The organism is Euzebya sp., assembly GCF_964222135.1.
In the GTDB taxonomy this organism is placed as follows: domain Bacteria; phylum Actinomycetota; class Nitriliruptoria; order Euzebyales; family Euzebyaceae; genus Euzebya.
The window spans coordinates 1-49,077 of the sequence record NZ_CAXQBR010000041.1 but is presented as its reverse complement, the minus strand read 5'-3'; the positions used below and the strand labels follow the sequence as shown (position 1 = coordinate 49,077).

The following is a 49,077-nucleotide window of genomic DNA, read 5'->3' as shown; positions in this document are numbered from 1 at the left end:
ACACCCAGGCCGACCTCGACGCGATCTGCGACGTGCTCAACACCCAGCCCCGCCGATCCCTAGGCTGGAAGTCACCCAACGAGGTCTACGCTGACCATGCCGCGCGCTAGCACCTGGAATCCGCCGTCTCCTGCGGTAGTTGGAGGTAGCTGATCGGGTCATCTTGAGTGGGGCAGGTTGATGTGGATGGTGCCGCAGCAGAGCATAACGAGGGCGACGACGGCTGCGGCTGGAACCCGAAGTCGCGTCGGGTGATCAAGCGGACCCGGTTGTTGACCGTTATTGGAGCGGTTGGGCCGGTGGGGGCGGTGACCTGCATGTTCGTGTGGAGGACATGTCCTCCACGGGCGGTCAGGGGTTGCCGCGCCGCTCGCCGAGGAGGGTGGCGATCTGGTCCCGGAGCTTGCGGTTCTCCTCGGCAAGCGTCCGGTTGGAGTGGAGAAGGTCGCTGATGCGCTCAGCCTGGGAGGCGTCGCTGGCACGCTGCCGGGTCGGGATGGTCGGTCGGGGTGAGCGTTGGCGCAGCCGGTCGATTTCGGCTCGCAGGTCGGGTTGACGGTAGAGCCAGGAACGGGAGACCTGCGCGGCCTCGGCGATGGCGGTGTAGGTGATCGCGGTGCCCTCGTTGTCGAGTCGGCGGAGCGTGGCGACGGCCTACGGAGGTGCGTCGGCGGGCGGACTGGGCCAGCGCTGCCGGAGGTGGCGGGGTCATGTGGTGGGCTCCTGCTCGACGGCTTCCAGGCCGTTGATGACGGTGTTGAGGTTGTCCAGGACGTGGCGGTGGTTGGCGGCCTGCCGGGTCCGGCCGGCCTGCTCGGCGGTGTCGATCAGCACGAGCGTGTCGTCGCGCTGGCGGCGGTGGATGGGCAGGAACTCCGGTGTGGTCTGGAAGTCGGGGCAGGTCAGGCAGGCGTTGGGGTGGGGGCAGTCCTGTTGGGGCGGCCGTCCGCAGTAGCCGTTGGGCAGGCTGGCCTGGATGCGGGCGAGGTTGTGCTTGATCCATTCCGCGTCCGCGGTCGGCGCGTCAGGGTCAAAGCCGATCCGGTGGCCGTCGATGTTCACGCGACGGGTCTGGAAGTCGTTGAACGCGGCCCGCACGGTGGTGTCGTGCACGGTGGCGTAGCGGGCAGTCATCTGCGGCGAGGCGTGCCCGAGCAGGCGCTGCACGACGTGCTGGGGCACGCCGTTGTTGATCATCCTGGTCCCCATCGTGTGGCGGTACTGATGCGGCGTCACGCGCACGGGCCGGCCGCTCTCGTCGTGCAGGCCGATGGTGTCTTGCCAGGCGACCAGCCGTGTCCGGAAGGTCCCGGCGGAGTAGGGCCGCACGCCGTCGGGATTGGAGTTGGCGCACGGGAACAGGCGTGTGGCCTGCGGCCAGCGGGTCTGCACCAGTTCCTGTTGGGCGCGGATGGTGTCGGCGGCACGTTCGCTCAGGGGGATGAGCTGCTCGATGCGCATCTTGTGGTTGAAGAACTGCAGGCACGGCCAGTCGGCGGAGTCGGTGAGGATGGGGTTGAACGCCAGCGCGCAGGCGTCGTTGATCCGGAGGCCGGTCTCGATGAGCAGGATCAGCAGGTGACGGGTGTCGGCGGGGAGCAGCGCCAGGTTGTCGGGATGCTCGATCTGGGCCATGACGAACTCGGGGATGAACCGCGGCAGCGGCTGAGGTCGACGGGGCAGCTCGTCGAGGTGGATCGTCGCGGTGGCGGGTAAGCCGGGCATCCAGTCGTAGCGGCGGCAGGTGTCGAGGAACCCGCGAAGGCAGACCAGCAGCGTGTTGGTGGTGTGGCCGGCCAGTCCCAAGCCGGTGAACCATGACAGGTAGTGCTCGAGCACCGCTCGGTCCAACTGGCCGGCGCCGCCAATGTGGGGATGCTGTTCGCTCAGGAACCGAGAGAGGTAGCGCACCGACCGGACGTCGATGCCGACGGAGAAGAACGCCTTGCCCGTGAAGTCCAGAACAGCTCCATTCGGGCGAGACGGTACGCGACCCGAACTCCAACGTGCGACAGGTGCGACGGTTCGCACGACCCCGGAGAAGCACCGGCAAGACGTTCCTCGCCCTCGCCGCGGGCCTCGAGCAGGTCGTCGAGCACGCCGGCTACCGGCGCCTCAGCGTCTACCGCCCGCTGGTCGCCGTCGGCCGCCAGGAGGTCGGGTACCTGCCAGGCGACCTCGACGAGAAGCTGTCGCCCTGGATGGCGGCGGTGCACGACAACCTCTACTCGCTGTTCCGCCGCGACGCGGACAGCCCGTTCAGCTCCGGGCCCATGGGGGACAGCGGCCACGTCCAGCGGATGGTGGACGCCCTCCTCGACCGCGGGCAGCTCGAGATGGCCGCGATCACCTACCTGCGCGGCCGGTCGATCACCGACGAGTACGTGATCGTCGACGAGGCCCAGAACCTCGAGCTGCCCACCCTCAAGGTGATCCTGACCCGGATGGCCGCCGGCTCGAAGGTGATCTTCTGCGGCGACCTCTCGCAGGTCGACAACCCCTACATCTCCCCCCACGGCGGCATGGCCGCGCTGATCGAGAAGCTGAAGGGGACCGCGCTGTTCGGCCACGTCACGATGGCGAAGGGCGTGCGCTCGCCCCTCGCGGAGCTGGCGGCCACGACGTTCTAGGACTAGTCGATCATGGCCATGTGGAACCCCTCGAACGGATCATGGTGCGGTAGGCCAACCCGCCTCATCATCCATACGACGTGGGCGGTCACGAGGCAGATCCGCTCCGACGCGCAGGAGAGCGGGTGCGGTGCTGAGGGTGGACGGAGCGGTGGAGGAGCGCGACCCGGTCGTGCTCCATGCGCCGGACCACGGGGCCGACGCGCGCGCGACGGCCGTCCTCACCGTACTCGGCGGGGTCTCGGCTAGGACCGTCGCCGACCGCTACGACATCCCCGTCAGCCTCCTCGACCGCTGGGTGTCCGACTTCCTGGCGGCGGGGCGGTCCGCCATGGCCGACGAGCACCCCGAGGGCGATGCGCGGGCGCGCCACGACCGCTACCTGAGCCTCGTGGCCCACGAGCTGCGCTCGCCCCTCGCCATGCTGCAGGGCTGGGCGGACCTCCTGGGCGCCGACCCCGAGGACCGCGACGTGGTGGCGCACGCGGTGTCCGGCATCGGCTCGAACGTCGCGCGCCTCCGCCGGCTGGTGGACGACGCCCTCGACGCCGCGTCCGTCGCCCAGGGTCGCCTGGACCTCCGCCTGGTGACCACCCCCCTCGCCCCGATCGTGCGCCAGGTCCTCGGGGCGAGGGCCGACCACGTCCCCGACCTCGTCGTCGACGACGACGTCGTCGTGCGGATCGATCCCGATCGCATCGGGCAGGTGCTCGACAACCTGATCGACAACGCCCGCAAGCACGGCGACGGGGTCACCGCGGTCCACGTCGGCCGCGCCGGCGACGACGCGGAGATCAGCGTCCACTCCCCCGGTCAGGGCATCGACGAGGACGTCGCCAGCCGGATGTTCGAGCCGTTCGAGCGCGGGTCGAGCGCCACGGACGGCGTCGGCCTGGGCCTGTTCGTGTGCCGGTCCCTGGTCACCGCCCACGGCGGTCGCATCGGCGTGCGCAGCGACCTCGCCGGCAACCGCTTCTGGGTCCGCCTGCCCGTCGCGGGGTGACGCCACCGGCGTCGACGCGGCTCAGGTGACGTCGAAGGGCGGCGGCCGCTCCCCGGTCAGGACGTACGTGGCCTGCCGGGCGATCTCGACGCCGTGGTCGGCGATCCGCTCGTAGTACCGGGCGATGAGCGCGAGGCTGACGGACTCCTCGACCGACTGGGTGCCGGTGTAGAGGTCGGTCAGCAGCACCTTCTGGAGCAGGTCGACCTGGTCGTCGTCGCGCTCGAGCTCGTTCGCGGCCAGGGCGTCGTGGGCACGCCAGGCCTCGAGGCCCTCGCTGAACAGGGCGTGGCTGACGTCGCCGAGCTGCTGCACGGTCTCGCGCAGCTTCGCCGGCAGCGACGGGGGGTGGATCCAGCGCAGGGACTCGCCGACGTGGCGCAGGAGGTCGCCGGACCGCGAGACGTCCTGGATGCACTTCAGGAGCGCCACCAGACGGCGGAGGTCCCCGGCCACCGGTGACTGCCGCGCGATCAGGGTGAACCCCCGCTCCTCCAGCCGCTCGCACGCGACGTCGACCGCGCGGTCGGCCGCGATCAGCTGGGCCGCCGTCTCGGCGTCGCCGGTCAGGAACGCCTCGGTCATCGGCGCGATGGCAGAGGCCACCTGTCGGCCCACGTCGAGGAGCGCGGCGTCGCAGGCCTCCAGCTCGGCGTCGAAGTCCACCCGCAGGCCACGCCGGTCGCGGCGCTCCTGCTCGAGCCCACGGAGGGGGTCCTGCGGGTCATCCTCCATCGGCGTCACCCTAGACGACCGCCCCGGTCGCGCTGCGATCCCGACCACACAGCCGACCACGCAGCCGACCGCACCGCCCGCCCGGTGCGTACGCTACGAGCCATGTCGCGGTCATGGCGCCTCATCGCCCGGCGGAGCGCCCCGTTCCTGCTGGAGCCGGACTGGACGCGCCCGCTGCTCGAGTGGGACGACCCGTCGCTGGTCGAGGTCGCGCGGGGCACCCACCGCCACGTCGTGCGCTTCCTGGCCGCGAACCACAAGATCTACGCGCTGAAGGAGCTGCCCGGGACCGACGCGATGCGGGAGTACCGGCTGCTCGGCGCGATGGCCGAGGACGGGCTGCCCGTCGTCGAGCGGGTCGGCGTGGTCCAGCGCGACGAGCTCGATGACGTCCTCATCACCCGGTTCCTCGACTTCAGCCTTCCCTACCGCCACCTGTTCAGCCAGAGCTGGGGGACGCTCACCGGCACCTCCGAGGTGACCGAGCGGCTCCTCGACGCCCTCGGCCTGCTGCTCGTCCGGATGCACCTGCTGGGCTACTACTGGGGCGACTGCTCGCTGAACAACACGCTGCTCAAGCGCGACGGCGGGGCGCTCGCCGCGTACGTGGTCGATGTGGAGACCGGGGAGCACCACCCGAGCCTGACCGACGGCCAGCGCCGCTCGGACCTCGAGATCACCGAGCTCAACGTCGCCGGCGGCCTGATGGACGTCCAGGCCGAGCTCGGCATCGCCGACGGGATGGATCCCCTCGCCATCGCCACCGAGCTCCGCCGCCGCTACGACCGGCTGTGGGAGGAGCTCCGCAGGGAGGAGGTCGTGCCGATGGGGGAGCGGTTCCGCATCGACCAGCGGATCCGCCGGCTGAACGACCTCGGCTTCCACGTCAACGAGGTGGAGATCGAGCCCATCCCCGGCACCGAGAACGGGCTGATGCGGCTGCGGGCGAGCGTCAGCGAGCAGGGTCACCACAGCCGGCGGCTGCTCGAGCTGACCGGGCTGCGCGCCCAGGAGAACCAGGCGAGGCTGCTCTTGAACGACCTGGCGAGCTTCCGGTCGTGGGTCGAGAGCGTCGAGGGCAGGCCCATGCCCCAGACCGTCGCCGCGTACCGGTGGCTGGCGGAGGTGTTCGAGCCGACCGTCGCGGCGATCCCCGAGCACCTGACCGACCGCTTCGAGCCCGTCGAGGTGTTCCTCGACATGCTGCGGCACAAGTGGCTGCTGTCCGAGCGCGCCGGCGCTGACGTGGGGCTGGGGGAGGCGGTCCGCGACTACCTGGACTCGGTGCTGCCCGCGGCCCCCGCCGAGCGCGTCGTCATCGCGGACGAGGACGACCTCGACGAGGGCTGGATCGGGTACGGCTGATCAGCTCGCCCTGGCGTCAGCTGGCCTTGGAGACGTGGCGGTCCTCGACGTAGGCGGCCAGGTCGTCGGCTGGCACGCGCCAGCACCGGCCGATCTTCGTCGCGCCGATCTCGCGGCTGGAGATGAGCCGGTAGACCGTCATCTCCGACACGCGCAGGTAGTCGGCGACCTCGGCGACGGTGAGCAGCGGGCGGCCGAGCGCCGTGGTCCGCGCGGGGTCAGCCTGGGGGAGGGGAAGTGCTGACATCGGGAATTCCTCTCGTGTGATCTCGAACATCCGTTCTACCACGGAAGTCAAGCACGGGGGTGTGACATGCGCCGGTCCGCGGTGGCCGCCACGGCCTCCCCGCGGGCGGTGTCGACGCCCCGGAGGAGCACCATGCCGACCACGAAGAAGCCGCCGATCACCAGGACGGCTGGGCGGCTCGACGCGAACAGCGCGACGCTCGCGGCGAACACCAGCGGTGAGAGGAACGACGCGAACTTGCTGAGGATGGAGAAGAAGCCGAAGAACTCGCCGCTCCGGCGGTCCGGGATCAACCGCGCGTAGAGCGACCGGCTGAGGGCCTGGCTGCCGCCCTGGGACACCGCGACCAGCCAGGCGAGCGCCCAGAACTCGGCGACCGAGTCGAGGGCGAAGCCCCACACGGCCACGACGACGTAGGCCCAGAGGCTCAGCAGGATCGCCGACCGCGTCGTCATCCGGTCGGCCAGTCGGGCGCAGAGCCGACCGAGCACCGTGACGGCCAGGGCGCCGGCGACCAGCTGGACCGCGACGAGCGCGCCCAGGATCACGGCGCGGTCGGCCGAGCGCTCGGCGGGCAGCACCTCCGCGGCGGTGACGACCTCCGCGCCGCCGACCACGACCAGCTCGTGGGCGCCGATGTCGGCGACCTCGACCGCCTCCACCTCGCCCGCGTGGACCGCCGGCCCCTCGGCGTCGAGCACGACCGGGTCGCCGCCGTCGACGAGCGGCGCCCCGTCCAGCCGCAGGGGGAGCTCGCCCCGGTCCGGGCCGGCGGTGTAGGTCAGCTCGACGGACTGGCCGGTCCAGCGCAGGACCGCGTCACCGCCGTCGGCCACGACGTCGGGCATCGATCCCGCGGCGGCGATCGGCGGACCCGGCGTGCCGGTGACGTCGGCGGGGCCGAGCAGCCGCAGGCCGATGCCGGTGACGGGCAGCAGGACGATGTTGGCGACCACGAAGGCGGTCAGGACGCGGCGTCGGCGCCGGGGGACCGTCGGGTCGGGCAGGGCGCCGAACACCATCGCGTACGGCCCGCCGACGAACTGCACGAGCAGGATCGCGAGGGTCAGCTGGATCGGGTCGAACCCCAGCTCCACCCCGTAGATCGCGGCGGTCGCGATGACCACGTTGATCGCGTCGTTGTAGATCAGGAACGCGAAGAGGAACCGCCGCAGGTCGGGGAACCGCCCGAGGCTGCGCAGGGTCCGCACGGTGTCGCGGAAACCCGCCGCCACGGCCGAGCCGGCGCGGCGGACCCCCTCGCCCGGGGGCTCGGGCACGTGGCGGACGAGCGGGGTCGTGAACACCGCCCACCACACCGCGACGCTGAGCAGGCTGAGCCGGAACCCGAGGTCGTCCTCGGGCAGCAGGAGGATGGCGACGGCGTTGGCGGCCAGCAGGATCCCCCCGCCGAGGTACCCCCAGGCGTACCCGCGCGCGGAGATGCGGTCCAGGTCCGCCGGCCGGGCGACGTGGGGCAGGAGCGCGTCGTAGAAGACCAGCGAGCCCCCGAAGCCGATCCGCCCGATGCCGAACAGCACCGACGCGAGCAGCCAGTCGCCGACCCCCACCCCGACCAGGCCCGCGGTCGCGACGATCCCGACCGCGGCGAAGCCGAGGAGGAACCGCTTCCGCGTCCCCGCGACGTCGGCGATCCCGCCGAGGACGGGGGACAGGACCGCGACCACGAGCACGGACGCCGACAGCGTGAGGGAGTAGTACTGCGTCGCGGTCGCCGCCGAGGGCAGCGTCGCGCCCGCCACCGACGAGTAGTACACCGGCAGGACCGCGGCCAGGATCGTCGTGGCGAACGCCGAGTTCGCCCAGTCGTAGGTGACCCACGCGCGGACGCGACGGCGGTAGGCCGGATCGACCACGGTCGCCGGGCGACCGCGGCTCGTCGGCCGATCGCTCACGCCCACGGGGGAGCAGGCTAGTGCAGACCGCGGTGTCCGAGGTGGTTGACCGGCCGGTTCGGACATCGTTCACTTCCCGCCCGTGGCCACGACACCCGCCGTTCCGCGGCCCCGCGCACCGTCTGAGCCCGTGGGTGGACGAGCGATCGCCGCAGCGGGCGGCAGCGGCGGCGCCCTCCGCTTCGTGGCGATCGGCGACTCCCTGACCGAGGGGAAGGGCGATGTCCACCCCGACGGCACCCCGCGGGGCTTCGCCGACCTGCTCGCGGCCAGCCTCCGCCAGGTCCATCCCCGCGCGGTCTACGCGAACCTCGCCCGGCCGAGCGTCCGGGCCGCCGAGGTGCTCGGCGACCAGGTGCCGCACGCCGTCGACTCGCGCCCGGACCTGGTCACCGCCGTCGCCGGCGTGAACGACGTCATCGCGCTCCGGGTCCCCGCCGCCGCGGTCGCCGTCCGCCTGGACGAGATCATCGGGGGTCTGCGGGCCGGCGCGCCGGACGCGACGATCGTGACCGCGACCCTGCCGGACCTCGGGCACCTCAGCTGGGTCGCCGCGCGCTGGCGGAGCCGTCTGGAGCGGCTGAACGCGGCGACCGTCGCGGCGGCGGCCCGCCACGGCGCGCTGGTGGTCGACCTGTGGAACGCGGCGCCGCTGACCCGCGAGGAGCTCGCGCTCGACCGCGTCCACCCCTCCCCGCTCGGCCACCTCCGCATCGCCCGGGCCTTCGCCCGCACCCTGGACCTGCCCGCCCCGGCGCCGGCCTACCTCTCCACCGCCCCGCGCCTGGCCCAGCTGCAGCGGGTCTACCGCACCGCGGTGGTCGCCCCCCGGTTCGTCGCCAAGCGCATGGCCCGCCGGGCGCTCATCGCCGGCCAGCCCCCCAAGCGCCCCGACCTCGCCGAGATCTGACCGGACGGGCCCGCGGCGGTCAGTGCACGCGGCGGAGGACGTCGGCCGCCTGCTCGGAGATCTCCTCGGCGTCCCCGCAGTCGCCGCACACGACGTACCAGCGCGACCGCCACGCCGCCGGGGTCCGTCGCCCGGCGACGGTGAGCGCGGTCCGCTGCCCCGCCAGGAAGCACCGCGTCGTGCGGCGGCAGCGGCCGCAGCGTGTGGGACCCAACCGGCACATCTGGTCGGCATCGGTCAGCGTCACGGCGCGGGTGGAGATCGAGATCACGTCGGCCCCTCGTGGGTGGCACCCGCCTGGTGCGGGCGGCGTGGGTGTCCAACCGCACCGCACGTGCCCGATCGTCCGGGCCCCTGCGGATGACACCGATCGGTAAGGGCCCCGGGCCGTGGACGGGCGCGGCTCGTCAGAGCCACTCGTTGCGGTGCAGGCGCCAGTAGAGGTAGCCGGAGGTCGACGCGATGATCGCCAGCAGGAGGAGGAAGCCCTCCAGCTCCCCCTCGAGCGGCACGCCGGTGTTCATGCCCCAGATCCCCCCGATGATCGTCGGGACCAGGGCGATCGCGGCCCAGGCGGAGATCTTGCGCTGGTCCTGGTTCTCCTGCAGCCCGATGAGGGCGAGGTTGGCCTGCAGCGCGCCGTTGAGCAGCTCGCGGAAGTTGTCGGACCGCTCGTGGACCAGGCGGGCGTGGTCGGCGACGTCGCGGAAGTACGCCGTGAGGTCGCGGTGGACCCCTGCGACCCGCCCCCTCGACAGGTCGTCGAGGGGCATCAGCAGGCTCGAGGTGGCCCGCTGGAAGTCGAGCACCTCCCGCATCAGCGCGTAGATGCGCTCGGTCGGCGGCTGGGCTTCGGCGTCGAAGACGGCGCGCTCGATCTCCTGGATGTCGCGCTCGAGGCCGCTGATCACGGGGACGTACGCGTCGACGACGAGGTCGGCCACCGCGTAGAGCACGGCCGCGGGGCCGAGGGCGCACAGCTCGGGGTCGAGCTGGAGGCGCCGCTCCACCTCGTCGAGCGGACCCACGTCGCCGTGGCGGACGGTGATGGCGAAGTCCGGCCCCTGGAAGACGTGGACCTCGCCCAGCGCGATCGTCTCCGAGGCGTCGTCGTACACCGCGGGCTTCAGCACCATGAACGTGGTGTCGCCGTAGCGCTCGAGCTTCGGGCGCTGGTGGGCGAGCACGGCGTCCTCCACGGCCAGCTCGGGCAGGCCGAACGCCTCGACCAGCCGTCGGACCTCCCCGTCCTCCGGACCGGACATGCGGATCCACACGAAGTCGGCGCCATCGCGAGCTGCCAGCGCGTCCTCGATGCCGGAACCGCCGCCGGCCTCGCCACCGTCGCGGTAGGCGCTCCACCCGATCAGCACCGCAGCCCTCTCCTCGTGTGTCGTCTCGTGTGTCGTCTCGTGACCGAACCCTCGCCCCCTACCCGCCCGGTGGGCTGGCTATCCTCGCCAGCCGATGCCCCGCGACCCCCAGACCCTCGTCACCACCGCCGACACCCGCCCCTCCACCGACGGCCCGGCGGTGCGCACGATCACCATGTCGCGCCCCGAGGCGCGCAACGCGATGAGCACGGCGCTGCTGGCCCAGCTGCTCGACGCGGTGGCCGACGCCGTCGCCGACGACGCGGTCGGCGTGATCGTGATCGCCGGCGACGCGGGCCACTTCTCCGGCGGCGCTGACCTGAAGGAGCCGCTCGACGTCACCGGCGAGGCGCGCCGCATGGAGCTGTTCGGCCACGTGTACCAGGCCGTCGCCACCTGCCCGAAGGCCACCATCGCCGCGCTGCAGGGGGCTTGCGTCGGGGGAGGGGCGGAGGTCGCCGTCGCCACCGACATCCGCGTCGCCGCGCGGGACACGCGGATCCGGTTCCCCGGCGCGGCGGTGGGCTACCCGGTCGGGCCGGCGAAGCTCGTGGGGCTGGTCGGCCTGGGGCAGGCGAAGGACCTCGTCCTCACCTCGAAGACCATCGACGCGGTCGAGGCGCACCGCATCGGGATCGTGCAGCGGTTGGCCGACGGCGACCCGCTGCCCCTCGCCCACGAGGTCGCGGCGGCCGTGGCGTCGAACCACTCCCACACCGTCACCTACCTCAAGGCGCAGTTCGACCGCTTCAGCGGGCTCGGGGACCGGGTGGCGGCGGAGAACGACGCGCTGCACGCCCTGGCAGAGGCCGGCGGGGACTACACGGCGCTGACCGCGCCGAACCCGAAGACGTCGTCGGGCTGGTCGGCGACGGCGTGGACGCACCGCTGACCGACCGCGTCCGCGCGGTTCGGGGGTCACCGGCCGCGGGGTAGCCTCCCCGCATGTCCAAGCCCGAACGGAACCTCGCCCTCGAGCTCGTCCGCGCCACCGAGGCCGCCGCGATCGCCGCCGGCCGCTGGATGGGGCGCAACCGCAAGGAGGACGGTGACCAGGCGGCCGTCGACGCGATGCGGAAGATGCTGACCACCGTCGACATGGACGGCGTCGTCGTCATCGGGGAGGGGGAGAAGGACGAGGCGCCCATGCTGTGCAACGGCGAGCGGGTCGGGTCGGGGGAGGGGCCCGAGACCGACATCGCCGTCGACCCGATCGACGGCACCCGCCTGCTGGCAGAGGGTCGGCCGGGCTCGCTGGCCGTGCTGGCGATGGCGCCGCGAGGGACGATGTTCGACCCGGGCCCGATGGTCTACATGGACAAGTGGGTGGTGGGCGCGGACGCGAAGGGCGTGATCGACATCGACGCGCCGACCGAGCGCAACCTGGAGGCCATCGCGAAGGCGAAGGGCAAGAAGGTCAGCGACATGACGGTCATCATGCTGGACCGCGAGCGGCACGCCGACGCCGCGCAGGCGGTGCGGGAGTCCGGCGCCCGGCTGCGCCTGATCATGGACGGCGACATCGCCGGCGGGCTGCTCGCCGCGCTGCCGGACCGGAGCGTCGACGTGTCGATCGGCATCGGCGGGACCCCGGAGGGCGTCACGACCGCCTGCGCGCTGCGGGCCTTGGACGGCGAGATGGTCGGCCGGCTGTGGGCGCGCAACGACACCGAGCGCGCCGCCGCGCGGGAGCAGGGCTACGACCTCGACGAGGTGCTGACCACCGAGCGGCTGGTCGCCAGCCCCGACACCTTCTTCGTCTGCACCGGCGTCACCCCCGGCGACCTCGTCGACGGCGTGAACTACACCGGGCACGGCGTGGTCACCCACTCCCTCTGCATGCGCGGGAAGTCCGGCACCGTCCGCTACATCCGCGCCGACCACACCGTCACCAAGCTCCGAGAGCTCGGGGCCCAGGGCGCCTGAACCCCTCCCGCAGGGCCCCTCGAGCCCCTCCCGCCCCTCGAGCCGCACCCCCACTTGTACGGATTGACCACTGACGGCCTGTGGGGAGGTCCGAGGTGTGGTCGATCCGTGCGATCTGCGACGGAGCGGACCCTCCTGACCAGGTCATGTCGCGCGGGGTGAACTCAGACCACGCACTGGAGTGGTCGATGTGTGCGGCGGAGGGGTAGCGCGGCCACGAGGACCGCCGGTCCCACCAGGCCGGGCTCAGACCCCCAGGGTCCGGAGCGGCCGGCGTCGGACCGGCTGCGGGGGCAGGGGAGGGCGGACGAGCGCGCCGCGCGCGATCAGGTTGTGGCGGTGCCGGCGGGTCCGGTGGATGAACGCCGACACCTCGTCGGCCTCCCGCAGCATCTGGTGGACGACCGTGATGACCATGTACCCGGGGACCTGCAGCGCGAGGCGCCGCGTGGAGTCCGCGACGAACCGGGCCTGGTGCCACTCCCTGCCGAAGTACTCGATGATCAGGGCCGCTGACAGGAAGACGAAGTCCGCCCGGAAACCCTCGTGGACGACGACCTGGCAGTCCGGCAGGGGACCACGCCCCCGGAAGAGCAGGTCGAAGGCCCGGCGTTCGCCCTCGCTCTCGCAGTCGAAGTCCCCGGCGGCCTCCATCGCGAGCAGCCGCGAGGCCCCGTGCGAGTCCAGGGCTGCCCAGCGGTCCACCAGGGAGGGGACGTCGAGCCGCAGGTGGGACCGGGTGGCGTCGACCGCGGTGCGGACCGTCGCGTCGGGGAGGTCCCGCCCAGCCCGGTCGGCCAGGCACTCGGCGGGGCCGAGGACGCGGAGCTCGTCGACCACCCCGACCTCGACGCGGTCCCACGTCGTGCGGACCACGTCGAACGGCGGATCGTCCAGCCTGACCCGCCGGTCCCTGTTGACCGCGACGCGCGGCCGCTCCTCGGGGACCGGGATACCGCGCAGCTCGAGGCCGGGGGCGTCGGTCAACGCCGCGGGCATCGCGGGGCGCGCGTTCCGGCCGCGCAGGCCGTCCAGGTAGATCTGCGGCACGGCCAGCTCCTGCAGCCGGGAGCATGGGCCGTCGGCCAGCCGGTAGAGACCGGGGGCGAGCCGTTCCAGCACGCCCCGTCGGCATGCCGCGGCGACGGCGAAGCGGTCGATGCCGACCTTCTCCGCCGCGCTCAGGGTGATGAGCCCGAAGGGCTGGGAGGCGGCGAGGGCCACGAGCTGATGTTCGATCACCTCCCGACCCTCACCCATGCGGTCGGTGGGGCGCGGACCGATCTCCGTCAGCTTGTGGACAACCCCGGCTGCGACGCACGGATCGGCCACCACGTGTGCGCACAGCGAACGCACGGCCGCCGTCACCCGCCGTCGTGCGGGGTCGACACCACGGATCGACCACGCCGGGGCTCCTCCTACCCCTCCCAGGTGGTCGATCCGTGCGGTCTGGGCCGGGGGCCGTGCGGTCTGGGCCGGGGGCCGTGCGGTCCGGGACAGGGGCGTGCCGGCGGCGAGACCGGACGGGGTCGGACGAGACGGACATCTGGCGTCCACCCGGGTGGGGTAGACCTGTCGGCATGGACCACCTCGATCCGCTCGCGCCGTTCCCGCCGGCCCCCGACGGGGCGCGCTACGGCGACCGGGAGCTCTCCCAGCTGGCGTTCAACGCGCGGGTCCTGGCGCTCAGCCTGGACGGGTCCCTCCCCCTCCTCGAGCGCGTGAAGTTCTGCGCGATCTACTCCTCCAACACCGACGAGTGGGTGCAGAAGCGCCTGGACCTCCTCCGCCAGGACGCCGACCTCGGGGCGGACGCGCGCGGGTGGCTGAGCGCGGCCGGGCTGCTCGGGGCGATCCGGTCGATCCTGGCCGACGTCGCCGGGCGGCAGGCCGCGATCGTGGCCGAGGTCCTGATGCCGGCCCTCGCGGGCGAGGGGATCCACATCCTCGGCTGGGACGACCTTGACGACGCCGACCGCGCCCACTGCGTGCAGGTGTTCGACGAGCGGATGTTCCCGCTCCTCACCCCGCTCGCGATCGACCCGGGGCGGCCGTTCCCGCACATCTCCACGCTCTCGCTCAACCTCGCGGTCCGGGTGCGGCTGACCGACGGCCGCCGGTCCCTGGCACGCGTCAAGATCCCCCACCAGCTCGACCGGTTCGTCCGGCTGCCCGACGGCGACGGCAGCCAGCGGCTGGTCCCGACCGAGCAGGTGATCGCGGCCGGGCTGCACCGGCTGTTCCCCTCGGTGGAGGTGCTCGAGCACGGGCTGTTCCGCGTGACCCGCCACGCCCACCAGGCCTTCGCGGAGGAGGAGGCCGACGACCTGCTCGAGACGATCGAGTCCGGCCTCCTCGAGCGGCGGTTCGGCAAGGTGGTGCGGGTCGAGGCGGCCGCCGACTGCCCGCGGGACCTCCTCGAGCCGTTCCTCGAGGAGCTCGAGGTCCCCGACGAGGCCGTCGTCACCGTGCCGGGACTGCTCGACCTGGTCGGGCTCTGGCAGATCGCCAACCTGGACCGGCCGGAGCTCGCCCTGCCGCGCTGGACCCCCCAGGTGCCCTCGGCGCTCGCCTCGGAGGACCCCTGGTCCCGGATCCGCGCCGGCGACGTGATGGTCCACCACCCCTACGACAGCTTCTCCCAGACGACGCAGGCCTTCATCGAGCGGGCGGCGGACGACCCGAAGGTCGTCGCGATCAAGCTGACGATCTACCGGACGACGTCGACGGACTCCCCGATCATCGACGCGCTCGTCCGCGCGGCGGAGGCGGGCAAGCAGACCGTCGCCCTCGTCGAGCTCAAGGCACGCTTCGACGAGGAGGCGAACATCCGACGGGCCAGGAACCTCGAGTCCGCGGGCGTGCACGTGGTGTACGGCCTCATCGGCCTGAAGACCCACACCAAGACCTGCCTGGTGGTCCGCGAGGAGGGGGACCGACTGCGCCGCTACGCCCACGTCGGGACCGGCAACTACAACCCGGCCACCGCCCGGATCTACGAGGACGTCGGCGTGTTCACCACCGATCCCGACGTCTGTGATGACCTGACCCACCTGTTCAACATGCTGACGGGGTACTCCGCCGCAGACGACTACCGCCGCCTCCTCGTCGCGCCCACCACCATGCGGCGGGCGCTGCTCGACCGGATCAGGCGCGAGACGGCCGCCGGAGCCGACGGACGGATCATCATCAAGTGCAACAACCTGGTCGACCGCCAGATCATCGACAGCCTCTACGAGGCGTCCCGGGCCGGGGTGGAGATCGACCTGATCGTCCGCTCGATGTGCGCGGTGCTGCCCGGCGTCGAGGGGCTCAGCGAGACCATCCGGGTGCGGTCGGTCGTCGGCCGCTTCCTCGAGCACAGCCGGATCCTGCGGTTCGGCCGTCCCGAGCGCGACCTCGACTACCTGATCGGCTCGGCCGACATGATGTCGCGCAACCTCGACCGGCGGGTCGAGGCGATGCTGCCGGTCACCGACCCGGCCGGGCGCGCGCAGCTGCAGCAGATCCTCGACGTGCTGCTGGCCGACGAGGCGCTCGCCTGGACCCTCGACCGGCGCGGCCGCTGGCACCGCGTCGACGGCGACCCGGCCACCGACAGCCACGCGGTCCTCCAGCAGCTGGCCGTCGACCGGGCCGTCGCCAGCTGAGGGGGACGGGCCCCGGGGGTCAGGCCGGCAGGTGCCCGGTGGCCTTGGCCAGGTGGGTCAGGACCGCGTCGCCGACGACCTCCGGCTCCTCGAGGATCGCCCCGTGGGAGGTGTCCGGGACGACCAGCAGCTCGGCCTGGGGGAGCCCCTCCACCATCTCCTCGGCCACGGCCCGCGGGGTGAACGGGTCGGTGTCCCCGCTGATGACGAGCGTCGGGACGTCGAGGTCGCCGAGCACGTCGCCCGGGTCGTGGCGGTGCATCGCCTCCAGCGCGGCGATGAAGTACTCGCCCGTGAGGGTGACCGCGTGCGCCTCGTAGCTCGCCACGATGTCGTCCGGGGTGCGTGCGCTGAACGCCGTCGCCGCACGTCCCAGCGGCAGGAACGGCACGGTCCGCCAGACGGTCCGCCACACCGCGGTGCCCATCTGGCCGCGGAGGGGGCGGAGGAGGCGGATCAGCTGGGTCATCGCCGGCTCGATCAGCCAGCCCTGCCCGTACATCCCGCGGGTCGGCGAGCGGTACGCCCCGGTGATCGAGGTCATGGAGGTCACCCGGTCCGGGATCCTGCGGGCCACCTCGACCATCACCTGGCCCCCCATCGAGTGGCCAATGAGGTTGACCTCGTGGACGCCGGCCGCGTGGAGCACGTCGAGGACGTCCTCGGCGTAGCGCTCGACGGTCATCGACCGGTCGTCCGGCCACTCCGGTGCCGTCGAGGTGGCGATGCCCCGGTAGTGCAGCATCACCACGCGGTAGCCGGCCGCGACGAGCTGCGGGGTCAGGTGGTGCCACCAGGTGTCGGGGCAGAGGAACCCGCTCAGCAGCGCGACGGTCGGACCGGGCGGCAGGTCGTCGTCCCGCAGGACCCGGAACGCGATCCGCGCCCCGTCCGCGGTCGTGACCGTCCGGTCCTTGGCCCAGTACACGCCGGGCGAGATCTGCGGGTGCGGCATCCGGTCAGCGTGCCACGCACGGGCCGGCACCTCCACCGGGTGGGGTCAGCGCAGGGAGCGGGGGAGGGGACGGGACCCGGTGGCGACGAAGCTGCCCTCCTCGGCGATGTTCACCGCGTGGTCGCCGATGCGCTCGAGGTGGCGGCAGGCGAGCACCATCCGGACCGCCCACCCGGTCTGGGCGCGCCCCGCGGCGGCGTGGTCGATCAGCCGGCCGGTCAACCCGTCGTGGAGCAGGTCGATCTGGTCCTCGACCTCGCCGACCAGCTCCACGGTCCGGCGGCGCTGCCCGAAGGAGTCGAGGCCGGTGCGGACGGCCCGCTCGGCCCGACGCCCGAGCTCGTGCATCTGGGCCACCAGCTCCGGCGCCTCGCCGCCTGCGCCGGCCAGGTCGCGGCCGAGGCGGGCGATGTTCACGCAGCCGTCGCCGATCCGCTCGACCTCGATGAGCACGCGCTGGAGGCTCAGGAGCAGGCGGAGGTCGTCCGCGACGGGGGCCTGCAGGGTCACCAGCCCGCGGAGGTCCTCCTCCAGCCCGTGCGCGGTCACGTCGACCTCGTCGTCGACGGCGAGCACCTCGGCGGCGAGCTCGGGGGAGGCCTGCTCGAGCGCCGACATCGCCACCCCGACGAGGTGCTGGGTGCGACGGCCCAGCAGGAGGATCCCGTCCTCCAGATCACGCATCGCGGACCGGAAGTCGAGCCGCAGCATCCGCGCCGTGCTCATGCGGTCAACCCTCCTCCCTGCGTGGCGATGCTACCCGTCGATCTTGCCCTCCCCCCATGGAGCACGGCAGGATCCTCCGCACGTTGAACGCCGACGGTCCGGACGGTGAACCCGTCGTGAAATCACCGCGGGGCGGCGCTGCGCACCGCATCGTCCCCGACGACCGGCCGTACCCTGACGGATCGATGCCGAAGATCATGGTCGTCGAGGACGAGCCCGCAATCGTCGATGCGCTCGAGTACGGGTTGAGCGCCGAGGGGTTCGACGTCGTCGCGGTGTCCGACGGTCGCGAGAGCCTCGAGGTGTTCGACCGGGAGCGCCCCGACCTGGTGCTGCTCGACCTGATGCTGCCGGGGATGAGCGGGACGGAGGTCTGCAAGCACCTGCGGGCCACCTCGGCGGTGCCGGTGATCATGCTGACCGCCCGGGACTCCGAGATCGACAAGGTCGTCGGGCTCGAGCTGGGCGCTGACGACTACATCACGAAGCCGTTCAGCATGCGCGAGCTGGTCGCCCGGGTGCGGGCGGTGCTCCGCCGCGGCGGCGACTGGGACGTGCCGGACCTGGACGCCCCGCTCGAGGTCCGCGGGGTCCGCATGGACCCCGAGCGGCACGAGGTCACCGTCCGCGGGCAGCTGGTCGACCTGCCCCCGAAGGAGTTCGCGCTCCTCGAGCTGCTGATCCGCAACGCCGGTCGGGTCATGACGCGCGACCTGATCATCGACCGCATCTGGGGTGCCGACTACGTGGGCGACACGAAGACGCTCGACGTCCACATCAAGCGGATCCGCGGCCGGATCGAGCACGATCCGCACACCCCCGAGCTGATCGTCACCGTCCGCGGCGTCGGCTACAAGTTCGCCGACTCCGGGGAGTCCCGCGCGACGCGAGGTCGCGACCTCCCGGGACGGAGCTGAGCCACCCGGAGGGTGACGACGTCCTCCGGTCGGCGGAGCCGACGGTGGTGCACGATGGGCCACCATGCTGAGGAGCACCCGGGTCACCGTGGGCGTCCTGGCCGCCGTGGCGGCTCTGGTCGGCGCGCTGCTGTCCGATCGCGTGATCTTCGCCGTCATCGCCATGGCGGTGGTCGGGTTGGTCGTGGAGGCCCGCCTCGCCCGCACCGAATCGGCGCGGCTCGAGCGGATCGCGGATCGCGTGGTGGCGTTCGCCTCCGAACCGGACCGGCCCGCGCCGCTCGAGCTCGAGGGCGGGGGCGAGTGGCAGCGGCTGGTGGCGGCCCTGAACGACGTCGCCCGGGTGCTGCGGGGGCGCTTCGACGCGCTGCGGGCCGAGCGCCAGCGGGTGGAGCGGCTGCTCGACGCGATCCCCACGGCGGTGCTGCTGTTCGCCGACGAGCAGCTCGTCTACGCGAACCCCGCCGCGGCGGACCAGTTCGAGCTCGGCCAGCTGGTCGACCCCCAGGGGCTGAGCCCGGTGCGCGCGCTGGGGGTGCCGTCCCTGCAGGCGGCGGTGCAGGAGGCCGAGGAGACCGGCGAGGACGTGACGGTGACCGCCCGTCGCGACGACCGGGAGCTGCTGGCCCGCGCCACCCGCATCGGGGAGACCGAGACCGCGCTGATCGTGACGGACCTGACCAGCCTCGCCCGCGTCGAGGAGATGCGGCGTGACTTCGTGGCGAACGCCTCCCACGAGCTCAAGACGCCCGTCACCGGGATCCAGGCGCTCGCCGACTCCCTCGCCATGGCCATGGACCGCGACCCGGACCGGGCGCGCGGGATGGTGGACCGGATCCAGAAGGAGGCGACGCGGCTCGCCCAGCTGGTCCGCGACCTGCTCGACCTGACGCGCCTCGAGGAGGGGGCGGACGGCCGTCCGCGGGAGCGGGTCGACCTGACGGCCCTGTGCGCCGCGCAGATCGACCGCCTGCGGGTCGTGGCCGAGCAGAAGTCGGTCGAGGTCGTCCTCGATGCGGAGGGGGAGGCGAGCGTCATCGGGATCCGCGAGGACCTCAAGCTGATCGTCGGCAACCTGATCCAGAACGCCATCCAGTACAACCACACCGACGGCACCGTCGAGGTCCGGGTCCGTCGGGGGCCGTCGGCGGCGACGATCGCGGTGGTCGACACCGGCATCGGGATCCCCGAGGCGGACCAGGCGCGGATCTTCGAACGCTTCTACCGGGTGGACAAGGCCCGCAGCCGCGAGGCCGGCGGCACCGGCCTGGGCCTCTCCCTCGTCCGCAACGCCGTCGAGCGCCACCGCGGCACGGTCACGGTCTCGAGCGTCCTCGGCGAGGGGTCGACGTTCACCCTCCGGATGCCGGTCGACGGCGGCGCCGCGTAGGTAGGCTCCCGCGGCGATGGACCCCGAGACCCCCGAGACCCCCCGCACCGGGCGGCCGCTCGACCGCGACAGCGGCAAGACGCTGCGGGCGCCCCACATCCTCGCCGCGCTGATGGCGACCTACGGCGGCGGGCACATCGAGCTCGACCACTCCTCCCCCTTCGAGCTGCTGATCGCCACGGTCCTGTCCGCGCAGTCGACGGACAAGAAGATCAACGAGATCACCGCGACGTTGTTCGTGAAGTACCCGACGCCGGAGGCCTACCTGGCCGTCGACGAGGAGGAGCTGCAGGACGACATCCGGGCCAGCGGGTTCTTCCGGCAGAAGGCCAAGTCGATCAGGGGGATCTGCCAGGCGCTGATCGAGGACTTCGACGGCGAGGTGCCGCTGTCGATGGCCGAGCTGGTGACCCTCCCCGGTGTGGCCCGCAAGACCGCGAACGTGGTGCTCGCCGGATCCGCCCCCGAGGCGCTGCTCGAGGATCCGGACGCCGGCATCGCGGTGGACACCCACGTGACGCGGCTGGCCAAGCGGTTCGGGTTCACCCGTCACGACGACCCGGTGAAGATCGAGCGGGACCTGATGCGCCTCTTCGACAAGGCCGACTACGGGCCGGCCAGCCTGGTCATCATCCTCCACGGGCGCCGGGTCTGCGATGCGCTCCGCCCACGGTGCGGCGCCTGCATCGTCGAGCCCCTGTGCCCGTCATCGCTGATCGCCGGACGCCGGGACAAGGCCCGGCAGGCGAAGGCCCTCGGCGCCATCGACTGATCCGCGGTGCGCCCGTGGGGCGACGGCGGTCGCTAGGTGCCCGTCGGGTCCTCGCGGCCGTCGCGTGCGAACAGCCGGGCGAGTCGGGTGAGGTCGTCCGCCGGCAGGGCTGCGGTGGCCGGCGCGGGGTCGCCGATGAGCCCGCGGCCCCAGATCAGGGCGGTCAGCGCCGACACCAGATCATCAGCCGCGGTCCCGTCGAGCTCGTCCTCCGCCTCGTCGACGAGCGCCTGGACCAGTGCCCGGCGGCGCTCGTCGAGCGCGGCGGCGACCGCCCGCGGCGGCGCGTCGCCGTCGTCTCGCGCGGCCAGCAGGACCTGGGCCGCACCGCGCCCTGCGGGGGTCGCGACGAGGGCGATCTCCGCGGCGACGAGCTCGTCCAGCCCACCGTCGAGGGGGACGCCCGCGAGCGCTCGGCCCACGACAGCGTCTCGCAGCGCGGTCCGGGACGGCCAGCGCGCGTAGACGGTGGTCTTGGGGACGCCGGCGCGCGCGGCGACGGCCTCCACCCCGACCCCGGTGACGCCGCGCTCCTCGAGGAGGGCGACGCCGCAGCGGAGGATCAGCTCGTCGAGTCGGGGGTCTCGGGGTCGTGGGGCCATATCGTTCCTGGTGTCGGGGTCCGGGTCGCGGGCCCTGGTCGCACGGTCGTGGTGACCGCGGTCGTGTGGTGACATGGTCGGCAGGACCGTCTGACCGGAGAGGGTCGTTCGCACCCCTCCGACCGGGACTGAAGACCCGACGAGCCGTTGCGCTACGGTGCGTCGGCATATGGCGGAGATGGAGTGGGAGTCCGCGCTGCTCGCACTGGCGGTCGAGCAGACGCGGGACGCGATCATCGCGACCGACGCCGAGGCGCGCATCACGTTCGTGAACGCGGCCTTCGAGCGGGTGAGCGGCTACACCCGCGACGAGGTCCTCGGGCGCAACCCCCGGCTGCTGCAGGCTCCCGAGCAGGATCCCGCGGTGTTCGCCGACATGTGGGCGGCGCTGTCCGCGGGGAACCCGTGGCGCGGCGAGCTGCTGAACCGCCACAAGACCGGCCGGGTGTACACCGACGTGGTCCGGATCACCCCCGTGCGGGACGATCGCGGGCAGCTGAGGGGCTACCTGTCGGTGCAGCTCGACGTCAGCCACATCCGGGAGGTCGAAGCCGACCTGGTGCTCGAGGCGCGCGTCCGCGCGCTCCTCGGCGAGGCCGTCCAGGCAGGCTTCGCCACCACCACGCTCGAGGAGGCGGCGCAGGCCGTGTGCGACGGCCTCGTCGATCTGCCCCGGATCGACATCGCCCACGTCCTCGCCTTCCTCGAGCACGACGTGGTGGTCGTCGCGAGCCGATCACCGGACGGCTTCCCCATGCAGGTCGGCCACCGCATCGACCCCGCGCGGGCGGCGGACGTCCGCAGGCGGACGGCGGCCGGCCCGTGGGGGGAGGTGGGCAGCCGCGCCCAGCCGCCCGCCCCGACCACCCACGTGGTTGAGGCCGTCGCCTTCGGGCCGATCCGCCACGGGGACGACGTGCTGGGCGCGCTGGTCGTGGGGACGCTCGACGCCGCCGCAGCCGGCGCGGTGGCGGACAAGATGCCGGCACTCGTCGGCTTCGGTGCCTCGACGAACCGGTTCCTCGTCGAGCGGATGGCGGCGCGGCGCCGGGCGGAGCGCGGCCGTCGACGCATGGACGACATCGTCGCGGGCGGGGCCTTCACCCCCGTGTTCCAGCCGATCGTCGACCTCACGTCCGGGTACGTCGTCGGCCACGAGGCGCTCACGCGGTTCGCCGACGCGACCCCTCCCGACCGGTGCTTCGCCGAGGCGTGGGCGGTCGGGCGCGGCCCGGCCGTCGAGCTTGCCACGGCAGCGGCCGCGGTCGACGCCGCTCGTGCGCTGCCCACCGGCGGCTGGCTGGACCTGAACGTCTCGCCACGGCTGCTGACCGACCCCGTCCGGTCGGGAGGGGCGGGAGAGGTCGGCTTGGGTGAGGTGCTGGCCCGCGCGGACCGCCCGGTGGTGCTCGAGGTCACCGAGCACGAGCCGATCCCCGACTACCGCGCGCTCCACGACGCCGTCGCGGCCCTCGGCGAGGTCGGCGTCGCCGTCGACGACGCCGGGGTCGGCATCGCGAACTTCGGCCACATCGTGGAGCTCCGCGCGGACTACGTGAAGCTCGACATGAGCCTGGTCCAGGGGGTGTCGACCGACCCCGGACGCCGGGCCCTGGTCACGGCGATGCTGCGCTTCGCCCAGACCGCCGGGTGCACGCTGGTCGCCGAGGGCGTGGAGGTCCGGGCCGACGCCGATGCGCTGGTCGACCTAGGCGTCCGGCTCGGGCAGGGGTTCCTGTTCGGCCGCCCCGCGCCGGCGGGGCTATGACGGGGGCAGCCCTCCGGTCCGGCGCCGGGTCAGGGCCGCCGCCCCGATGAGGGCGGTGACCACGACCGCGACCGGGGTGACCTGGCGGAGCCGGCGGGACGGGTTCACCTCCACCGGTCCGCCGTCGCGGATCGGGATCACCGACTCGGCGATGACGGCCGGGCCGCCCTGGTCGGCCGGGCTGGCGGCCTGGAAGGTCCCGATCACCCTGATCGCGTCGCCGCGGTGGCCCGGTCCGCCCAGCTCGGTCGGCTCGTCGCCCGCGGGCAGCAGGACGGCCACACCGCTGTTGGTCCCCAGCGTCCGGTGGTGGACGTCGAGGGGGCCGAGGGCGGCGTAGGCGTCGTCGTTCACCTGGACCCACCGGCGGTCCCCCGGACCGTCGAACAGGTCGCCGATCGCCTCGCCCTCGACGACGACGAGCGCGCCGTCGTAGACCGACGGGCAGGCGAACAGCGTGCTCGAGGTCACGGCCACGGGGGGACGGCGGGTGCGGGGCTCAGCGCAGGTGGCGTCGGGGGGCGCCGGGACCTCGCCGTCGCCGCTGGGATCCTCGACCAGCGGGGGGAGGACGGCGATCATGCCGGCGACCGCCAGGGCCACGACCGCGAGGACGGTCCAGCCCACCCGCCGGCCCGGGGCCTCCCCGTGCCACCCGGGCATCAGACCCTCCCCCGCACCATCGCGCCCACGTAGCCGAAGAGGGCCAGGGCGGAGAGGAACTCGAGCCGCCCGAGGTACATCTGGGAGATGTAGGTCACCATCAGCGTCGACGGCATCGAGGGCGAGGCGATCCCGGTGCTCAGGCCGACGCCCGCCGCGGCGGAGGTCGACTCGAACAGGGACTCGGTCAGCGGGTGGCCGTGGTACAGACCGGCGGCCGTGCCGGCGACGTACAGCGCGATGAAGAGCAGGAGGACGACCAGCGCGGCGCGCGCCGCGTCCGGGCGAAACCGCTGCCGCTGGAGGTGGTGGTATCCCGTCACCAGGTAGGCGTCGGGCGGCAGGGACGGCTGCCGGGCCACCAGCTCGACCATCTTGGCGGTCAGGCCCAGGCGGATCGCCTTGATCCCGCCGGCGGTCGACCCCGACATGCCGCCGATCCCCATGGCGACGACCAGGGCCACGGGTGCCATGGCCCCCCAGCCGCTCGAGAAGACCGCGCTCGGGACCGAGGCGAAGCCGGCACCGGTGTGGGCGCTGACCAGCTGGAAGATCGCGCGGCGGAACGCGGCCACCCCGTCGGCGTAGACCCCCTCGCCGATCAGGCCGAACGCCAGCATCGCGAAGACCCCTGTGGACGTCACCGCGAGGACGCGCATCTCGATGTTGCGCAGCAGCTCGCGACCGTCCCCCTGCCACAGCCGGTAGTGGACCGCGAAGCTGACGGCCCCGGCCACCATCAGCACGATCAGGACCGCCTCGACGGCGGCGGAGTGGTAGTAGCCGATCGACGACGACCGCGGCGAGAACCCGCCGGTGTCGAAGGCGGCGAAGAAGAGGTTGACGGCGTGGAACGCCGCCGACGTGACCCGCATGCCGCCGGCCTGCAGGGCGACGGTCAGCGCCGTCGACCCGATCAGGAAGTAGACCAGCGACGCCCGCCAGATGAACTGCGCGGTGCGCCGGACGTTGGGCAGGATCTTGTCCTCACGGGCCTCGCCGGCGTACATGCCGACCGCCCCGCCGCCGCCGGCGAAGAACGTCAGGACCACCAGGACGATGCCCTGCCCCCCGAGGAACTGCATCAGGTGGCGCCACAGGTTCATCGAGTCGGCGAGGTGGTCGAGGTCGTGGAGCACGCTGAGCCCGGTGCAGCTGAGCGCCGACATCGCGTCGAAGTAGGCCTGGAGGAACGAGCCGAAGTGCCCGGACAGGTACAGCGGCACCGCGCAGAACAGGGGGCACACCAGCCAGGTGAGCCCGGAGGCCACCATGCCCTCCCCCCAGCGGATCTCCCCGGCGGGTGGCAGCAGCAGGTCGGCCAGCGCCCCTGTCGAGATGCCGAGGCAGGCGCCGAACGTCAGCGCGACGGCCGAGTCGACCTCGCCGGTGGCGAAGCCGAGCGCGGCCGGCACCAGCATCGCCGCGCTGACGACCAGCACCGCCCGGCTGACGAGCAGCGCGACGGTGGACAGGTCGCGCCGGCCCGGTCGGAAGGCGAGGGTCACGCGCGGCGCCGCCGCTGCTCGACGATCACCACCGCGAGGGCGCCAGCGGCCGCGATGAGCGCCACGACCGGACGGGCCGGGGAGTCCGGTTCGGTGTAGGGGGTCCCGACGCGCAGGACCTCGAGTGCCTCGACGTCGAGGATCGCCACCTCGCCGGAGTCGGGGTCGACGCGCCGGAAGGTCGCGACGACCTGCACGAGATCCCCACGGGTCTCGGCGCCCCCGACCGTCGTGATCTGCGCCGCCGCGTCCGGCTCGAGCAGGGCACCCACGCCCGCGTTGCCGCCGCGGAAGTCCCGGTGGGTCGGCAGCGGGCCGATCCCGTCGGCGTAGACGTCGTCGTTCAGCTGCACCCAGGCGTGGTCACCGCGGTCGAGGACCGCGCCGACGACCTCGCCGACGTAGCGGACCCGCCGGCCGTCCCAGGTGGCCGGGCAGTCGTACAGGGCGTTCGAGTCGACCGGCACGGGCAGTTCGGGGGCGGCGGCGACCGACCCGCGCTCGGTGCCCTCCCGTCCGGCCGGGACCTCGCACACCACCTCGTCGCGGAGCGGGTCGAACTCCGCCGGGACCTCGGGGACGACGGGGCCTCCGGCCGGGTGGTCGTGGCGCAGGATCTCGCCGAGGCCGATCACCCCGGCGACCAGCACGACCGCGAGCAGCGCGTACAGGCCGACCACGCGGCGGCGGGTGGGCGTCCGGTGGGGGCTCACCGGGGACCTCGCGGGCCGGCGGTCACACGCGCCCCCGGACGACCGAGACGGCGTAGCCGACCAGGGCGAACACGGCGATGAACTCGAGCCGGCCGGTCACCATCTGCGCCATGTAGATGACCTTCAGCGGCGCCTCCAGGTCGGGTCGGACCAACCCGACGCTCAACCCGCCGGACGAGGCGGCGGCGACCGACTCGAACAGGCTCAGCTCGAGCGGGTAGCCGTAGAACAGCCCGACGATCGCCCCGGCGAGGTACAGCGCCAGCCACAGCAGCAGCAGCAGGGCGGCGTCCCGCACCTGCGGCCCCCGCACGATCTCGCGGACCCCCGCGTGGTAGGTCTCGACGACCACCGCGTGCTCGGGCAGCAGGACGCGGCGGATCTCGGCCTTCAAGCCCTTCAGCACGACGCCGAGGCGGATGCCCTTGATGCCGCCGGCGGTCGACCCGGCCATGCCGCCGATCGCCATGGCCGCGACCAGCGCCCCGGGTGCCAGTGCCCCCCAGTCGGTGACGAACAGCCTGCCGGGGACCGTCGCCAGGCCGGTCGTCGTGTGGGCGCTGATCGTCTGGAAGAGGGTGTGGCGGTACAGGGGGTCGAAGCCGTCGAACGTCGCGGTGCGGGCGAGGCCGATCGCCATGACGGTCAGCACCAGCAGCGTCGAGGTGAAGACCGTCCGGGTCTCGGTGTTGACGAGCAGCTCGCGACGGCGTCCCTGCCACAGCTGGTAGTGCAGGGCGAAGCTGAACGCACCGGCGGTCATGATGACCAGCAGCACCGACTCGACGAGCGGGGACCGGTAGAACGCGACGCTGGTGGACTGCGTCGAGAACCCGCCGGTGTCGAAGGCGGCCATGAACAGGTTGAGGGCGTGGTACAGCCCCTCGCCCGCCGGCAGGCCGGCCGACACCACGGCGGCCCACAGCGCCGCGGTGCCGAGGGCGCCGTAGACCAGGGCCACGCGCCAGATGAACCGCGCGGTCCGGACGATGTTCGGGAGGATGACGTCCTCGCGCCCCTCGCCGCTGTACAGCGTCCCCAGGCGCGCCGCCCCCGACGAGAACGCGGTCAGCACGACGACGACGACGCCCTGACCGCCGATGAACTGCATCAGGTGGCGCCACAGGTTGACGCTGCGCGACATGTGGTCGAGGTCGTTCGCGAGCGTCAGCCCGATGGTGGCGAACCCCGACATCGCCTCGAAGTAGGCATCCAGGTAGCTGACGTAGTGGCCGCTGAGCAGCAGGGGCAGGGCCGCGAGCAGGGGCGCGGACAGCCAGCTCAGCGCGACGGACGCGAGGGCGTGGGAGGTGTGGAGCGGACGCCGCGTCGCCAGCCCCATGACCCCGAGCCGCCCGATCGCGATCGCGAGCGACCCGCCCAGGACGAAGCTCCACCCGTCGAGGGTCTCGCCGAGCCCGAACGCCACCGCGGCCGGCACGAGCATCGCGAGGCCCACCCCGAACAGCACCCGCGCGGTGTAGGAGAGGATCAGGCGGAAGTCGGCGCCGTCGGGTCGCAGCAGCATCGCTCAGCCGACGAGCAGCAGCGCGAGGCCGACCAGGACGGCGCCGACCACGGCCAGGCCGAGGGTCGCCAGGGCGACCAGGGCGATGCCGGTCAGCCCGCCCTGCAGGGGGCGTTCGTCGACCACGTCGGCCAGGCGGCGGCCACGGCCGGGGGGCAGCTGGCTCATGGCGCGCCCGCCCGCACCACATCGCGCTCCCGGATCACTGGGCCTCCGAGTCGTCGAGGATGGCCTCGCGCAGCGCGGTCTCGAGCTCCGGGGTGGTCAGGGCGATGACCTGGTCGCCGGCCTGCAGGCGGGTGTCACCGCGCGGGATGACCGTCTCGTCGCCGCGGAACACGCACACCAGGACCGACTGGGTCGGCAGCTCGAGCTGGGACACGTCGCGGTGGTAGGCCCCGAAGTCCTCCGGCACGTCGATCTCGACGAGGTTCACCTCGCCCGCGCGCAGCGTGTAGAGGTGGATCAGCTCGCCGACCGTGGCCTGCTCCCGGATCAGGCGGCTGATCAGCGTCGTCGTGGACACCGCCTCGATGCCCATCGCGTGGAACAGGTCCTCGTTGCGCGGGGAGTTCACGCGCGACAGGACGCGCTCGACCTCGAAGGTGATCTTCGCGAGCTGGCAGGCGACGTAGTTGACGTCGTCGTAGCGGGTCGTCGCGACGAAGACGTCGGCGCGCTCGGGCCGGGCCTGCTCGAGGTACTGCACGTCGGTGGCGTCCCCGCGGATCACCAGCAGGTCGTAGGCCCGCTGCAGCGCCTCGGTCCGCTCGGGCAGCAGCTCGATGATCGTGACCTGGTGCCCGTCGTCGAGGAGGTCCGCGGCGATCGCCCGCCCGACCTTCCCCCCGCCGGCGATGACGGCGTACACCTAGGCGTCCCCGGCGAGCAGCTCGCGCAGCCGCCGCATCCCGGCCCGCCGCACCGCGCACACCACCACGTCGTCGGTGAGGAAGCGGTCGTCCTGGCGGGGGACCCGGCTGTTCGTGCCGCGCATCACCTTCGCCACCCTGGCGTCGCCGTCCCGCTCGACCTCGGCGACGCTCACGCCGCGGCCGACCGCGGTGACGGTCACCTCCACCACCGCGACGTCGTCGTCGCTGCCCGCCAGGTGCACGGGCAGGGAGTCGGGCTGCACGTCGTTGCGGATCGAGGCGACGATCATCGACGTCTCCGACACGTAGCGGACGCCCATCTTCCGGTACGACGCCTCCCGCTGCGGGTTGAACAGCCGCGCCACGGTGTGGGGGACGCCGAAGAGGCGCCCGGCGATCTGGACGGCCATGAGGTTCGCGTTGTCCGACGGCGTGACCGCCGCCAGCGCGTCGGCGCGCTCGACCCCCGCGCGGCTGAGGATCGCCTTGTCGGTCAGGTCGCCGACGACGGACTCGCCGTTGAAGGTCGTGCCGATCTTCGTGAACGCCTCCTCGGACGTGTCGATCACGACCACGTCGTGGCCCTCGTCGCTGAGGCGCTCGGCCAGCTCGGCGCCGACGCGGCCGCAGCCGCCCACGATGATGTGCATCGTCGCGGGAGTGTACGGCCGTCCGCGGGCGGACCGGGGGAGGGGCGGGTGACCCGGCGTCCGGGCCTGCGGGCCTGGGTAGCCTTGAGGACGATGCCTCCCACCGACCCCCGAACGATCCTCCTGGCCGCCCCGCGGGGCTTCTGCGCCGGCGTCGACCGGGCGATCGAGATCGTCGACATCGCGCTGCAGCACTACGGCCCGCCGGTCTACGTCCGCCACGCGATCGTGCACAACACCCACGTGGTCGCGGACCTCGAGGCCAAGGGCGCGGTGTTCGTCGAGGACGAGGACGAGGTCCCCGAGGGGATGCCGATCGTCTTCAGCGCCCACGGCATCCCCCCGGAGGTCCGCGAGCGCTCGGCGGCGCGGGGCCTCGACATGATCGACGCGACGTGCCCGCTGGTGACGAAGGTCCACTACGAGGCGCTCGAGTACGCAGCCTCGGGCCGGTCGATCATCCTGATCGGCCACGAGGGCCACCAGGAGGTCATCGGGACGATGGGGCACGCCCCGGAGTCCATCAGCCTGGTCGAGACCCCCGAGGACGTCTTCGCCCTCGACCTGCCGGCGGACGCCGACGTGGCCTACATCTCCCAGACGACGCTGAGCGTCGACGAGACCACCAGCATCATCGCGGCCATCCGCGAGCGGTTCCCGCAGGCGCGCGGGCCGAAGGGCGACGACATCTGCTACGCGACGCAGAACCGCCAGGACGCCACCAAGGTGCTCGCCGAGCGCAGCGACCTCGTCCTGGTCGTCGGCAGCCAGAACTCGTCGAACAGCAAGCGCATGGTCGAGGTGGCCCTCGCCCACGGGGCGCCGGCGGCGCACCTGATCGACTCCGCCGCCGACATCGACCCGGTGTGGCTCGAGGGCGTGGACGTGGTCGGCCTGACCAGCGGGGCGAGCGCCCCGGACGTGCTCGTCACCGAGGTGATCGACCACCTGTCGGCGACCGCTCGCGGTGCCGAGGTCGAGCGGCTGACCGTCGTCGACGAGCAGATGCACTTCGCGCTGCCGGCCAAGCTCCGCAACCTGCCCCTGGCGGGGGCGCGCTGACCGCTGACGGTCCGCCGGCCGTCAGCCGGCCCGCAGCGCGTCGATCCGCTCGGCGAGGGTGACGCAGTCGTCGGTGATGCCGCCGTCGGCGTGGCTCGAGATCATCAGCCGGACGGTGTCCCACGAGATGGAGATGTCCGGGTGGTGGTCCAGGTCCTCGGCGATCTCGGCCACGCGGTTGACGAACGCCATCGAACCGGCGAAGTCGTCGAAGCGGAAGTCGTTGGCCAGCACCGGGGTGCCCTCGGGCGTGACGACCACCCAGCCGTCGAGGTTGCCGAGCTCGGTGGTCAGCGTGGCGTCGTCGAGCAGTGTGCCCATGCGGTCGCTCCTCTCCTCGGGATCCTGCAGGCGACCCTAGCCGCGCGGCTGCTCGACCTGCGCCGCGCCGTCGGCCCCCGCCGCGCCGTCGCCGAACACGATGTCGGTGAAGGCGGTCTCGACCAACCGCCACTGCCAGTCGCGCAGCCCGAGCGCCGCGCGCAGCTCCTCGGAGGTCTGCGGGTCGCTCATCACCGCCGGCAGGAGCTGCCGGCTGGGGCACAGCAGCCCGGCGTCGAGGCCGTGGGACTCGGCGATCTCCGCGCGGGTGACCCGCAGTCGGTCGGCGAGGTCCCGGTCGGCGTCGGTGGAGCGGCGACCGGTGCGCTGGACCGGCTCCGGGTCGGCGTCCGCGGCCTCGCGGAGCGCGTCGACGATGTCCTCGCCGAACGTGCGCACCGCCTGACGGCGCACGCCACGGCGGCCGAGCTCCCGGGCGACCGACGGCGGCTTCAGGGCCAGGTCGACCAGCACCTTGTCGTTCACGATCCGCCCCGGCGCGGTGTCGGTCTCACGGGCCAGGTCCTCCCGCGCCTCCCACAGCGCCTTCGCCCGCGCCCGCGCCTGGGGGTCCAGGCGGCCGACGCCCTTGGTCCGCTCCCAGTCGCGACGCTCCTCGACGGCCGGCTGGCCGAGGGTCGCTTCGAGCTCCTCGACGTACCAGTCCCAGCGGTCCTCGGCGACCAGGCGATCGCGCAGCACCTCCCACAGCGCCGGCAGGTCGGCCACGTCGCCGGCGGCGTAGAGCAGCATCTCCTCGGTCAGCGGGCGCTCCTCCCACGCGGCCCGCTGCATCGCCTGCTTGTCCGCGTCGAGGGTCACGCCGAGCACCTCGTCGAGGAGGGTCTCGAGCCCCATGGGCATGCCCAGGATCGCCGCGGCGATCGCCGTGTCGTGGACGACCGGCAGGTCGATCCCGAGGGTCTGCAGCGGACCGAGGTCGTTCTCGAGGGCGTGGAGCAGGACGGCGCGCTCGGCGAGGAACTCGGCGATCGGGGTCCAGTCGTCCAGGCGGAGCGGATCGAGCAGCGCGACCCTTCCGTCGCCGCCGACCTGCACCAGCGCGGCCGCGCGGTAGTAGCGGTTCCAGTCCGCGCGCTCGACGTCCACGCCGATCGGATCGAGGTCGCCGAGCCACGCCAGCGCATCGGCGACGGCGGCTTGGGAGTCGATCAGGCGGTGGGCGTCGAGGGGCATCGGGGGGATCGTAGGACGGTGCCGGTCACATGGCCGGCTACCACCTCCGGCGCGTCCACGGCGAGCAGGTGCCCGGCCCCCGGCACGCAGACGACCACGGCGCCGCCGTGCTCGCCGCCGATCGCGTCCGCCAGCGCCCGGGCGTGCGCGAGGGGGATCAGGGCGTCGCGCGCCCCCCACAGGATCGTCGTCGGCGTGGTCAGCCGACGCGCCCGCGCGAGCAGCCCCGGATCGGGCGCGTGCGGGTTCCAGGACCCCAGGGCGGCGGCGGTCAGGTCGACGGCGTAGCCGTGGAGGGCTGCGGGGGAGCGTCCCGCGCCGTGGCGGTCCATCAGCGGGCCGAGCAGCCCGTCGTGGCCGGCCTGGCCCTGGCCGTCCGTGAACAGCCCGAACAGGTACCCCGGCGGGCTGTGGAGCCCCGCGGTGTCGCACAGGACCAGGCGGGCGACGGCGTCGGGGTGGGCGAGCGCGGTCTCGATCGCGAACCACCCGCCGAGGCTGGTGCCGACCAGGACGGCCGGCTCGGCGCCGCAGCGGCGAACCACCTCGGCGAGCAGGCCGGTCACCCACGCCAGGTCGGCGGCTGGCGGTGGCGCGGTGGAGCGGCCCACGCCCGGGAGCAGCACCTGGACCACCGGGAGGGCGTCGGCCACCAGCGCCCACGCCGGGGCGTCCACGGTGTCCGCCCCGGCGTCGTGGAGGACGATCACGGGATCGCCGTCCGCGCGGTCCGGCCCGGCCCGCCGCAGGTGGACGCGGACGCCGGCGACGTCGAGGTGGTGGTCGACCCAGGTCACGCCCATGCGGACCAGCCTGCCCGAGCCCTATCCTCGTCGCCCGATGCACGACGTCCCCGGGCTCCTCGCCGTCCACGCCCACCCCGATGACGAGGTGATCGCCACCGGCGGCGTCCTCGCCCGCGCCGCGTCCGAGGGACGGCGGACCAAGGTCGTCACCTGCACCGACGGCAGCCGCGGCGAGATCGTGGGGGAGGGCATGGACCCCGACGAGATCCGGCCCCGGCTGGCGGAGGTCCGGGCGGGGGAGATCGCCGACGCCCTCGCCCTGCTCGGCGTCGACGAGCACGAGTTCCTCGGCTACCGCGACTCCGGGATGATGGGCGACGAGGGGAACGACGACCCCGCCAGCTTCTGGCGGGCGGACGTGCACGAGGCGGTCGGTCGCCTGGTCCGGTCGATCAGGGACTTCCGGCCCGCGGTCGTCGTCACCTACGACGCGTTCGGGGGGTACGGCCACCCCGACCACATCCAGGCCCACCGGATGGCGGTGCTGGCCGTCGAGGCGGCCCGCACCGCGTCGCTGTACCCCGAGGCCGGCGACCCGTGGCACGTGGCGAAGCTGTACCTCTCGTCGTTCCCCAAGTCCGCGATCGCCGAGGCCAACCGGCAGTTCGCCGAGGCGGGCCTGCCCTCGCCGTTCGGGGAGACCGACGACCCCGCCGACATCCCGATGGGCACCGAGGACCACCTGGTCACCACCACCGTCGACGTCCGCGACCACATGGCCGCGAAGCAGGCGGCCCTGCGAGCCCACGTCAGCCAGATCGCCCCGTCGTCGTTCTTCCTGAACGTCCCCGAGCCGATGGTCGAGGGGTTCTACGGCACCGAGTGGTTCGTCCGCCGGCTCTCGGCGGTCGACGCCCCCACCCCCGAGGACGACCTCTTCGCCGGCATCTGAGCGTTCGCACCGGTGCGGCGTCCGCCGCGGGTGTGAGGATGGCGCCATGGCTGACGACGACGCACGACACGTGACGCTGGAGCGGATCGACACCGGGGTGTACCGCGCGACGAACCCGCGGGGCGGGACGATCACCTTCGGCAGCAACGCCGGAGAGGGCTTCAGCCCCGTCGAGCTGCTGCTGGCCGCGATCGGCGGGTGCTCGGCGGTGGACGTGGACACCGTCACGGGGCGGCACGCCGACCACGAGACCTTCGCGGTGGACGTGGACGCCACCTACGTGCGGGACGAGACCGGCAACCGCTTGACGGATGTCGAGATGACCTTCCGCGTGACCTTCGCCGAGGGGGAGGGGGCGGACAAGGCCCGGGACCTGCTGCCCCGCGCGGTCCGCACCTCCCACGACCGCACCTGCACCGTGAGCCGCACGATCGAGGCCGGCACCCCGATCAGCGTCCGGATCGCCTGAGGGGACGGCGCCGACGTCGGGCGCGATCGGGGCCTCCCTCGGCTGACGCCGAGGTTCCCCCCGATCGGGGCCTCCCGCGGCTGACGCCGCGGTCCGGCGCGATCCTGGCGGGGTGCCGGATCAGAAGGTCCCGAACAACCGGTCGCCGAAGTCGCCCAGGCCGGGGACGATGTACCCCACGTCGTTGAGGTGGTCGTCGATCGCGGCGGTCACGATGCGGATCTCGGGGTCGGCGGTGGTCAACCGCTCGATCCCCTCCGGCGCCGCGATGACGCACACCAGGGTGAGGTCCTCCGCGCCGCGGCGGCGGAGCAGCTCCGCGGCGAACGCGGCGCTGCCGCCCGTCGCCAGCATCGGGTCGAGGAGCAGGACCCGGGTGCCGGTCAGCTCGGGGACCTTGAAGTAGTACTCGGTCGGCTGGAGGGTCTCCTCGTCCCGCTCGAGGCCGACGTAGCCCACCCCGACGTCGGGCAGCAGCTCGGTCACCGCTTCGAGCATCCCCAGCCCGGCGCGCAGGATCGGGATGGCGATGACGCTGCGGCCCAGCACCTGCCCGGTCGCCTCGGTGAGGGGCGTGGTCAGTCGCTCCTCGGCCGTGGGCAGGTCGGCGGTGGCCTCGAGGGCCAGCACCATCGACAACCGGCGGGCCAGCACGCGGTAGCGCTCCGGGGGGGTGTCGGCGCGGCGGAGGTCGGCCAGCAGGTGCCCGGCGAGGGGGTGGGGGGCGACGGTGACGCGGTCCATGGCGGCACACCCTAGGGGACGTCCTCCCACCCCGAACGCCGAGGTCCGGCGGACCGCCCGGCGAAGGGGGTACGACCGTGGTCGGAGGTCAGCTACACTCACCGCCGACTGCGGCCCCTCCGCGCTCGCGTGGTCTGCGTCTCGGGCGTCGGCGGCAGGGGAAGCGCGGTCCCATCGAAGCAAAGGGAGACCGTTGAAGATGACGACGTTGCACCGCCGCACGGCCATGTTGGCCCTGCTGCTGATCTTGTCCCTGGTCGCCGCCGCCTGCGCCGACGACCCCGAGGACACCGGCGACGAGGAGGCCACCGAGGAGGCGGCCGCCGAGCCGACCGAGGAGGAGGCGGCCGAGCCGCCCGAGGAGGAGGCGCCCGCGACGGAGGAGGAGCCCGCCGCCACCGAGGAGGAGCCCGCCGCCACGGAGGAGGAGCCCGCCGCCACCGAGGGTGAGGCGACGACCTTCACCACGCTCGAGGACGCCTGCGCGGCCTACGAGGGCGTCGAGATCCCGGAGGACTTCAACGTCGGTCTGGTCACCGACATCGGCCGTGTCGATGACGGCACGTTCAACCAGTTCGCCTACGACGGCATGCAGGCCGCGTCCGAGTGCCTGGGCTTCGAGACCAGCTTCATCGAGACCGCGTCCGAGGCCGACTACGCCACCAACATCACCTCGATCCTGGACGGCGACCCCGAGGTCGTCGTGACCGTCGGCTTCCTGATCGCCGACGCCACCCTGGAGGCCGCGAACAACAACCCCGACGTCAACTTCATCGGGATCGACCAGTTCCAGGAGGAGTTCCCCGAGAACTACGTCGGGATCCTGTTCCGCGAGGACCAGGGCGGCTTCCTGGCCGGTGCGATGGGTGCGCTGCTCAGCGAGTCCGGCACGATCGGCGCCGTCGGCGGCCTCGAGACCGTCCCGCCGGTCGTCCGCTTCCTCAACGGCTACCAGACCGGTGCGCAGTACGTGAACCCGGACATCAACGTCCTGACCGTCTACACCGACTCCTTCACCGACCCGGCCCAGGGCCAGTCGGCCGCGCAGCAGTTCCTCGGCGAGGGTGCCGACGTGATCTTCGGCGCGGGCGGCCAGACCGGCTCGGGTGCCATCCAGACCGCCGCGGAGAACGGCGCCTGGGCCATCGGCGTCGACCAGGACGAGTACTTCACCACCTTCGGCGGCGGCTCGTCGCCGGGTGCGGACCGCTTGGCCACCTCAGCGGTGAAGCGCGTCGACCTCGGCACGTTCATCCAGATCGGTGACGTGCTGGCCGGCTCGTTCGAGGGTGGCATCTTCACCCTGGACGCGGCCAACGGCGGCATCACCTACGCGCCGTTCCACGACGCGGACATCCCCGAGGACGTCGCCACCCAGATCGAGGAGATCCGCGCCGGCCTGGCCGACGGCTCCATCGAGACCGGCGTCGACCCGGCCACCGGCGAGCTCCTCTAGGCGATCCGGTACCCTGCCTGCCGGCTCCACGCCGGCAGGCCCTAGGCTGCACGACCCGGCTCCCGATCCAGGGGGCCGGGTCGTCGTCCGTCGCGGCTGGACCGCGGCCCCCTCACATCCCCGATCCCGAGGTGCCCATGGCATCCGCCCCCGTCCTAGAAGTCGTCGACGTCACGAAGCGCTTCCCGGGCGTCGTCGCGAACGCCGACGTCAGCCTCGAGCTGCACCGCGGGCAGATCCACTGCCTGCTGGGGGAGAACGGCGCGGGCAAGTCGACGCTGATGAACGTGGTGTTCGGGCTGTACCAGCCCACCGAGGGGGAGGTGCGGGTCAACGGCAGCCCCGTGCGCTTCACCTCGTCGCGGGACGCCATCGCAGCGGGGATCGGCATGGTGCACCAGCACTTCCAGCTGATCCCGGTGCTGACCGTGGTGGAGAACGTCGTGCTCGGCGACGAGCCGGTGAGCGGGGTCACCATCGACATCGGCACGGCCCGCGCGCGGATCCGCGAGCTGTCCGCGACCTACGGCCTCGAGGTGGACCCGGACGCGCTGGTCGGGGACCTCAGCGTCGGCGCCCAGCAGCGCGTCGAGCTGATCAAGGCGCTGTACCGGGACGCCGACATCCTGATCCTGGACGAGCCGACCGCGGTGCTGACCCCGGGCGAGGTGGACGAGTTCTTCACCGTCGTCCGCAGCCTGGTCGACGACGGCAAGTCGATCTTCTTCATCACCCACAAGCTGCGCGAGGTCATCGCCGTCGCCGACCAGGTGACGGTCCTGCGGCGCGGCCGGGTGGTCGGCACGGCCGACCCCAAGCACACGACGACCGCCGAGCTGGCCGAGCTGATGGTGGGCCGCGAGGTCTCCTTCGAGGTCGACAAGGCGCCCGCCGATCCCGGGGACGTCGTCCTGGCGGTGCGCGAGCTCGGGGTCACCGACGACCGCGGGGTCGTCACGGTCGCGGGGTGCACCTTCGAGGTCCGCGCCGGCGAGATCTACGGCGTGGCGGGCGTCGAGGGCAACGGGCAGCGGGAGCTGGTGGAGGCCATCGCGGGCATGCGCCCCCTGAGCGCCGGGGCCATCGAGATCGCCGGCCGCTCCACGAGGGGCCTGAGCGTCCGGAAGATCGAGCGGCTCGGCGTCGGGCACGTCCCCGAGGACCGCTCGAAGCACGGGATCGTGGGGGCACTGACGATCAGCGAGAACCTCGTGCTGAACAGCTACGACCGATCGCCGTTCGCGCGGGGGTGGGTGCTGAACCGCACGGCGATGGTCGATCACGCCGAGGAGATGGTCCGGACCTTCGACGTGCGCGCGACCGGGGCGGAGGTGCCCGCCAGCACCCTCTCCGGCGGGAACCAGCAGAAGGTCGTCGTGGCGCGCGAGCTGTCACGACCCCTCGAGCTGCTGATCGTGGCCCAGCCGACGCGGGGCCTCGACGTCGGGTCGATCGAGTTCATCCACTCCCAGATCGTCGCCAAGCGGGACGAGGGGACCGCCGTGCTGCTCGTCAGCGCCGAGCTGGACGAGATCCTCAGCCTGGCCGACACGATCGGCGTGGTGTACCGCGGCAGGGTCGTCGCCCAGATGCCCCGCGCAGAGGCGAGCCGCGAGCGCCTCGGGGTCCTGATGGCCGGTGGCGAGGACCCCGGCCCGGCCGACCCGGCTGTGGAGGAGACGACGTCGGCGGGACCGCTCGGGGCCGCACCGGCGGACGACCAGCGACACGACCAGAGGGGAAGCCTGTGAGTGCGGACCAGGGCCGGGAGCCGGAGGAGACGACCTCCGACACCGGCGACGACGTCGCGGTCACGGGTCGCGGGCTGGGGCGCTACGCGTCGCTGACGCCTGCCCTCGTGCTGATCTACGCGCTCGCGTGCGCGCTGGTGATCGGCGGCGTGGTGATGCTGCTGACCGGCGCGAACCCGTTCGAGGCCTACTGGTCGCTGCTGACCGGTGCGGTCGGGTCCCCCCAGCGGATCGCCGCGTCGCTGGCCCGCGCGACCCCGTTCATCGGCGCGGCCCTCGCCCTCGCGTTCGCGTTCAAGGCCGGCCTGTTCAACATCGGCGCGGAGGGTCAGCTCCTCGTCGGCGCCCTCGCCGCCGGGTGGGCCGGCACCTGGAGCTGGGTGCAGGGCCTGCCGGCCATCGCGGCCATCCCGGTGGTGCTGCTCGCCGGCGCGCTGGGCGGGATCGTCTACGGCGGGTTCCCCGGCTTCCTCAAGGCCAAGACCGGTGCGCACGAGGTGATCGTGACGATCATGCTCAACACGATCGCCCTCCGGATGTACGAGTGGCTGGTCGGCAGCCGCGACCCGGCGATCCTCGTCGACCTGGGCGCCTCGGCACCCCAGTCCCGGGCGATCGCGGACTCGGCGGCCCTGCCGGCCCTCTACGAGACCCCGGCGGCGACCCTCCACTGGGGGCTGTTCATCGCCGTCGCGATGTGCGCGGCGATGTGGTTCATCATGGATCGGACGACCACCGGGTTCGAGATCCGCACCGTCGGCCTGAACCAGTCGGCTGCGACGTACGCGGGGATCAGCGTGAGCCGCACCTGGATCATGGTCATGGCCGTCGCGGGCGGGTTCGCCGGGCTGGCCGGGGCGGCGGAGGTGTCCGGCTCCACCGGCCTGATCCCGCCGCCGGGGCACTTCCGCAACTTCGGCTTCGACGCGATCGCCATCGCGCTGCTGGCCCGCGGCAACCCGTGGGGGATCATCCCCGCGTCGATCCTGTGGGGCGCCCTCCTGGTCGGCGCCCCCACGATGCAGCGCGAGGCGCAGCTCTCCATCGACCTGGTCCGCATCGTGCAGGCGCTGATCCTGCTCTTCGTCGCCGCGGACCTGCTGATCCGCCGGATGTTCCGCATCCGCGCCGAGGACACCGAACCCCGCGCGGCGCTTGCCAGCGGGTGGGGAGGCTGAGTCGTGTCCACCGCAACCGTCGACTCCCCCGCGCGCGCCGTCGAGGCGACCCGGGTGGTGCCCGCCCGCACCCGCCTGGTCGTCATCGGTTGGATCTACACGATCCTCGGCGTCGGCTTCCTCGACCTGGCACGACGGGTCCCCGAGGACGACGTCACCTTCAACTTCGGCGTCCCGCCCGGCGTGCCCCAGATCACCCTCGACCCGGGCGGTGCGGTCCTCCTGATCGGCCTGGTGCTCGTCGTGGCCGGGATCACCGGCATCCTCGAGCACCGGCTCGGCCGGGTGACCTCCGTCGCGCTGGCCGTCGCCACCGCGCTGTTCATCCCGCTCATCCTGATCCTGTCGCTGGCCTACTCGACGTCGTCGAAGACGACCAACGCCATCCCGATCGTGGTCGAGTCGCTCAGGCAGGCGACCCCGATCGCCCTCGGCGCCCTCGGCGGCCTCTGGTGCGAGCGGTCCGGCGTCGTCAACATCGGCATCGAGGGGATGATGCTCGCGGGCGCCGGCGGCGGCTTCGTCGCCTACGCGGTGCTCGGCGGCGCCGCCGGCGGCGGGTGGCTGTGGGTGGCGGTCCTGATCGCCGTCCTGATCGGCGGGTTGATGGCCGCGCTCCACGCCGTGCTGTGCATCACCTTCCGGACCGACCAGATCATCTCCGGCGTGGTCCTGAACCTGCTCGCCCTCGGGTTGACGTCCTACCTGCGGACGCAGGTCCTCGTCCCGCTCGGCGCCGGCAACGGCATCACCCTCCCGCGCTGGGAGCTGCCCCTCCTGAGCGACCTGCCGATCGTGGGCCCGCTGTTCGAGGGCCAGCCGATCTACTTCTCGATGTTCGTGCTGCTGGCGGTCACCACGTTCGTCCTCGGCCGCACCCGCTTCGGACTACGCGTCCGCTCCGTGGGCGAGAACCCGCACGCCGCGGAGACCCTCGGCATCGACCCGATCAGGATCCGCTACGCGGCGGTGATCATCGGCGGGCTGATCGCCGGGCTCGGCGGCGCGTGGTTCTCCCTCGAGACCGTCGGCTCGTTCGAGGACAACATGACCAACGGGACCGGCTTCATCGCCCTCGCCGCCCTCATCTTCGGCAAGTGGCGCCCCTGGCCGGCGTTCGGCGGCGCCCTCCTCTTCGGCTTCGCGAGCGCGCTCGAGACGCGGCTGCAGATCCTGTCGGTGCGCCTGGACGACTTCAGCTTCCTGGCCGTGCCGGTCCCCGACCTGACCATCCCCAGCCAGTTCCTGCAGGCGCTGCCGTTCGTCGTGACCATCATCGTCCTCGCCGGCGCGATCGGGCGAGCGGTCGCCCCGGCCGCCGACGGGGAGCCGTTCGAGCCCTCGCGGTGACCCGCCGGGCGGACCCCGGACCGCGGCGCATCAACGAGCTGTAAACGTCTTCACCGACCCCGGCACGGCCTCTAGGCTGGCGCTGCCCCGCCCTCCCGCAGCCCGGAGTCACCCCTTGGCCCGAAGAGCAAAGATCGTCGCAACCCTGGGTCCGTCCCTCGACGACCGGGACAAGCTGCGCGCCGACGTGGAGGCCGGCATCGACGTGGTGCGCCTGAACTTCAGCCACGGCGACCACGACACCCACGCCCGCCGCCTCGAGGCCGTCCGCGAGCTCGGCGTCCGGTTGGGCCGCAACGTCGGCAGCCTGGCCGACCTGCAGGGCCCGAAGATCCGGCTCGGCATGGTCCCCGACCCGGGGGTGGAGATCCCGACCGGGTCGGAGGTCTACCTGCACCCCGGCGTCGAGGAGCTCGACAGCTACGAGAGCGAGGGGCTCCCCGCGCTGCCGGTGGTGTACGAGTCCCTGGCCGAGGACGTCACGCCCGGCGCGCTGATGCTCATCGACGACGGGTCGCTGCGGCTGGTCTGCTCGCGGATCGAGGACGGCGTCGTCCGCGCCCGCGTCGTCGCCGGCGGCCTCGCCAAGTCCCGCAAGGGCCTGAACCTCCCCGGTGTCGAGGTGTCCGCGCCGTGCTTGACCGACAAGGACGTCGAGGACCTCAAGTTCGCCATGGAGCTCGGCGCGGACTGGGTGGCGCTGTCCTTCGTGCGACGTCCCGAGGACATCCAGGACGTCCGCGACCGGATCGCGGACCTCGGCGGGCAGTCGCCGGTGATCGCGAAGCTCGAGCGGCCCGAGGCCATCGAGCGGCTGACCGACATCATCGACGTCACCGACGCGGTGATGGTCGCCCGCGGCGACCTCGGCGTGGAGATCGGCCCCGAGCGGGTGCCGGCCATCCAGAAGGAGATCATCGCCGAGGCCAACGCCGAGTCCCGCCCGGTGATCACCGCCACCGAGATGCTCGACAGCATGATCAACTCCCCCCGGCCGACCCGGGCCGAGGCGAGCGACGTCGCCAACGCCATCTTCGACGGCAGCGACGCGGTGATGCTGTCCGGTGAGACGGCCGCCGGGAAGTACCCCGTCGAGGCCGTCCGGACGATGGCGCGGATCGTCGAGGTCGCCGAGCGCTCCCCCCACCTGATCCACCCCTCACCCCCGCCGCACTCCGAGCTGAGCGTCAGCCGGGTCGTCGCCCAGTCCGCGGTGCAGGTCGCCCGCGACGTGCGGGCCCAGGCCATCGTGGTCTTCTCGATGACCGGCTGGTCGGTGCAGCTGGTGTCGAAGATGCGCCCGGAGATGCCGCTCGTCGGCCTCACGCCGTCGGACCGGGCCCGCCGTCGCACCTCGATGATGTGGGGCACCGAGGCGGCCCTGGTGCCGATGAAGGACCGTGCGCAGGAGCTGCTCGAGGCCGCCGAGCGCGTGCTCGTCGACGGCAACTGGTCCGCGGTGGGCGACACGATCGTGCTGGTGACCGGGCCCCCGGGCTCGTTGGGCGGGACCAGCCGCATCTGGGTGCACCGCATCGGCGACGAGATCATCAGCTAGGGAGGCGACGGTGGCCCGTGCGGTGGTGATCGGCGGCGACGCGGCCGGCGCGACCGCGGCGGTCCGCATCAAGGACTCCGTGCCCGACGCCGAGGTCGTCGTCCTCGAGAAGGGCAGCTGGACGTCGTACTCGGCCTGCGGGATCCCCTACCTCGTCGCGGGCGACGTCGAGCAGGCCGACGCCCTGGTCGCCCGCTCGCCCGCCGAGCACCGCGAGCGGGGGCTGGTCGTCCGGCTGCACACGACCGCGACCGCGATCGACCGCGAGGGTCGGGTCGTCCACACGATGGACGCCGAGACCGGCGAGACCGGCTCGGAGCCCTACGACGTGCTGGTCTACGCGACCGGCGCGCACCCGCGGACCCCACCCGTGGAGGGGCTGGACCAGTTCGGCGTCCCCGTCCACACCCTCGACGAGGGGGTCGCGCTGCGCGACCGCCTCGTCGCCCGCGACATCAGCCACGTCGCGGTCCTGGGGGCGGGCTACATCGGCATCGAGCTCGCCGAGGCGCTGGCCCAGCGCGGCCTCTCCGCCACCCTCATCGACCGGGGCGAGGAGGTCATGCGGACCCTCGACGCGGACATGGCCGCCCTGATCCGCGAGCGCGTCATCGAGCTCGGGATCGACGTGCGCCTGGGGGAGGAGGTCGCCGGCGTCGAACGGGAGGGGGACCGCTGCCGCGCCGTCCGCACGCGCCGGGTCGGGTCGGGTGGCGACGGTGACGGCGCGGAGGCCGAACCGGTGCGCGCCGAGGTGGTCGTCATCGCCCTCGGGAGCCGACCGCGCGTCGACCTGGCCCGTGACGCCGGCCTGGCGATCGGGCCGTCCGGCGCCGTGGCGGTCGACGAGCGGATGCGCACCGACGACGAGCGGATCTGGGCGGTCGGGGACTGCGCGGAGTCCCGGCACCTGCTGACCGGCCGTGGCGCGAACGTGCAGCTCGGCACCCACGCCAACAAGCACGGGAAGGTGGCCGGGCTGGACGCGGCCGCGTTCCTGACGGGCAGCGGGCGGGGTGAGGCGGTGTTCCCCGGCGTCGTCGGCTCCGCCGTCACCCGGCTGTGCGGGCTCGAGATCGGCCGCACCGGGCTCACCGAGCGGGAGGCGACCGCCGCCGGTGTCGACCACCGCGCGGTCGTCGTCGAGGGGACGATCCGGTCGGGGTACATGCCCGACGCCGGCTGGGCGCGCGTCAAGCTGCTGGCCGAGCCCGGCACCGGTCGGGTCCTGGGGGGCCAGATCGTGGGGAACGGGCCGGTGGCCAAGCGCATCGACGTGGTGGCGGTGTGGTGCCACGTGGGCACGACGGTGCAGGAGGCCCAGATGATGGACCTCTCCTACGCCCCGCCGTTCGGCGGCGCCTGGGACCTGTGGCAGGTGGCGGCGCGGAAGGCGGTCGGCCAGCTCGGCCTCAGTCCTGCGCTCTGACGTCCGGTGCGCTGACGCTCCGGGCCCTCTAGGTGCGGCGCCGACGCGGCGCGGGCGCCGGCGGGACCACCTTCCCCGCGACCAGCGCCGCCTCTGGCACCTCGGTCAGGGACCCGTCGCGGCGGCGGATCCGCAGCGTCCCGTGCGCCCACGCCTCGAGGTGCCCGATGGTGTCGTCGAAGCGGGGTCCATCAGCGGCCTCGCCCCGTCGTGCGCGGATCGTGACGCGCTGCCCGACGTCGTCGGGGGTGATGCGGACCACGTACTGCGGACCCAGGCGGCGCTGGCTCACGGCGTCCGGCCCGCAGGGTCGCCGAGGGCCGCGGCGACGTGGTCGGCGACCTCGACGTCGCGATCGAACATGAAGTGGTCGGCGCCGGGGACGATCACCACGTGGTGGGGGTCGAGGACGTCGACGGTGTCCGGTGCGAAGAACTGGTCGTGCTCGCCGACGATGGCGGTCCGGTGCGGGGGCAGGTCGTCGGGGACGAGCTCGCCCGCCAGGGGCACGTCGGGGGTCGGCCGGGTCGGCGTGCCGATGCCGACCCAGCGCTCGACCGCCCGGCCGAGGCGCAGGCCGATCATCGCGCCGAAGGACCAGCCGACGACCGCGAGCGGCACATCCCCGACCGCGTCGCGGAGGTGGCCCAGCGCCGCCTCGGCGTCGAGGTGCTCCTCGCGGCCCCCGGTCTGGGTACCGGTCGACCCCTCGACCCCCCGGAAGTTGATCCGCGACGAGGCCCAGCCGTCCGCGGCGAGGCGGGCGGCGATCGTCGGCAGCAGCCACACGTCCATGTGGCCGCCGAAGGACGGGTGCGGGTGCAGCAGCAGGGCGGCGCCGACGGGGGCAGCCGCGTGCGCGCCGTCGGGCAGGCGCAGCTTGGCCTCCAGGACGACGCCGTCGGCGACGGGGACGCGTGCGTTCTTCATCACGGTGAGCACAGGGTAAAGTGTCAGCCGACGACGCCCGCCGCAGGCGAGACGTCACCACCGCCAAGCCGCACACCGATGATCGACCCGACAGGAGTAGTGCCAGGATGACCTACACGATCTGCGAACCCTGCATCGACGTGAAGGACAAGGCCTGCATCGAGGAGTGCCCCGTCGACTGCATCTACGAGGGGGACCGGATGCTCTACATCCACCCCGACGAGTGCGTCGACTGCGGTGCGTGCGAACCCGCCTGCCCGGTGGAGGCGATCTTCTACGAGGACGACGTCCCGGACGAGTGGAAGGAGTTCACGCCCTGGAACGCCGAGTACTTCGAGGACTCGGTGTCGGGCCTGGGCTCCCCCGGCGGCGCGGCCAAGGTCGGCGCCTCCGGCGTCGACCACCCGAAGGTCGCCGCCTGGGAGTAGACCTGCAGACCTCGACGGGCCCGCCGATACGGCGGGCCCGTCGCATGTGCCGGGTGGGTCGCCGGGGGCGCTAGCGTGGCCCGCCGATGGATGCGCTCGCAGAGTTCCTGTCGTCGGGGTCCGTGGCGGTCTTCACCGGGGCGGGGGTGTCGACGGAGTCGGGCATCCCGGACTTCCGGTCCCCGGGGGGGATCTGGACCCGCTACGACCCGCGGGACTTCACCTTCCAGCGCTACGTCGACTCCGCCGAGGTCCGCATCCGATCGTGGCGGATGCGCCGCGAGTTCTTCGCCGCCGCACCGGCGCCCAACCCGGCCCACGAGGCGATCGCGGCCCTCGAGCGGACGGGCCGGAGCCCCGGCGTCATCACCCAGAACATCGACGGCCTGCACACCGCCGCGGGGCTCGACGACGGTGGTCGAGCTGCACGGCACCGCCCGTCGGGTCGTCTGCATCGGCGCGGCCCCCCGACACGGCCGACCAGCCGGGTGCGGCTTCGAGGCCGACACCACCTGGGCGTTCGAGGCCGTCGACGCAGGCGAGGAGGACCCGGCCTGCCCCCGCTGCGGCGGCCTGGTCAAGTCGGCGACGATCAGCTTCGGCCAGGCGATGGACGACGACGCCATGGTGGCCGCCCACGAGCTGATCCGCGCCGCCGACGTCGTGCTGGTGGTGGGGTCGTCCCTGCAGGTCTACCCGGCGGCGGCCGTCCCCGAGCTGGCCCTCCAGAACGGCCAGCCGCTGGCCATCGTCAACGCCGAGCCGACCCCCCTCGACGCCGCAGCGGACGTGGTCGTCCACGGCCGCGCCGGTGAGGTGCTCGCCCCGGCCGTCGCCGCGGTCCTGGAGGGGTGAGGCCCGTGCCCGGCCCCGACGCGTCCACGCCGCCCGCGCCCTACCCCGACCCCCCGTGGCGCCTCCGCGGGCACATGACCGTGCACCTGTGGGTGGTCCCGACGGCGCGGCTGGTCGAGCGGGTCCCGACCGGAACCCGCCCGGTCTCGATCGCCGGCCGCTCGCTGGTCGGCACCGCCTGGGTCGCCTACGAGCCGGGAGGCGACCTGAGCTACGGCGAGCTGCTCGCGGCGGTCCACGTGTGGCACGGGCGCCGGCCGCGCCAGACCGTGACCGACATCTGGGTCGACAGCGCCGCCTCGGTCGCGGGGGGCCGCGCCCTCTGGGGGATCCCGAAGGACCTCGGCCGCTTCGACGTGCTGGACGGGCGCGCCTTCGCGATGGCACCCGCCGAGGACGGGGGCGACGCACCCGACACCACCGCCACCTTCCGCCCGCGCGTGACCCTCCCCGGCCGGGTGCGGCTCGGCTGGAGCATGGTGCAACAGCGCGGGGACGGGCACGTCGTCAGCCGCACGCGGCTCTCCGGTCGGCCGGTCGTCGGCCGCGGCAGCGTCACCGTGGATCCCCGGGGGCGGCTCGGGTGGCTGGCGGACCGCACCCCCCTGCTGGCGGTCCAGCTCCGCGACCTCCGCATCGCCTTCGGGGTCGGTGAGCCGAACGCGACGTGAGGATCAGGTCGCCGCGGGGGCGACGTGCACGATCTCGTACAGCCGCGGGCGCTCCGGCACGCCCTTCGCGACCAGCCGGCCCGCGGGATCCGCCCGCAGCGCGGGGGCGAGCTGCACGGAGTCCCGCAGCGCGCCCGTGATGAGCGTCGCGCCCCCGGACGCGCGCTCCGCCACCCGCGCCGCCACGTTGACGTGGTAGCCGATGAGGTCGTCGCCCCGTCGCCGCACGACCCCGCGGTGGCTCCCGGCGCGGAGGCGCAGGCCCACACCCTCCGCCGCGACGAGCTCGGCGAAGCGGCGGGGCATCGCGGCGGCGGCGCTGACCCCGTCCCCGGGGTCCTCGGTCGCCACCATCACGCCGTCGCCCAGACGCTTCACGACGCGGCAGGACGTGCCGGCGATCGCGTCCGCCACGGCGCGGTCGAGGAGGTCGAGGACCCGGCTCGCCGCGTCGTCCCCGGTCCGGGCCACGTGGTCGGAGAAGCCCTCGATGTCGACGAACAGGATCGTGGCGTCGATCGCCTCGTCGCTGGTCGACGGGGGCAGGGGGTCCTCGGTCAGGGCGTCCGCCAGCACCCGCAGGGCACCGGAGGGGGCCAGCTGCCGGAGCGCGTGCTCGCCGGCGCGCCGGAGGCCGATCAGCTCGCGCACATCTCCTCCTCTGCGTGATGGTGCTAGCGGTATGCTCTGTACAGCTAACACCGTACCCGGACGTCGGGAGCTGCACGCCGTGTCGCCGACTCACTTCAGATCGTTGTGCCGCGTGCCGATCGTGAGAGGAGGTGGATCATGAGGACGACGAACCGCTACTGTTTGTCCCCGAGTGCGCTCCACCGACCGGACGCAGTGACCGGTCCGACGCCAACCGACGTGGAGCGATGGCCGACCCCGTGAGGACCCGAGTGCTCAAGCAGGACCTGACCGGCGCCGCCGAGCGGCGCACGACCGCGGTGCTCGCCGCGCTCGTCGTCGCGGTCCTGCTCATCCCCGTCGGCGCATCGGCCCAGCCCGTCCCGGTGGACCGTCCCACCGACCGGGCGATCCAGCCGACGGAGTCCCCCACGCCGACGGAGTCGCCGACCCCGACGGAGTCGCCGTCCGCCACGCCGTCGCCCAACGCCACGCCGCCGCAGGTCCCCTCGGCCACCGAGGGTCCGACCGACCCAGGCGAGCCGACCGAGCAGGCGGAGATCCCGGTCCCCCCGATCTGGGCGCCGACCGAGCCGAGCTCGTCCCCCAGCCCCGGGGGCGGTGTCACGGCCGAGGGCTCCGACGCCGAGGAGGTCGTGGCGCCACCGGCCGCGCCCGCGCCGGGGCAGACCGACGTCGCGGCCGCGGGCGACCAGCCGAGCCCCGCGCCGACCGGCCAGCCCGGGATCGAGCCGCCGCCGGCCATCGCCTACGGTCCGCAGGTCGTCCCCTCGCTCGGCACGGCGACCGCGCCGATGACCAACGAGCTGGCCGGGTTCGACGGCACCGCGCCCCTGGTGCTGGCGCCGCAGATCGCCGGCCAGCAGGTCCAGCCGAACGGACCGGGCGTCGGGACTGCGACGTCGACCGCTCCCAGCGGGTTCGCGAGCGCCGTGGAGCCGGTCCAGGACGTGGCTGCCGCCACGCTGTCGATCGTCCAGCCGTCCTGGTACGCGACCACCGTCGCGCTGCTGGTCCTGCTCGCCGCCGCCAGCTACGGCGCCGTGCTGCGCCGACGCGGCGAGGACGTGCCGGAGGGCCTGCCGCTCAGCGCTGCCGTCCGCCCACGTGACGCTGCGGCCCACCAGGCCCGGTCCGTGCGCCCCGCGGACCTCGGTCGCCGCGCCCCGCGCTCCATCCGCCCCTGACCGCGGGCCAGCCGGCCCGCTGATCAGCCCCAGCCGTCGGGGAACCGCTCGGCGGGCAGGTGCCACCGCGAGGTGCGGTAGGCGAGCGCCAGGTACGAGGTGAGCACCTCGTCGCCGTCGCGGACCTGCAACCGGTAGGTCGCCGTGCGGTGGCCGCGGGAGATCTCCCACGCCTCGGCGGTCACCGGGGCGTCGAGCGGCGCCGGGCGGTGGTAGTGGGCGGTGGTCTCGAGCGCGACGGCAGCCCGGCCGTAGGAGTTGCACGCGACCTCGAACGCGGCGTCGGCGACCGCGAACGTCGCCCCCCCGTGCAGGGAGCCGGCGAGGTTGCCCATGGACGGGCTGGGGCGCAGCTCGAGCACCGACCAGCCGAGGCCCCAGTCCACCAGGGCGATGCCCAGCACCGCGTACATGGGCGTCCGGCGGAAGATGCCGTCGAGCTCCGCGGCCACGTCCGCCATCTCGTCGGGGTAGCGGGGCCGGTCGGCGATCGGCTGCGGGGCGTCCATCGACGGCATCGCGAGGGACCCTACCGGTCCGGAGGTCGTCCGATCCGGTCGGGATGTCGCACCATGGGGGCAGTGCACTTCCCGGAAGCCGAGCTGACGACGTACCTGCGGGTGTTCCTCCCCGAGGCGCGGATCGAGGGCGTCCTCGACGAGATCGCCGAGGCCGCGCTCGACTCCGGGGTGGTGGACGAGGTCGAGTTCTTCTCCCTCGCGCACTGGTTGATGGACTCCGACGAGCGCCGGACCGTCGAGCTGGAGGCGGTCGCCCTGGTCGAGGAGGTCGGGCTCGACGTCACCGAGGTCGCGATCGTCCTCGACCTCGACCGGAGCGAGGTCGAGGCCGCCGTGGCCCGGGCGTGGCGCGAGATCTCGGGGGAGGACGCGGTCGCCGAGGAGCCCGTCGCCGAGCCGGTGGTGGAGGAGCCGACCGTCGAGCCGGAGGGGCAGGAGCCCGCAGCCCCGACCCCGGCCGTCGCCGAGCACGCGGTGGCGGACGACGAGGTCCCCGCCGAGCCCGAGGTCGCGCAGGGCGAGGAGGACGTCGCCGAGCCGGCGGTCGAGGGGTCCGGCGTCCCCCGCCGCGGGTCGTGGTCCCTCGGCGGACGGGGGGAGGGGGGACGGCCGGCCTGGTGGCGGCGCCTCTCACCCGGACAGGTTGGCGCGGCCGCTGGCGTCACCGCCTTGGTGGTCCTCGGGATCGCGGTGTTCTCGGCGGCCGGTCAGGCCCGCCTGCTCGCCCAGGGGTTCGACCCGCTGATCGCCTTCGCGGTCGTCGTCGGCCTGCTCATCGGCGGCGTCGCCCTCATCCGGG

The 49,077-nt window shown here is 73.2% G+C and carries 49 protein-coding genes and 3 pseudogenes; 26 read left to right on the top strand and 26 right to left on the bottom strand.

Features of this window, described 5'->3' with window-relative positions:
* Positions 1-351: 351 nt before the first annotated feature.
* Both ACEQ2X_RS09820 and ACEQ2X_RS09815 read right to left on the bottom strand, forming a co-directional pair.
* Positions 352-639: pseudogene (locus ACEQ2X_RS09820) on the bottom strand (DUF6262 family protein); the annotation flags it as partial.
* Between the two features lie 69 nt (positions 640-708).
* Positions 709-2,031: a tyrosine-type recombinase/integrase gene (locus ACEQ2X_RS09815; protein ID WP_370325630.1), complete on the bottom strand. Its 1,323-nt coding sequence runs from the start codon at positions 2,029-2,031 to the stop codon at positions 709-711.
* On the opposite strand from ACEQ2X_RS09815, the gene ACEQ2X_RS09810 reads away from it, so the two are divergent.
* Complete coding sequence (locus tag ACEQ2X_RS09810; protein WP_370325629.1) at positions 2,016-2,630, top strand: PhoH family protein; 615 nt, start codon at positions 2,016-2,018, stop codon at positions 2,628-2,630. The two genes, ACEQ2X_RS09815 and ACEQ2X_RS09810, sit on opposite strands and share 16 nt — an antisense overlap.
* Before the next feature lie 130 nt (positions 2,631-2,760).
* A complete protein-coding gene (locus ACEQ2X_RS09805; protein WP_370325628.1) occupies positions 2,761-3,633 on the top strand; it encodes an ATP-binding protein in 873 nt (290 codons plus the stop codon).
* A gap of 21 nt (positions 3,634-3,654) precedes the next feature.
* Here the strand turns inward: ACEQ2X_RS09805 and ACEQ2X_RS09800 are convergent, their stop codons facing one another.
* Positions 3,655-4,368 (bottom strand): phosphate uptake regulator PhoU, encoded by a 714-nt coding sequence (locus tag ACEQ2X_RS09800; protein WP_370325627.1) that lies wholly within the window; start codon positions 4,366-4,368, stop codon positions 3,655-3,657.
* Between the two features lie 102 nt (positions 4,369-4,470).
* Here ACEQ2X_RS09800 and ACEQ2X_RS09795 point away from each other — a divergent pair, with 102 nt between their 5' ends.
* The gene (locus ACEQ2X_RS09795; RefSeq protein WP_370325626.1) at positions 4,471-5,733 is read left to right on the top strand and encodes a DUF4032 domain-containing protein; all 1,263 of its coding nucleotides are present in this window, start codon (positions 4,471-4,473) and stop codon (positions 5,731-5,733) included.
* A gap of 16 nt (positions 5,734-5,749) precedes the next feature.
* Here ACEQ2X_RS09795 and ACEQ2X_RS09790 read toward each other — a convergent pair whose 3' ends face one another.
* Both ACEQ2X_RS09790 and ACEQ2X_RS09785 read right to left on the bottom strand, forming a co-directional pair.
* Positions 5,750-5,980: a helix-turn-helix domain-containing protein gene (locus tag ACEQ2X_RS09790; protein WP_370325625.1), complete on the bottom strand. Its 231-nt coding sequence runs from the start codon at positions 5,978-5,980 to the stop codon at positions 5,750-5,752.
* Between the two features lie 47 nt (positions 5,981-6,027).
* On the bottom strand, positions 6,028-7,902 hold the full coding sequence (locus ACEQ2X_RS09785) for an MFS transporter (RefSeq protein WP_370325624.1): 1,875 nt from the start codon (positions 7,900-7,902) through the stop codon (positions 6,028-6,030).
* 124 nt (positions 7,903-8,026) lie between these two features.
* Between ACEQ2X_RS09785 and ACEQ2X_RS09780 the strand changes: the two genes are divergently transcribed.
* Positions 8,027-8,806, top strand: a complete 780-nt coding sequence (locus tag ACEQ2X_RS09780; RefSeq protein ID WP_370325623.1) for an SGNH/GDSL hydrolase family protein — start codon at positions 8,027-8,029, stop codon at positions 8,804-8,806.
* 19 nt (positions 8,807-8,825) lie between these two features.
* Here the strand turns inward: ACEQ2X_RS09780 and ACEQ2X_RS09775 are convergent, their stop codons facing one another.
* Together ACEQ2X_RS09775 and ACEQ2X_RS09770 are read right to left on the bottom strand one after the other, a co-directional pair.
* Positions 8,826-9,077 carry a hypothetical protein gene (locus ACEQ2X_RS09775; RefSeq protein ID WP_370325622.1) on the bottom strand — a complete coding sequence of 84 codons (252 nt, stop codon included), beginning with the start codon at positions 9,075-9,077 and terminating at the stop codon, positions 8,826-8,828.
* A gap of 136 nt (positions 9,078-9,213) precedes the next feature.
* A complete protein-coding gene (locus tag ACEQ2X_RS09770) occupies positions 9,214-10,179 on the bottom strand; it encodes a magnesium and cobalt transport protein CorA (protein WP_370325621.1) in 966 nt (321 codons plus the stop codon).
* 94 nt (positions 10,180-10,273) lie between these two features.
* On the opposite strand from ACEQ2X_RS09770, the gene ACEQ2X_RS09765 reads away from it, so the two are divergent.
* On the top strand, positions 10,274-11,071 hold the full coding sequence (locus ACEQ2X_RS09765; RefSeq protein WP_370325620.1) for an enoyl-CoA hydratase/isomerase family protein: 798 nt from the start codon (positions 10,274-10,276) through the stop codon (positions 11,069-11,071).
* Positions 11,072-11,124: 53 nt separating this feature from the next.
* A complete protein-coding gene (gene glpX, locus ACEQ2X_RS09760; protein ID WP_370325619.1) occupies positions 11,125-12,105 on the top strand; it encodes a class II fructose-bisphosphatase in 981 nt (326 codons plus the stop codon).
* Positions 12,106-12,351: 246 nt separating this feature from the next.
* Here glpX and ACEQ2X_RS09755 read toward each other — a convergent pair whose 3' ends face one another.
* Entirely contained in the window at positions 12,352-13,347 is a 996-nt protein-coding gene (locus ACEQ2X_RS09755; RefSeq protein WP_370325618.1) for a type IV toxin-antitoxin system AbiEi family antitoxin domain-containing protein, read from the bottom strand.
* A gap of 338 nt (positions 13,348-13,685) precedes the next feature.
* On the opposite strand from ACEQ2X_RS09755, the gene ppk1 reads away from it, so the two are divergent.
* Positions 13,686-15,755, top strand: coding sequence for a polyphosphate kinase 1 (gene ppk1 / locus ACEQ2X_RS09750; protein WP_370325617.1), 2,070 nt, complete (start codon positions 13,686-13,688; stop codon positions 15,753-15,755).
* A 19-nt stretch (positions 15,756-15,774) separates the two neighbouring features.
* Here the strand turns inward: ppk1 and ACEQ2X_RS09745 are convergent, their stop codons facing one another.
* Both ACEQ2X_RS09745 and ACEQ2X_RS09740 read right to left on the bottom strand, forming a co-directional pair.
* Positions 15,775-16,710, bottom strand: coding sequence for an alpha/beta fold hydrolase (locus ACEQ2X_RS09745; protein WP_370325616.1), 936 nt, complete (start codon positions 16,708-16,710; stop codon positions 15,775-15,777).
* A gap of 45 nt (positions 16,711-16,755) precedes the next feature.
* Positions 16,756-17,436 carry a phosphate uptake regulator PhoU gene (locus ACEQ2X_RS09740; protein WP_370325615.1) on the bottom strand — a complete coding sequence of 227 codons (681 nt, stop codon included), beginning with the start codon at positions 17,434-17,436 and terminating at the stop codon, positions 16,756-16,758.
* A 185-nt stretch (positions 17,437-17,621) separates the two neighbouring features.
* On the opposite strand from ACEQ2X_RS09740, the gene ACEQ2X_RS09735 reads away from it, so the two are divergent.
* From ACEQ2X_RS09735 to nth, 3 genes are all read left to right on the top strand, one after another.
* Positions 17,622-18,353, top strand: coding sequence for a response regulator (locus tag ACEQ2X_RS09735; RefSeq protein WP_370325614.1), 732 nt, complete (start codon positions 17,622-17,624; stop codon positions 18,351-18,353).
* A 64-nt stretch (positions 18,354-18,417) separates the two neighbouring features.
* Complete coding sequence (locus ACEQ2X_RS09730; RefSeq protein WP_370325613.1) at positions 18,418-19,743, top strand: sensor histidine kinase; 1,326 nt, start codon at positions 18,418-18,420, stop codon at positions 19,741-19,743.
* A gap of 16 nt (positions 19,744-19,759) precedes the next feature.
* Positions 19,760-20,515 carry an endonuclease III gene (nth, locus tag ACEQ2X_RS09725; protein WP_370325612.1) on the top strand — a complete coding sequence of 252 codons (756 nt, stop codon included), beginning with the start codon at positions 19,760-19,762 and terminating at the stop codon, positions 20,513-20,515.
* Positions 20,516-20,547: 32 nt separating this feature from the next.
* Here nth and ACEQ2X_RS09720 read toward each other — a convergent pair whose 3' ends face one another.
* Positions 20,548-21,117, bottom strand: coding sequence for a TetR/AcrR family transcriptional regulator (locus ACEQ2X_RS09720; protein WP_370325611.1), 570 nt, complete (start codon positions 21,115-21,117; stop codon positions 20,548-20,550).
* A 169-nt stretch (positions 21,118-21,286) separates the two neighbouring features.
* Between ACEQ2X_RS09720 and ACEQ2X_RS09715 the strand changes: the two genes are divergently transcribed.
* Positions 21,287-22,885, top strand: coding sequence for an EAL domain-containing protein (locus tag ACEQ2X_RS09715; RefSeq protein ID WP_370325610.1), 1,599 nt, complete (start codon positions 21,287-21,289; stop codon positions 22,883-22,885).
* On the opposite strand, the gene ACEQ2X_RS09710 is transcribed toward ACEQ2X_RS09715, so the two are convergent.
* The 7 genes from ACEQ2X_RS09710 to ACEQ2X_RS09680 are packed head-to-tail and all read right to left on the bottom strand — an operon-like array spanning position 22,880 to position 28,822.
* Positions 22,880-23,548, bottom strand: a complete 669-nt coding sequence (locus tag ACEQ2X_RS09710; RefSeq protein WP_370325609.1) for a hypothetical protein — start codon at positions 23,546-23,548, stop codon at positions 22,880-22,882. The genes ACEQ2X_RS09715 and ACEQ2X_RS09710 overlap by 6 nt on opposite strands.
* Complete coding sequence (locus ACEQ2X_RS09705) at positions 23,548-25,056, bottom strand: TrkH family potassium uptake protein (RefSeq protein WP_370325607.1); 1,509 nt, start codon at positions 25,054-25,056, stop codon at positions 23,548-23,550. Before ACEQ2X_RS09705 ends, ACEQ2X_RS09710 begins: the two co-directional genes overlap by 1 nt.
* Complete coding sequence (locus ACEQ2X_RS09700; protein ID WP_370325606.1) at positions 25,053-25,769, bottom strand: hypothetical protein; 717 nt, start codon at positions 25,767-25,769, stop codon at positions 25,053-25,055. The genes ACEQ2X_RS09705 and ACEQ2X_RS09700 overlap by 4 nt, the downstream gene beginning before the upstream one ends.
* A gap of 22 nt (positions 25,770-25,791) precedes the next feature.
* The gene (locus ACEQ2X_RS09695) at positions 25,792-27,297 is read right to left on the bottom strand and encodes a TrkH family potassium uptake protein (RefSeq protein ID WP_370325605.1); all 1,506 of its coding nucleotides are present in this window, start codon (positions 27,295-27,297) and stop codon (positions 25,792-25,794) included.
* Positions 27,298-27,300: 3 nt separating this feature from the next.
* Positions 27,301-27,465, bottom strand: a complete 165-nt coding sequence (locus tag ACEQ2X_RS09690; protein ID WP_370325604.1) for a hypothetical protein — start codon at positions 27,463-27,465, stop codon at positions 27,301-27,303.
* Between the two features lie 34 nt (positions 27,466-27,499).
* A complete protein-coding gene (locus tag ACEQ2X_RS09685; RefSeq protein ID WP_370325603.1) occupies positions 27,500-28,168 on the bottom strand; it encodes a TrkA family potassium uptake protein in 669 nt (222 codons plus the stop codon).
* Positions 28,169-28,822 carry an NAD-binding protein gene (locus ACEQ2X_RS09680; protein ID WP_370325602.1) on the bottom strand — a complete coding sequence of 218 codons (654 nt, stop codon included), beginning with the start codon at positions 28,820-28,822 and terminating at the stop codon, positions 28,169-28,171.
* A 93-nt stretch (positions 28,823-28,915) separates the two neighbouring features.
* Between ACEQ2X_RS09680 and ACEQ2X_RS09675 the strand changes: the two genes are divergently transcribed.
* Positions 28,916-29,884, top strand: coding sequence for a 4-hydroxy-3-methylbut-2-enyl diphosphate reductase (locus ACEQ2X_RS09675; RefSeq protein WP_370325601.1), 969 nt, complete (start codon positions 28,916-28,918; stop codon positions 29,882-29,884).
* Positions 29,885-29,905: 21 nt separating this feature from the next.
* Here the strand turns inward: ACEQ2X_RS09675 and ACEQ2X_RS09670 are convergent, their stop codons facing one another.
* The 3 genes from ACEQ2X_RS09670 to ACEQ2X_RS09660 are packed head-to-tail and all read right to left on the bottom strand — an operon-like array spanning position 29,906 to position 32,205.
* Positions 29,906-30,205, bottom strand: a complete 300-nt coding sequence (locus ACEQ2X_RS09670; protein WP_370325600.1) for a 4a-hydroxytetrahydrobiopterin dehydratase — start codon at positions 30,203-30,205, stop codon at positions 29,906-29,908.
* 36 nt (positions 30,206-30,241) lie between these two features.
* Positions 30,242-31,402, bottom strand: a complete 1,161-nt coding sequence (locus ACEQ2X_RS09665) for a ribonuclease D (RefSeq protein ID WP_370325599.1) — start codon at positions 31,400-31,402, stop codon at positions 30,242-30,244.
* A complete protein-coding gene (locus ACEQ2X_RS09660) occupies positions 31,378-32,205 on the bottom strand; it encodes an alpha/beta fold hydrolase (protein WP_370325598.1) in 828 nt (275 codons plus the stop codon). Before ACEQ2X_RS09660 ends, ACEQ2X_RS09665 begins: the two co-directional genes overlap by 25 nt.
* A 37-nt stretch (positions 32,206-32,242) precedes the next feature.
* Between ACEQ2X_RS09660 and mshB the strand changes: the two genes are divergently transcribed.
* Entirely contained in the window at positions 32,243-33,100 is an 858-nt protein-coding gene (gene mshB, locus ACEQ2X_RS09655; RefSeq protein WP_370325597.1) for an N-acetyl-1-D-myo-inositol-2-amino-2-deoxy-alpha-D-glucopyranoside deacetylase, read from the top strand.
* A gap of 46 nt (positions 33,101-33,146) precedes the next feature.
* On the top strand, positions 33,147-33,569 hold the full coding sequence (locus ACEQ2X_RS09650) for an OsmC family protein (protein ID WP_370325596.1): 423 nt from the start codon (positions 33,147-33,149) through the stop codon (positions 33,567-33,569).
* A 120-nt stretch (positions 33,570-33,689) separates the two neighbouring features.
* Here the strand turns inward: ACEQ2X_RS09650 and upp are convergent, their stop codons facing one another.
* A complete protein-coding gene (gene upp, locus ACEQ2X_RS09645; RefSeq protein WP_370325595.1) occupies positions 33,690-34,313 on the bottom strand; it encodes a uracil phosphoribosyltransferase in 624 nt (207 codons plus the stop codon).
* A 199-nt stretch (positions 34,314-34,512) separates the two neighbouring features.
* Here upp and ACEQ2X_RS09640 point away from each other — a divergent pair, with 199 nt between their 5' ends.
* The 6 genes from ACEQ2X_RS09640 (at position 34,513) to ACEQ2X_RS09615 (ending at position 43,035) form a co-directional block, all read left to right on the top strand.
* Complete coding sequence (locus ACEQ2X_RS09640; RefSeq protein ID WP_370325594.1) at positions 34,513-35,769, top strand: BMP family protein; 1,257 nt, start codon at positions 34,513-34,515, stop codon at positions 35,767-35,769.
* Positions 35,770-35,906: 137 nt separating this feature from the next.
* Complete coding sequence (locus tag ACEQ2X_RS09635) at positions 35,907-37,520, top strand: ABC transporter ATP-binding protein (RefSeq protein ID WP_370325593.1); 1,614 nt, start codon at positions 35,907-35,909, stop codon at positions 37,518-37,520.
* Positions 37,517-38,698: an ABC transporter permease gene (locus tag ACEQ2X_RS09630; protein ID WP_370325592.1), complete on the top strand. Its 1,182-nt coding sequence runs from the start codon at positions 37,517-37,519 to the stop codon at positions 38,696-38,698. The genes ACEQ2X_RS09635 and ACEQ2X_RS09630 overlap by 4 nt, the downstream gene beginning before the upstream one ends.
* A 3-nt stretch (positions 38,699-38,701) precedes the next feature.
* Complete coding sequence (locus ACEQ2X_RS09625) at positions 38,702-40,048, top strand: ABC transporter permease (protein WP_370325591.1); 1,347 nt, start codon at positions 38,702-38,704, stop codon at positions 40,046-40,048.
* Between the two features lie 115 nt (positions 40,049-40,163).
* Positions 40,164-41,606 carry a pyruvate kinase gene (gene pyk, locus ACEQ2X_RS09620; RefSeq protein WP_370325590.1) on the top strand — a complete coding sequence of 481 codons (1,443 nt, stop codon included), beginning with the start codon at positions 40,164-40,166 and terminating at the stop codon, positions 41,604-41,606.
* Between the two features lie 10 nt (positions 41,607-41,616).
* A complete protein-coding gene (locus ACEQ2X_RS09615) occupies positions 41,617-43,035 on the top strand; it encodes an FAD-dependent oxidoreductase (RefSeq protein WP_370325589.1) in 1,419 nt (472 codons plus the stop codon).
* A gap of 28 nt (positions 43,036-43,063) precedes the next feature.
* Here the strand turns inward: ACEQ2X_RS09615 and ACEQ2X_RS09610 are convergent, their stop codons facing one another.
* Complete coding sequence (locus ACEQ2X_RS09610; protein WP_370325588.1) at positions 43,064-43,327, bottom strand: hypothetical protein; 264 nt, start codon at positions 43,325-43,327, stop codon at positions 43,064-43,066.
* Entirely contained in the window at positions 43,324-43,965 is a 642-nt protein-coding gene (locus tag ACEQ2X_RS09605) for an alpha/beta hydrolase (RefSeq protein ID WP_370325587.1), read from the bottom strand. Before ACEQ2X_RS09605 ends, ACEQ2X_RS09610 begins: the two co-directional genes overlap by 4 nt.
* 107 nt (positions 43,966-44,072) lie before the next feature.
* On the opposite strand from ACEQ2X_RS09605, the gene fdxA reads away from it, so the two are divergent.
* The 4 genes and pseudogenes from fdxA (at position 44,073) to ACEQ2X_RS09585 (ending at position 45,919) form a co-directional block, all read left to right on the top strand.
* Positions 44,073-44,393 carry a ferredoxin gene (gene fdxA, locus ACEQ2X_RS09600; protein ID WP_370325586.1) on the top strand — a complete coding sequence of 107 codons (321 nt, stop codon included), beginning with the start codon at positions 44,073-44,075 and terminating at the stop codon, positions 44,391-44,393.
* Between the two features lie 86 nt (positions 44,394-44,479).
* Positions 44,480-44,740: pseudogene (locus ACEQ2X_RS09595) on the top strand (Sir2 family NAD-dependent protein deacetylase); the annotation flags it as partial.
* Positions 44,741-44,807: 67 nt separating this feature from the next.
* Entirely contained in the window at positions 44,808-45,248 is a 441-nt protein-coding gene (locus tag ACEQ2X_RS09590) for an NAD-dependent deacetylase (protein WP_370325585.1), read from the top strand.
* A gap of 5 nt (positions 45,249-45,253) precedes the next feature.
* Positions 45,254-45,919 (top strand): acetoacetate decarboxylase family protein, encoded by a 666-nt coding sequence (locus ACEQ2X_RS09585; protein ID WP_370325584.1) that lies wholly within the window; start codon positions 45,254-45,256, stop codon positions 45,917-45,919.
* Between the two features lie 3 nt (positions 45,920-45,922).
* Here ACEQ2X_RS09585 and ACEQ2X_RS09580 read toward each other — a convergent pair whose 3' ends face one another.
* On the bottom strand, positions 45,923-46,570 hold the full coding sequence (locus tag ACEQ2X_RS09580) for an adenylate/guanylate cyclase domain-containing protein (RefSeq protein WP_370325583.1): 648 nt from the start codon (positions 46,568-46,570) through the stop codon (positions 45,923-45,925).
* Between the two features lie 239 nt (positions 46,571-46,809).
* Here ACEQ2X_RS09580 and ACEQ2X_RS09575 point away from each other — a divergent pair, with 239 nt between their 5' ends.
* Positions 46,810-47,757 (top strand): hypothetical protein, encoded by a 948-nt coding sequence (locus ACEQ2X_RS09575; RefSeq protein ID WP_370325582.1) that lies wholly within the window; start codon positions 46,810-46,812, stop codon positions 47,755-47,757.
* A 23-nt stretch (positions 47,758-47,780) separates the two neighbouring features.
* Here ACEQ2X_RS09575 and ACEQ2X_RS09570 read toward each other — a convergent pair whose 3' ends face one another.
* Positions 47,781-48,275 (bottom strand): PaaI family thioesterase, encoded by a 495-nt coding sequence (locus tag ACEQ2X_RS09570; protein WP_370325581.1) that lies wholly within the window; start codon positions 48,273-48,275, stop codon positions 47,781-47,783.
* 63 nt (positions 48,276-48,338) lie between these two features.
* Between ACEQ2X_RS09570 and ACEQ2X_RS09565 the strand changes: the two are divergent.
* Positions 48,339-49,077: pseudogene (locus ACEQ2X_RS09565) on the top strand (hypothetical protein); the annotation flags it as partial.

Coding starts and splice junctions, on each gene's coding strand:
- ACEQ2X_RS09675 (WP_370325601.1), top strand. CDS start 28,916: ATGCCTCCCACCGACCCCCGAACGATCCTCCTGGCCGCCCCGCGGGGC.
- ACEQ2X_RS09745 (WP_370325616.1), bottom strand. CDS start 16,710: ATGCCGCACCCGCAGATCTCGCCCGGCGTGTACTGGGCCAAGGACCGG.
- ACEQ2X_RS09690 (WP_370325604.1), bottom strand. CDS start 27,465: ATGAGCCAGCTGCCCCCCGGCCGTGGCCGCCGCCTGGCCGACGTGGTC.
- fdxA (WP_370325586.1), top strand. CDS start 44,073: ATGACCTACACGATCTGCGAACCCTGCATCGACGTGAAGGACAAGGCC.
- ACEQ2X_RS09605 (WP_370325587.1), bottom strand. CDS start 43,965: ATGAAGAACGCACGCGTCCCCGTCGCCGACGGCGTCGTCCTGGAGGCC.
- glpX (WP_370325619.1), top strand. CDS start 11,125: ATGTCCAAGCCCGAACGGAACCTCGCCCTCGAGCTCGTCCGCGCCACC.
- ACEQ2X_RS09710 (WP_370325609.1), bottom strand. CDS start 23,548: ATGCCCGGGTGGCACGGGGAGGCCCCGGGCCGGCGGGTGGGCTGGACC.
- ACEQ2X_RS09715 (WP_370325610.1), top strand. CDS start 21,287: ATGGCGGAGATGGAGTGGGAGTCCGCGCTGCTCGCACTGGCGGTCGAG.
- ACEQ2X_RS09800 (WP_370325627.1), bottom strand. CDS start 4,368: ATGGAGGATGACCCGCAGGACCCCCTCCGTGGGCTCGAGCAGGAGCGC.
- ACEQ2X_RS09795 (WP_370325626.1), top strand. CDS start 4,471: ATGTCGCGGTCATGGCGCCTCATCGCCCGGCGGAGCGCCCCGTTCCTG.
- ACEQ2X_RS09695 (WP_370325605.1), bottom strand. CDS start 27,297: ATGCTGCTGCGACCCGACGGCGCCGACTTCCGCCTGATCCTCTCCTAC.
- ACEQ2X_RS09665 (WP_370325599.1), bottom strand. CDS start 31,402: ATGCCCCTCGACGCCCACCGCCTGATCGACTCCCAAGCCGCCGTCGCC.
- mshB (WP_370325597.1), top strand. CDS start 32,243: ATGCACGACGTCCCCGGGCTCCTCGCCGTCCACGCCCACCCCGATGAC.
- ppk1 (WP_370325617.1), top strand. CDS start 13,686: ATGGACCACCTCGATCCGCTCGCGCCGTTCCCGCCGGCCCCCGACGGG.
- ACEQ2X_RS09635 (WP_370325593.1), top strand. CDS start 35,907: ATGGCATCCGCCCCCGTCCTAGAAGTCGTCGACGTCACGAAGCGCTTC.
- upp (WP_370325595.1), bottom strand. CDS start 34,313: ATGGACCGCGTCACCGTCGCCCCCCACCCCCTCGCCGGGCACCTGCTG.
- ACEQ2X_RS09670 (WP_370325600.1), bottom strand. CDS start 30,205: ATGGGCACACTGCTCGACGACGCCACGCTGACCACCGAGCTCGGCAAC.
- ACEQ2X_RS09720 (WP_370325611.1), bottom strand. CDS start 21,117: ATGGCCCCACGACCCCGAGACCCCCGACTCGACGAGCTGATCCTCCGC.
- ACEQ2X_RS09765 (WP_370325620.1), top strand. CDS start 10,274: ATGCCCCGCGACCCCCAGACCCTCGTCACCACCGCCGACACCCGCCCC.
- ACEQ2X_RS09570 (WP_370325581.1), bottom strand. CDS start 48,275: ATGCCGTCGATGGACGCCCCGCAGCCGATCGCCGACCGGCCCCGCTAC.
- ACEQ2X_RS09790 (WP_370325625.1), bottom strand. CDS start 5,980: ATGTCAGCACTTCCCCTCCCCCAGGCTGACCCCGCGCGGACCACGGCG.
- nth (WP_370325612.1), top strand. CDS start 19,760: ATGGACCCCGAGACCCCCGAGACCCCCCGCACCGGGCGGCCGCTCGAC.
- ACEQ2X_RS09730 (WP_370325613.1), top strand. CDS start 18,418: ATGCTGAGGAGCACCCGGGTCACCGTGGGCGTCCTGGCCGCCGTGGCG.
- ACEQ2X_RS09740 (WP_370325615.1), bottom strand. CDS start 17,436: ATGAGCACGGCGCGGATGCTGCGGCTCGACTTCCGGTCCGCGATGCGT.
- ACEQ2X_RS09650 (WP_370325596.1), top strand. CDS start 33,147: ATGGCTGACGACGACGCACGACACGTGACGCTGGAGCGGATCGACACC.
- ACEQ2X_RS09640 (WP_370325594.1), top strand. CDS start 34,513: ATGACGACGTTGCACCGCCGCACGGCCATGTTGGCCCTGCTGCTGATC.
- ACEQ2X_RS09660 (WP_370325598.1), bottom strand. CDS start 32,205: ATGGGCGTGACCTGGGTCGACCACCACCTCGACGTCGCCGGCGTCCGC.
- ACEQ2X_RS09680 (WP_370325602.1), bottom strand. CDS start 28,822: ATGCACATCATCGTGGGCGGCTGCGGCCGCGTCGGCGCCGAGCTGGCC.
- ACEQ2X_RS09735 (WP_370325614.1), top strand. CDS start 17,622: ATGCCGAAGATCATGGTCGTCGAGGACGAGCCCGCAATCGTCGATGCG.